The organism is Streptomyces hesseae (assembly GCF_031845785.1).
GTDB lineage: Bacteria > Actinomycetota > Actinomycetes > Streptomycetales > Streptomycetaceae > Streptomyces > Streptomyces hesseae.
This window is the reverse complement of record NZ_JAVRFI010000001.1, coordinates 340751-398421: the sequence shown is the minus strand read 5'-3', so window position 1 is coordinate 398421 and position 57671 is coordinate 340751. Positions and strand designations below refer to the sequence as shown.

The 57671-nt window shown below is 75.1% G+C and carries 4 protein-coding genes and 1 pseudogene (2 of these 5 running past the window's edge); all 5 read left to right on the top strand.

Going from position 1 to position 57671, the window contains the following annotated elements; translation table 11 throughout:
- Positions 1-12104, top strand: the 3' end of a protein-coding gene (locus RM609_RS01385) for a type I polyketide synthase (protein ID WP_311607169.1). 16363 nt of this gene lie to the left of the window's left edge; only the last 12104 of its 28467 coding nucleotides appear in the window; its start codon lies beyond the left edge, outside the window; it ends in the stop codon at positions 12102-12104.
- A gap of 11 nt (positions 12105-12115) precedes the next feature.
- Positions 12116-22615, top strand: a complete 10500-nt coding sequence (locus tag RM609_RS01380; RefSeq protein ID WP_311607168.1) for an SDR family NAD(P)-dependent oxidoreductase — start codon at positions 12116-12118, stop codon at positions 22613-22615.
- A gap of 35 nt (positions 22616-22650) precedes the next feature.
- Positions 22651-39501 carry a type I polyketide synthase gene (locus tag RM609_RS01375; RefSeq protein WP_311607167.1) on the top strand — a complete coding sequence of 5617 codons (16851 nt, stop codon included), beginning with the start codon at positions 22651-22653 and terminating at the stop codon, positions 39499-39501.
- 196 nt (positions 39502-39697) lie between these two features.
- Positions 39698-56170: a type I polyketide synthase gene (locus RM609_RS01370; protein WP_438828369.1), complete on the top strand. Its 16473-nt coding sequence runs from the start codon at positions 39698-39700 to the stop codon at positions 56168-56170.
- A gap of 102 nt (positions 56171-56272) precedes the next feature.
- Positions 56273-57671, top strand: a pseudogene (locus RM609_RS01365) (SDR family NAD(P)-dependent oxidoreductase); its annotated part runs 29918 nt beyond the window's last position; the annotation flags it as partial.

Below are 57671 nucleotides of genomic sequence, written 5' to 3'. Positions count from 1 at the left end.
GCCCCGACTACCTCGCCGGGCACTCCATCGGCGAACTCGCCGCCGCCCACGTCGCGGGCGTGCTCTCCCTGGAGGACGCCTGCACGCTCGTCGCGGCACGCGGCCGGCTGATGGCCGCCCTGCCCGAGGGCGGCGCGATGTGCTCCCTCCAGGCGACCGAGGAGGAGGTGCTGCCGCTGCTCGACGGGCAGGACGATCGCGTCTCCCTCGCCGCCGCCAACACCCCCGCCTCCGTCGTCGTCGCGGGCGACGAGGACGCGGTCCACGCGATCGAGGAGCACTTCGCGGGCCTCGGCCGCAGGACCAAGCGCCTGCGCGTCAGCCACGCCTTCCACTCGCCCCGCATGGACGCCATGCTGGACGAATTCACGCGCGTCGCGGCCGGACTCGACTTCCAGCCGCCCGCCATCCCCCTCGTCTCCACCGTCACCGGCGAACTCCTCACCGCCGACGAGGCCACCTCGCCCGCCTACTGGGCCGGACAGGTCCGCCGCACCGTCCGCTTCGCCGACGCCGTACGCCGCCTCGACGCCGCGGGAGTGACCGCCTACCTCGAACTCGGCCCCGACGGCATCCTCTCCGGCGCCGTCCGCGAGACCCTCGACGCCGCCACACCCGCCCTCGCCGTGCCCGCGCTGCGCCGCGACCACGCCGAGACCCACGCCCTGACCACGGCCCTCGCCCGGCTCCACGTCCACGGCGTACGCCCCGACTGGGCGGCCGTCCTCGACGCCCCCGCCCGGCGCGTCGACCTGCCCACCTACGCCTTCCAGCGGCAGCGCTACTGGCCCGACACCACCGCCCTGCCGGCCGCCCCCGCCCCGGCGGGCACGCCCGACGCGGTGGACGCCGAGTTCTGGTCGGCCGTCGAGCGCGCCGACCTGACGGCCCTGGGCTCCTCCCTGGAGCTCGACGACGCCACCCTCACCGCCGTCGTGCCCGCCCTGTCCACCTGGCGCCGCAAGCGCCGCGAGCACTCCACGGTCGACGGCTGGCGCTACCGCGTCACCTGGAAGCCCCTCACCAAGGCCCCCACGACACACCCGACGGGCACCTGGCTGCTGCTCACCCCCGGCGACACACCCGGGACCGACACGCCCGGCGCCGACCGGGCCTGGGCCGACGCGCTCGCCAACGGCCTCGGCGCCGAGACCGTACGCCTCGACGTCACCACCCCCGACCGCGCCGAGCTCACCGAACGCCTGCGTGAACTGACGGCCGAAGGCGCCGAGTTCACGGGCGTCCTGTCCCTGCTCGCCCTCGCCCCCGACGGACTCGCCGCGCTGCCGCTCACCGCGACGGCCGTCCAGGCACTCGGCGACGCCCGGATCGACGCCCCCCTGTGGTGCGCCACCCGCGCCGCCGTCGCCGTCGCCCGCACCGAACCCGCGGGCGACCCCGCGCAGGCCGCCCTCTGGGGCCTCGGCCGCATCGTCGCCCTCGAACACCCGGAGCGCTGGGGCGGCCTCGTCGACCTGCCCGAAACCCTCGACGAGCCCACGCTGCGCCGCCTGGCGGGCGCCCTCTCCGGCGCCGGGCACGAGGACCAGCTCGCCGTACGCCCCACCGCCACCTACGCCCGCCGCCTGGCACACCACCCCGTCGGCGACACCCCCGCCCCCCGCCCGTACACCCCCACCGGCACCGTCCTGGTCACCGGCGGCACCGGAGCGCTGGGCGGCCACGTCGCCCGCATGCTCGCCGAAGCGGGCGCGCCCCACCTGCTGCTCGTCAGCCGCCGGGGCGCCGACGCGCCCGGCGCCGAGGACCTGCGGGCCGAACTCACCGCCCTGGGCGCCGAGGTCACCCTCGCCGTCTGCGACACGGCCGACCGCGACGCGCTCGCCGCGCTGCTCGCGGACGTCCCGGCCGAGCACCCGCTCACGGCGGTGTTCCACACCGCCGGAGTGGTCGACGACGGCGTCGTCGACACGCTCACCCCCGAGAAGTTCACGGCCGTCCTGAACGCCAAGGCCACCGCCACGCTCCACCTCCACGAGCTCACCCGCGACCTGGACCTGGCCGCCTTCGTCCTGTTCTCCTCCACCGCCGGCACCCTCGGCGCGGCCGGACAGGGCAACTACGCCGCCGCCAACGCCTACCTCGACGCCTTCGCCGCCCTCCGCCGCGCCCAGGGCCTGCCCGCGACCTCCATCGCCTGGGGCCCCTGGGCCGGAGCCGGCATGGCCGGCGACGGAACACTCGTCGACGGCCGCGTCCGGCGCGGCGGCTTCACTCCCATGGCGCCCGCCTCCGCCCTCACCGCCCTCCGGCACGCCGTCGAACACGACGACACCGCCGTGACCGTCGCGGACATCGACTGGGACCGCTACACCACCGCGTTCCGCCACAGCGCCCTCATCGGTGACCTCCCCGAGCTCCGCGCCGCCACCGTCGTGACCGCCGCGCCCCAGGGCACAGCGCTCCTCGCGGGCGGCCCGGGCGAGGAGGACCTGCGGCAACGGCTCGCCGCACTCGCCGAGTCCGCGCGCCCCCGGTTCGTCCTGGACCTGCTGCGCGGCCACGTCGCCGCCGTCCTCGGCCACGCCGGAGCCGACAGCATCGCCGCCGACCAGGCCTTCGCCGACCTCGGCTTCGACTCCCTGACCATCGTCGAACTGCGCAACGCCCTGTCGGCCACCACCGGGCTGCGCCTGCCGGCCACCCTCGTCTACGACTACCCCACCCCGCAGGAACTGGCCGGCTTCCTGCTCACCGAGCTCCTCGGCACCCTGCCCGAGGGGTCCGCGGGCGGCGCGCTCCCGGCCACCCGGGCGGCCGTCGACGACGATCCCGTAGTCATCGTCGGCATGAACTGCCGCTTCCCCGGCGGGATCGCCTCCCCCGAGGACCTGTGGCGGCTCCTGTCCGACGGTTCGGACGCCATCTCCGGCTTCCCGGCCGACCGCGGCTGGGACCTGGAGCACCTGTCCCGGGGCGGCTCCGCCACCCTCGAAGGCGGCTTCCTCGACGGCGTCGGCCTCTTCGACGCCGCGTTCTTCGGCATCTCGCCCCGCGAGGCCCTGGCCATGGACCCGCAGCAGCGCCTGCTGCTGGAGACCACCTGGGAGGCCTTCGAACGGGCCGGCATCGACCCGACGTCCCTGCGCGGCAGCCAGACCGGCGTCTTCGTCGGCACCAACGGCCAGGACTACGTCAACGTGCTGCGCGCCGGCACCGCCGACGTCCGGGGCCACGTCGCCACCGGCAACACCGCCAGCGTCATGTCCGGCCGCCTCTCCTACGCCCTCGGCCTGGAGGGCCCGGCCGTCACCGTCGACACCGCCTGCTCCTCCTCGCTCGTCGCCCTCCACATGGCCGCGCGCTCGCTGCGGCAGGGGGAGAGCACGCTGGCGCTGGCCGGCGGCGTGTCCGTCATGTCCAGCCCGGACGCCTTCGCCGAGTTCACCGCACAGGGCGGACTCGCCCCAGACGGCCGCTGCAAGGCCTTCTCCGACGGGGCCGACGGCACCAGCTGGTCCGAGGGCGTGGGCGTCGTCGTCCTGGAGCGGCTCTCCGACGCCCGCCGCAACGGGCACGACGTCCTCGCGGTCGTCAGCGGCTCCGCCGTCAACCAGGACGGCGCCTCCAACGGCCTGACCGCCCCCAACGGCCGCGCCCAGCAGCGCGTCATCCGCCAGGCCCTCACCGACGGCGGCCTCGCCCCGGCCGACGTCGACGCCGTGGAGGCCCACGGCACCGGCACCACCCTCGGCGACCCCATCGAGGCGCACGCCCTCATCGCCGCCTACGGCCGCGACCGCGCCCCGGAGCGGCCGCTGCTGCTCGGCGCCGTCAAGTCCAACCTGGGCCACACCCAGGCGGCGGCCGGTGTCGCGGGCGTCATCAAGATGGTCCTCGCGATGCGCCACGGCGAACTGCCGCGCACGCTGCACGTCGGCACCCCGTCCTCGCACGTCGACTGGTCGGACGGGACCGTGTCGCTGGTGACCGAGCACCGGCCCTGGCCGGAGACCGGCCGGCCGCGCCGGGCGGGCGTCTCCGCCTTCGGCGTCAGCGGCACCAACGCGCACGTCATCGTCGAGCAGGCACCGGAGGCGACGGCCGCCGAGGAGCCGTCGGCGGAGCGGGCTCCCGGTCTCGTGCCGTGGGTGGTCTCGGCCCGGTCCGAGGCCGCGCTGGCCGCGCAGACCGAGCGGATCGCCGCCCTCGCCGGCACGGGCGGTGACGCGACGGACATCGGCTTCTCCCTGGCCACGGGCCGGGCGGTCTTCGCCCACCGCGCGGTGCTGCTCGCCGACGGCGAGAGCGCCCGGGAGGCCGCGCGCGGCGCCGCCGGGGACGTGATGGGCAAGCAGGCGTTCCTGTTCTCGGGCCAGGGCTCGCAGCGCGCGGGCATGGGCCGGGAGCTGTACGAGCGCTTCCCCGTCTTCGCCGAGGCGCTGGACGAGGTGGCGGCGTACTTCGACCGCGAGCTGGAACGGCCGCTGCGGGACGTCATGTTCGGCGATGACGCCGAGGCGCTGAATGGGACGGGCTTTACTCAGCCTGCGCTTTTCGCGCTCGAAGTGGCGTTGTTCAGGCTGGTGGAGTCGTGGGGAGTGCGTCCGGACTTCGTGGCCGGTCATTCGATCGGTGAGATCGCTGCCGCGCACGTTGCGGGTGTGTTCTCTCTTGAGGATGCGTGTGTCCTTGTGGCGGCGCGTGCGCGGTTGATGAGTGCGCTGCCTTCTGGTGGTGCGATGGTGGCTGTGCAGGCGTCCGAGGACGAGGTCGTGCCTCGTCTCACCGCTGATGTCTCGATCGCCGCTGTCAATGGCCCCGACGCCGTTGTCATCGCCGGTGAGGAGTCGGCGGTCCTGCGGATCGCCGAGGCTCTGGCCGCTGAGGGTCGTAAGACCCAGCGGCTGTCCGTGAGCCATGCGTTCCATTCGCCGCTGATGGACCCGATGCTGGAGGACTTCCGCCGGGTCGCGGCGGGCCTGTCGTACCGGGCGCCCAGCGTTCCCGTCGTGTCCAATGTGACCGGTGGGGTCGCGGCGGCGGAGCTGCTGTGCACCGCCGACTACTGGGTGCGGCACGTCCGGGAGACCGTCCGCTTCGCCGACGGCGTCCGTACGCTCGCCGCCGAAGGCACGACGGCGTTCCTGGAGCTCGGCCCCGACGGTGTGCTCACCGCCCTCGCCCAGCACAGCCTCGACGGCACCGGATCCGTGGTCGCCGCGTCCGCCCTCCGCAAGGACCGCCCCGAGGAGACCGCTCTCCTCACCGCCCTCGCCCGGCTGTACGTCGCCGGGGTCCCCGTGGACTGGGCGGCCTGGTTCGCGGGCACGGACGCCCGCCGGACGCCGCTGCCCACGTACGCCTTCCAGCGCCAGTGGTACTGGCCGGAGCGCGCCCCCGCCGGATTCGCCGAAGCGGGCGACCGGGACCCGGCGGACGCCGCCTTCTGGTCGGCCGTGGAGCGCGAGGACCTGTCGTCGCTGTCGGCCGAGCTGGAGCTGGACGACGCCGCGCTGTCGGCCCTCGTACCGGCCCTGTCGTCCTGGCGCCGCAAGCGCGCCGAGCGGTCGGCCGTCGACGGCCTGCGGTACCGCGTGACCTGGCGCCCGCTGACGGTCCCGGGCGTGAGCGCCCTGACCGGCACCTGGCTGGCGCTGGTTCCGACGGGCCACGCCGACGACCCGTACGTCTCCGCGCTGGTGGACGCGCTCGGCGAGAACGCCGTGCGCGTCGAGACCGGCACGGACGAGCACGCCGCGCTGACCGAGCGCCTCAGCGGGCTTGCCGCAGAAGGCGTCACCGGTGTCGTCTCCCTGCTCACGACGACCGCCCCCGACGAACTCCTGCGCGTCTTCGCGGACGCCAGGCTCGACGCCCCCCTGTGGTGCGTCACCCGGGGCGCCGTCGCCACCGGCCGCTCCGAGGCGGTCGCCGACGACGCCCGGGCGGCGGTGTGGGGGCTCGGCCGGGTCATGGGCCTGGAGCACCCCGAGCGCTGGGGCGGCCTCATCGACGTCGCCGACGTCCTCGACCGGCGCGGTGCGGAGCGCTTCCGCGCCGCCCTGTCGGGTGCGGACGGCGAGGACCAGCTGGCGCTGCGCTCCTCCGGCCTCCTCGGCCGGCGGCTCGTGCGCGTCGCGGCCCACACCGCCCCCGACGCGTGGCGGCCCTCGGGCACGGCGCTGGTCACCGGCGGCCCGGCCGGCTTCGGCGGCCACACCGCCCGTTGGCTCGCCGAGCGCGGGGCCCGGCACGTCCTGCTCGTCGGCGCCACGGCACCGGACGCCTCCGCCGTGGCGGCCCTGGAGGCCGAACTCACCGGACTGGGCGCCGGGCTGACGGTCACGACCGGCTCCCTCGCCGACGGCGAGACCCTGGCGTCGGCACTCGCCGCGGCCCCCGACGGCCAGCCGCTGACCGCCGTCGTCCACACGGGCCGGGACACCGGACCCGACCCGGACCCGGCCGCGTACCTCGCCGCGCTCCGCGCGGACGTCGCGGGCCTGGAGGCCGCCGTCGACGCGGCCGCCGGTGACGGCGCGGAAAGCGTGACGTTCGTCCTCTTCGCCTCCATCGCGGGCGTCTGGGGCGTCAGCGGCCAGGGTGCCGGTGCCGCCGCGAGCGCCTTCCTCGACACCGTGGCCCACCGCCGCCGGGCGAGTGGCCTGCACGGCCTGTCGGTGTCCTGGGGCGCCTGGGCCGACACCACACCGGACGGCCTGGCCGCCCACCTGCGCGCCAACGGCCTGCCCGCCATGGACCCGAACCGCGCGCTCGCCGCGCTCGCCCTGTCCATGGATGGCGAGGACGCCGCGGTGACGGTCGCCGACGTGGCCTGGGACCGGTTCGCACCGGCCTTCGGCCGCACCCGGCCCACCGCCCTCTTCACCGAACTGCCCGAGGCCCGCGAGACCCTGACGGACTCCGGGGACGCCGGCCGGGGCACGGCGGGCGCCGCGTCCGCCCTGCGCGCCGAACTGGCCGCCCTCGCCGAGGGCGACCGGGCCGAGGCGCTGCTCTCCCTGGTCCGCGCCGAGGTCGCCGCGGTGCTCGGCTTCGCCGACCCGGCGGACGTACCGTCCGCGCAGGCCTTCCGGGACCTGGGCTTCGACTCGCTGACCGCCGTCGACCTCCGTAACCAGCTCGCCACGGCCACCGGGCTCACCCTGCCCGCCACCCTGGTCTTCGACTACCCGACGGCCGACGCCCTCGCCACCCACCTGCTCGCCGAACTCCTCGGCGGGCACGACGAGGACGAGCGCCGCGCCGCCGTGCCGGCCGCGTCCGCGGACACCGACGACCCGATCGTGATCGTCGGCATGAGCTGCCGCTACCCGGGCGGCGTCCGCTCGCCCGAGGACCTGTGGGAGCTCGTCTCCGGGGAGGTGGACGCCATCGGCGGCTTCCCCGACGACCGCGGCTGGGACCTGGACCGCATGGTCCACGGCGACCGGGACGGCCGGGGCCGCAGCGTCACCCGCGAGGGCGGCTTCCTCTACGACGTCGCGGACTTCGACCCCGGCTTCTTCGGCATCTCGCCGCGCGAGGCCATGGTCATGGACCCGCAGCAGCGCATCGTGCTGGAGGCCGCCTGGGAGGCCCTGGAGCGCACCGGCATCGACCCGGCCGCGCTGCGCGGCGGCGACACCGGCGTCTTCATCGGCGGCGGCACCGGCGACTACCGCCCCGAGGCGGGCCAGCTCGGCCACGCACAGACCGCCCAGTCGGCGAGCCTGCTCTCCGGCCGGCTGTCCTACACCTTCGGCCTGGAGGGCCCGTCGGTCAGCGTCGACACGGCCTGCTCCTCGTCCCTGGTCGCGCTGCACCTGGCCGCCCAGTCGCTGCGCAACGGCGAGTGCCCGCTCGCCCTCGCGGGCGGTGTGACGGTCATGTCCACCCCGGTGAACTTCATCGAGTTCGGCGAGATGGGCGCCCTGTCCGGCGACGGCCGCTGCCGCGCCTTCGCGGCGTCCGCCGGCGGCACCGGCTGGTCCGAGGGCGTGGGCGTCCTCGTCCTGGAGCGGCTCTCCGACGCCCGCCGCAACGGCCACGAGGTACTGGCCGTCCTGCGCGGCTCCGCCATCAACCAGGACGGCGCCTCCAACGGCCTCACCGCCCCCAACGGGCCCTCCCAGCGCCGCGTCATCCGCCGCGCCCTGGCCAACGCCGGGCTGACGGCCGCCGACGTGGACGCGGTGGAGGCCCACGGCACGGGCACCACCCTCGGCGACCCCATCGAGGCGCAGGCGCTGCTCGCGACCTACGGTCAGGACCGGCCGGGGGACCAGCCGCTGCTGCTCGGCTCGGTGAAGTCCAACATCGGCCACACCCAGGCCGCCGCCGGTGTCGCGGGCGTCATCAAGATGGTCATGGCCATGCGCCACGGCGTCCTGCCCCGCACCCTGCACATCGACGAGCCGTCCACCCACGTGGACTGGACGGCCGGCGCGGTCGAGCTGCTCACCGAGCGCGCCGACTGGCCGGAGACGGGCCGCGTACGCCGGGCCGGTATCTCGGCCTTCGGCGCCAGCGGCACCAACTCGCACGTCATCATCGAACAGCCGGAGCCGGCCGCCGCGCCCGTCGTTGCCGCCGTGTCCGAGGACGGTCCGGGCCCGCTGCCCGTACCCGTCTCGGCCGCGGCCCCGGAGGCCCTCAAGGCCCAGGCCGCCCGCCTGGGCGCGTATCTGACGGCCCGCCCGGAGCTGACCGTCGCCGACCTGGCGCGGGCCCTGGCCACGACCCGGTCGTCCTTCGAGCACCGGGCCACGGTCCTGGCCGCGAGCCGCGACGAGCTGCTGGAGGGCCTGGCGGCCCTCGCCGACGGCCAGGCCGCCCCGCGCGTCGTCCAGGGCCGTACGGCGGGACGCGCCGGGAAGCTCGCGTTCCTCTTCTCCGGCCAGGGCTCGCAGCGCGCGGGCATGGGCCGCGAGCTGTACGGGCGGTTCCCCGTCTTCGCCGAGGCGCTGGACGCGGTGACCGCCCACTTCGACGGCGAACTGGACCGGCCGCTGCGCGACGTGATGTTCGACGGGGACGGCGAGGCGCTGAACGACACGGGCTTCACCCAGCCCGCGCTCTTCGCCCTCGAAGTGGCGCTGTTCCGGCTGGTGGAGTCCTGGGGCATCCGCCCCGACCTCGTCGCCGGTCACTCCATCGGCGAGATCGCGGCGGCGCACATCGCCGGCGTGTTCTCCCTGGAGGACGCCTGCGCCCTGGTCGCGGCCCGGGCCCGGCTGATGGCCGCCCTGCCCGCGGGCGGCGCCATGGTCGCCGTCCAGGCGACCGAGGACGAGGTGGCCGCGTACCTGACCGGGGTCGACGGAGTGTCCGTCGCCGCCGTCAACGGGCCGGAGGCGGTCGTCCTGTCGGGCGACGAGGCCGCCGTGCTCGCCGTCGCCGGGAAGTTCACCGCCGACGGCCGCAAGACTAGGCGTTTGCTGGTCAGCCATGCGTTTCACTCCCTGCACATGGACGCCGTACTCGAGGACTTCCGACGGGCCGCCCGCCGCGTGACGTACGCGGCGCCGGCGCTCCCGCTCGTGTCCTGCCTCACCGGCGACCTGGCGACCGGCGAAGAGCTGTGCTCGCCCGAGTACTGGGTGCGGCACGTCCGCGAGGCCGTACGGTTCGGCGACGGCGTCGCCGCCCTGACCGGGCGCGGCGTCACCCGCTTCCTGGAGATCGGCCCGGACGGTGTGCTCTGCGCCATGGCCCAGGACACCCTGGACGCCGCTTCGGCCAAGGCGCTGACCGTACCGGCGCTGCGCAAGGGCCGCGACGAGGAGACGTCCCTGCTCACCGCCCTGGCCCGGCTCCACGCCGACGGCACGGCCCCGCGCTGGACGTCCGTCCTCGGCGCGGGCGACCCGGCCCGGCGCGTGGACCTGCCCACCTACCCCTTCCAGCACCAGCGGTTCTGGCCCGACCACCGGCCCGCCGACGCCTCCGGCCCGACCGGCACGGCCCGGGGCGAGGACGAGGCGTTCTGGTCCGCCGTGCGCGGCGAGGACTTCGCCGCGCTGGAGTCGGAGCTGGACGTCGACGGCGACGCGCTCGCCAAGGTCCTGCCCGCGCTCGCCGACTGGCGGCGCCGCCGGGCCGAGCGGTCCACCGTGGACGGCTGGCGCCAGCGCGTCGTCTGGAAGCCCCTGACCACCGCCGCGCCTCCACGTCGTCCGGCCGGAACGTGGCTCGCCGTCGTTCCCGCCGGGCAGGCCGACGAGCCGTGGGCCGCCGGCGTCCTCGCCCGCCTCGGCGACGGGGCCGTACGCCTGGACGTCACCGGCACCGACCGGGACGACCTGGCCGCGCTGCTGAAGGAACAGGCCGCCACCGGGCGGGAGTTCACGGGAGTCCTCTCCCTGCTCGCCCTCGCCGCCTCAGGCGACACCGATGGTGTCCCCGAGGGCACCCTGCTCACCGCCGCCCTCGTCCAGGCCCTCGGCGACGCCGGGATCGACGCGCCCCTGTGGTGCGTCACCCGCGGCGCGGTCGCCGTCTCGCCCGCCGAGCCGGTACCGGGCCTCGCCCAGGCCGGCGTCTGGGGCCTGGGACGGGTCGCCGCACTGGAGCACCCGCGCCGCTGGGGCGGTCTGATCGACCTGCCGGAGACCCTCGACGAGCGGTCGGCTGACCGGTTCGCCGGACTCCTCGCCGACTCCGGCGGCGAGGACCAGCTCGCCGTCCGGCCCTCCACCGTCTTCGGCCGCCGGCTCGTGCCCGTACCGGCCGACGGGCCCGTACAGGAGTGGCAGCCCACCGGCACCGTCCTGATCACCGGCGGCACCGGCGCCCTCGGCGCCCACGTGGCACGCGGCCTCGCAGAGGCGGGCGCCGCCCACCTGCTGCTCGTCAGCCGCCGGGGCGCCGAGGCGCCCGGCGCCGAGGACCTGCGGGCCGAACTCACCGCCCTGGGCACCGAGGTCACCCTCGCCGCCTGCGACGTCGCCGACCGCGACGCGCTCACCGGCCTGCTGGCGAGCGTCCCGGACAGCGCCCCGCTGACCGGCGTCGTCCACGCGGCGGGCGTCCTCGACGACGGCGTCATCGACGGCCTGACCCCCGAGCGGTTCGCGGCCGTCCACCGCGCCAAGGCCGCCTCGGCACTGGCCCTCCACGACCTGACCCGGGACCTCGGCCTCACGGTGTTCGCCCTGTTCTCCTCGGCGTCCGCCACCGTCGGCAACCCCGGCCAGGCCAACTACGCCGCCGCCAACGCCCTCCTCGACGCCCTCGCCGAGCGGCGCCGCGCCGAGGGCCTGGCCGCCACCTCCATCTCCTGGGGCGCCTGGGCCGGCGGCGGCATGGCCGCCGACGCCCGCGCGGCCGCCGCCGCCCAGCGCACCGGCATCCGGCCGCTGGACCCGCGCCTCGCGGTCACCGCGCTGCGCCGGGCGGTCATGGAGAACGGGCCGACGGAGGTCGTCGCCGAGGTCGAACCCACCCGGTTCGTACGGGCCTTCACCGCCGTACGGCCCAGCCCCCTCCTCGCGGAGCTCGCCTCCGCCGACCCGGCCCCGGCCGGGACCGACGGGGACGCCACCGCACCGGGCGCCGACGGCGCCGCCCTGCGCGAGAAGCTCGCGGGCCAGAGCGCGGCACAGCGCACCGAGACCGTCCTGAACGTCGTACGGACCCGGGCCGCCGCCGTCCTCGGCCACACCGACGCCGACGCCGTCGGCGCCGACCGGGCCTTCCGGGACCTCGGCTTCGACTCGCTCGCCGCCGTCGAACTGCGCAACCAGCTCACGGCCGCGACCGGGCTGACCCTGGCCGCCACGCTCGTCTTCGACCACCCCACCCCCGTCGACCTGGCCGCCCACGTCCTGCGCGAGCTGCTGCCCGACGCCGGCCACGGCGACGGCACGGCGGACGGCGGGACCGACGACGGCCTCGACCAGGCCGGCATCCGGGCCCTGCTCGCCTCCGTCTCCGTGGCCCAGCTGCGCGAGATCGGCGTGCTGGAACCCCTGCTGAGGCTCGCCGCCACCACGGCCGCGGCCGAAGACGGCACCACCGGGGCGGCGGAACCGGACGGCTACGCGGAATCGATCGACGAAATGGACGTCGACGCCCTCGTCCGGGCGGCGCTGGACGGCACCACGGGCACCACTGGCTCCAACGACGACGAAGGCTGAGAGAGCGGAACATGACCACGCCCAGCGAAAAAGTAGTCGAAGCTCTCCGGGCCTCCCTCAAGGAGACCGAGCACCTGCGCCGGCAGAACCGCGCCCTGGTGGCCGCCACCACCGAGCCCGTCGCCATCGTCGCGATGAGCTGCCGCTACCCGGGCGGCGTGCGCTCCCCGGAGGACCTCTGGGACCTCGTCGCCGCCGGTGGGGACGCCATCTCCGGCTTCCCCACCGACCGGGGCTGGGACCTGGCGGCCCTGCGCGACGCCGGAGTCGACAAGCGCGGCAACAGCGTCAGCCAGGAAGGCGGCTTCCTCGACTGCGCGGCCGACTTCGACGCCGACTTCTTCGGCATCTCGCCGCGCGAGGCCGTCACCATGGACCCCCAGCAGCGCCTGCTGCTGGAGACGTCCTGGGAGGCGATCGAGCGCGCCGGCATCGACCCGGCCACCCTGCGCGGCAGCCGCACCGGCGTGTTCGTCGGCACCAACGGCCAGGACTACGCCTACCTCCTCGTACGGTCCCTCGCCGACGCCACCGGCGACATCGGCACCGGCATCGCCGCCAGCGCCACCTCCGGACGGCTCTCCTACACCCTCGGCCTCGAAGGACCGGCGGTCACCGTCGACACGGCCTGCTCCTCCTCCCTCGTGGCCCTCCACTCCGCCATCCACGCCCTCCGGGCCGGCGAGTGCTCGCTGGCCCTCGTCGGCGGCGTCAACGTCATGTCGTCACCGGGCTCCCTGATGGAGTTCAGCCGCCAGGGCGGCCTCGCCGGCGACGGCCGATGCAAGGCCTACGCGGACACCGCCGACGGCACCGGCTGGTCCGAGGGCGTCGGCATGCTCCTCGTCGAACGCCTCTCCGACGCCCGCCGCAACGGCCACCCGGTCCTGGCGGTCGTCCGGGGCTCGGCCGTCAACCAGGACGGCGCCTCCAACGGCTTCACCGCCCCCAGCGGCCCCGCCCAGCAGCGCGTCATCCGCCGAGCCCTCGCCAACGCGGGCCTGACGGCCGACGAGGTCGACGCCGTCGAGGGCCACGGCACGGGCACCCCCCTCGGCGACCCCATCGAGGCCCAGGCCCTCCTCGCCACCTACGGCCAGGGCCGGGACACCGAACGGCCGCTGCTCCTGGGCTCGGTGAAGTCCAACATCGGCCACGCGCAGGCGGCGGCGGGCGTCGCCGGAGTCATCAAGATGGTCATGGCCATGCGCCGGGGCGTGCTGCCACGCACCCTCCACGCGGAACGGCCCTCGACACACGTGGATTGGGCTGTGGGAGCGGTGGAACTCCTCAAGGACGCCAGGCCCTGGCCCGAGGTCGACAGGCCATGGCGCGCGGGCGTGTCCTCCTTCGGCATCAGCGGAACGAACGCGCACGTGATCCTGGAACAGGCCGCCGAGAAGGAGCCGGCCGGGGAGCCCGGCGGGGAACCGGTCGCGCCCTCGGTCCGGCCCGGTGTGGTGCCGTGGCCGGTCTCCGCCAAGTCCGAGGAGGCGCTGGCCGCCCAGCTGGAGCGGGCGACCGCCCTCGCGGGCACCGCCGAACCCGTGGACGTCGGCTACTCGCTGGCCACCGGCCGGTCGGCCTTCGACCACCGCGCGGTCCTCCTGGCCTGCCCGGACGGCTCGCTGTCCGAGGCCGCGCGCGGCCGCGCGGCCGCCGGCGGCCGCCCCCTGGCGGTGCTCTTCACGGGCCAGGGATCGCAACGGGTGGGCATGGGCCGCGAACTGTACGCCCGCTTCCCCGTCTTCGCCGAGGCCCTGGACGCGGTGGCGGCCCGCCTCGACGGCGAACTGGGGCGCCCGCTGCGGGAGGTCATGTTCGACGGCGACGCGGCCGTACTGGACGGCACCGGATTCGCCCAGCCGGCGCTCTTCGCACTCGAAGTGGCCCTCTACCGGCTGGTCGAGTCCTGGGGAGTACGCCCCGACTACGTCACGGGCCACTCGATCGGCGAGGTCGCGGCCGCCCACGTCGCGGGCGTGCTGTCCCTCGACGACGCGTGCGCGCTGGTGGCGGCCCGGGCCCGGCTGATGGCGGCCCTCCCCCCGGGCGGCGCGATGGTCGCCGTCCAGGCCTCCGAGGACGAGGTCGCGGCGCGCCTGGTCGACGGCGTGTCCATCGCGGCCGTCAACGGCCCGGACGCCGTCGTCATCGCGGGCGACGAGACGGCCGTCCCCCGCATCGCCGAGAAGTTCGCCGCCGAGGGCCGCAAGACCCAGCGGCTTTCCGTCAGCCACGCCTTCCACTCGCCGCTCATGGACCCCATGCTGGAGGACTTCCGGCAGGCCCTGGCCGGCCTGTCCTTCCAGGCGCCGCGTATCCCGGTCGTCTCGAACGTGACGGGCCGGATCGCGACGGCGGAACTGCTGTGCACGCCCGAGTACTGGGTCCGGCACGTCCGGGAGACCGTCCGCTTCGCCGACGGCGTCCGGGCGCTGGCTGCCGAAGGCGCCACCGCCTTCCTCGAACTCGGCCCCGACGGTGTGCTGACGGCCATGGCCCAGCACAGCCTCGACGACACCGGGAGCCCGGTCGCCCTCACCGCCCTGCGCCGGAACCGGGCCGAGGAGCGCTCCCTGCTCACCGCGCTCGCCCGGCTGCACGTGGCGGGCGTCGCGGTGGACTGGGCCGCGTGGTTCGACGGCACGGGCGCCGGCCGCGTGGACGTCCCCACGTACGCCTTCCGGCACCAGCGGTTCTGGCCCAAGCCCGCCGCCGTCGCCGGCGACGTGTCCGCCGCCGGCCTCACCCCCGCCGGCCACCCGCTGCTCGGCGCCGCCGTGTCCCTGGCCGGCCTCGACGGCGTGCTGTTCACCAGCAGGCTCTCCGCCCGCACCCACCCCTGGCTCGCCGACGGCACCAGGTTCCCTGCCGCCGCGTACGTGGAGCTCGCCATCCGCGCGGGCGACCAGGTCGGCTACGGCCGCGTCGACGAACTCACCCTAACCGCACCGCTCGCCCTGGACGACGAGCACGCCGTCCTCCTCCAGGTCTGGGTCGGCGCCCCCGACCCGGCGGGCGCCCGGAAGGTGTCCGTCTACTCCCAGCTCGCCGACGCCCCCGACCAGACCTGGACGGAGCACGCGCACGGCGTCCTGAGCCCCGGCGAGCGCGTCGCGGACTTCGGCACCGACGAGTGGCCGCCGCGCGACGCCACCGCCGTCGACGCCGATGCCGTGGCGGGGTTCCACGACAAGGCCGGACACGCCCCCGCCTTCCGGGCCGTCCGCGCGATCTGGACGCGGGACGCCGACACCTTCGTGGAAGCCGCCCTCCCCGCCGACGTCGCGGACGACGCCGGGGCGTTCGGACTCCACCCCGCGCTGCTGACCGCCGTCACCCAGGCCCTCGCGATCACGGCGCCGGACGGCAGCCGGGCCGACGAGCTCGTTCCGCTGATGTGGTCCGGGGTCTCCCTGCACGCCGGGGGAGCGTCGGCGGTACGGATACGCGTCACGCGGACCGCCGAGGACACCGCCTCCGTGGCCGTCGTCGACACCGAGGGCGCACCGGTCCTGTCGGCGAGCACGTTGGTGCTGCACGACCGGGCCGGGACCGTGGACCGCAGGAGCGGCGCTACGGACCACGGATCCCTGCTGCGGCTGGACTGGGTCCCGGCACCGGCACCCGAGGAGGGTGCCGAGGGCCGGGAGCTCACCCATGCGACGCTGGGCGCCGGGACGGTCACGGCCCTGGCCGACGTACCGGACGGCACGGACCTGGTGCTGGCCCGGCTGACGGCGGGCGACGGGACCGACGTCCCCGGCGCGGCGCACGAGCTGACGGCCCGGGCGCTCGGCCTGGTGGGGGAGTGGCTGGCGGAGGAGCGGTTCACCGCCGCACGGCTGGTGTTCGTGACGCGCGGCGCGACGGACGGCACCGATCTCGCCGCTGCCGCCGCCTGGGGCCTGGTGCGCTCGGCACAGACGGAACACCCCGACCGCTTCGCCCTGATCGACCTCGATGCCGGCACCGACCCTGCGTCCGTACTGCCCCAGCTACCGGGACTGATGGCGACCGGCGACGACCAGTTCGTGGTGCGCGACGGTGCGGTGAGCGTGGGCCGGCTGGCGCGGATCGCTGCGGAGGCTGACGCTCCGGCAGCGGTACGCGCCTGGGACACGGCGGGCACGGTGCTGATTTCCGGTGGCACAGGCGGACTGGGCGGCCTGCTGGCCCGTCATCTGGTGGCCGAGCACGGCGTGCGGCACCTGCTGCTGGTGAGCCGCCGTGGCCCGGAGGCCCCCGGGGCGCCCGAGCTGAGGGACGAACTGACCGCCCTGGGCGCCGGGGTGACCGTCGAGGCGTGCGACACGACGGACCGGGACGCCGTCGAGCGCCTGCTGGCCGGGATCCCGGCCGATCGTCCGCTGACCGCCGTGATCCACACGGCCGGCGTCCTCGACGACGGCGTGGTGACGTCCCTGACCCCGGACCGCCTGGCGGCCGTGATGCGCCCGAAGGCCGACGCCGCCTGGCACCTCCACGAGCTCACCAAGGACCTCGGCCTCGCCGCGTTCGTCCTCTTCTCGTCGGTCTCCGGCGTGATGGGCGGCGCCGGACAGGCCAACTACGCCGCCGGCAACGTCTTCCTGGACGCCCTCGCCCACCATCGCCGCCTTCTCGGCCTGCCCGCCCAGTCCCTCGCGTGGGGCGCGTGGGCGCAGGCGAGCGGCATGACGGGCACCCTGTCCGACGCCGACATGCAGCGCATCGCGGCGTCCGGAGTGCCCCCGCTCACGGCCGAACAGGGCCTGGCCCTGTTCGACGCCGCCGTCGGCCTCGACGAGCCGTACCTCGTCCCGATCGGCCCCGCCCGGCGCGGCGGACGCGCCCCGGGCGTCGTACCCCCGCTGCTGCGCGGCCTGATCCGTGGCGGCCGGCGAACGGCCGCCACGGCGGCGGGCGGCGCCGGTACGGCGGCCGCGCTCAGCCTCCGGCTCTCCGGGCTGGGGGAGCAGGACGCGCTCCGCTCGATGACCGACCTCGTACGGACCGAGGCGGCCGCCGTCCTCGGGCACGCCTCGGCGCGCCAGGTCGAGGCGGGCCGGGAGTTCCGCGAGCTCGGCTTCGACTCGCTGACGGCGGTGGAGCTCCGCAACCGGCTCACCACCGCCACCGGCCTGCGGCTCACCGCGACCCTGATCTTCGACTACCCCACCCCGGCCGCCCTCGCGAGCCACCTCATGGCCGAGTTGGCCGGCGAGGACACGGGGGACCCGGTTGTGACGGCCTCCGCCGTCTCCGACGACCCCATCGCCATCGTCGGCATGGCCTGCCGGATGCCCGGCGGCGTCCGGTCGCCGGAGGACCTGTGGCGGATGCTCGCCGAAGGCCGCGACGGCATCGCCGGCTTCCCCACCGACCGCGGCTGGGACCTCAAGGCGCTCTTCGGCACGGACCCGGAGAACCGGGGCGGCAGCGCAACCCGGCGCGGCGGATTCCTCCAGGACGTCGCCGACTTCGACGCGGGCTTCTTCGGTATCTCCCCGCGCGAGGCTTTGGCGATGGACCCGCAGCAGCGGCTGCTGCTGGAGACGTCCTGGGAGGCGTTCGAGCGGGCCGGGATCGACGCTACGGCCCTGCGCGGCAGCCGGACGGGCGTCTTCGTCGGCACCACGGGCCAGGACTACGCCACGCTCGTGATGAACTCCCGCGAGGACGTCGAGGGCCACGCCAGCACCGGCCTCGCCACCAGCGTCATCTCCGGCCGGATCTCCTACACCTTCGGGCTGGAGGGCCCGGCGGTGACGGTCGACACGGCGTGCTCGTCGTCGCTCGTCGCCCTCCACCTCGCCGCCCAGTCCCTCCGCAGCGGCGAGAGCTCGCTCGCCCTCGCCGGCGGTGTGACGGTCCTGTCGACGCCGATGACCTTCTCGGGCTTCAGCCGCCAGGGCGGCCTCGCGACGGACGGCTACTGCAAGGCGTTCGCGGACGCCGCCGACGGTACTGGCTGGTCCGAGGGCGCGGGCGTGCTGGTGCTGGAGCGGCTGTCGGACGCGAAGCGTCTCGGCCACCGGGTACTGGCCGTGGTGCGGGGTTCGGCGGTGAACCAGGACGGCGCTTCCAACGGTCTGACGGCGCCGAACGGCCCGTCGCAGCAGCGGGTCATCCGCCAGGCACTGGCGAGCGCGGGTCTGAAGGCCGCCGATGTGGACGCGGTGGAGGCGCACGGTACGGGTACGACGCTGGGCGACCCGATCGAGGCGCAGGCGTTGCTGGCGACGTACGGTCGTGAGCGGGACGCGGACCGGCCGCTGTGGCTGGGTTCGGTGAAGTCCAACATCGGTCACACGCAGGCCGCGGCCGGTGTCGCCGGGATCATCAAGATGGTCATGGCGATGCGGCACGGTGTTCTGCCGAAGAGCCTGCACATCGACGAGCCGTCGTCGCATGTGGACTGGTCGGCTGGTGCGGTGGAGCTGCTGTCGGAGGAGCGGGCGTGGCCGGAGGTGGGGCGTCCGTGGCGTGCGGGTGTGTCGTCGTTCGGTCTCAGCGGCACGAATGCGCACATCATCGTGGAGCAGGCTCCTGAGTCCGTTGCCGAGCGCGGTGCTTCGTCTGGTGGGCTGGTGCCGTGGGTGGTGTCGGCCAAGTCGGAGGAGGCGCTGGCGGAGCAGGTGGAGCGGCTGACGTCTTCGGCAGATGGCGATGCCGCTGATGTGGGCTTCTCGCTGGCGACGGGGCGGTCGGTCCTTGACCACCGTGCGGTCCTGCTGGCAGGGGACGAGGTGGCTCGTGGGGTCGCTGTGGACCGGTCCCTGGCGTTCCTGTTCTCGGGTCAGGGGTCGCAGCGGCTGGGGATGGGGCGGGAGTTGTACGCCCGGTTCCCGGTGTTCGCGGGGGTGTTGGACGAGGTGGTGGCTCGTTTCGACGGGTTGCGTGAGGTGTTGTTCGGCGATGACGCGGAGGCGCTGAACGGGACGGGTTTCACTCAGCCGGCGCTTTTCGCGCTCGAAGTGGCGTTGTTCAGGTTGGTGGAGTCGTGGGGAGTGCGTCCGGACTTCGTCGCTGGTCATTCGATCGGTGAGATCGCTGCCGCGCACGTTGCGGGTGTGTTCTCTCTTGAGGATGCGTGTGTCCTCGTTGCGGCGCGTGCTCGCCTGATGAACGCGTTGCCTTCTGGTGGTGCGATGGTGGCTGTGCAGGCGTCGGAGGACGAGGTTGTGCCTCGTCTCACCGCTGATGTCTCGATCGCCGCTGTCAATGGCCCCGACGCCGTTGTCATCGCCGGTGAGGAGTCGGCGGTCCTGCGGATCGCCGAGGCTCTGGCCGCTGAGGGTCGTAAGACCCAGCGGCTGTCCGTGAGCCACGCCTTCCACTCGCCGCTGATGGACCCGATGCTGGAGGACTTCCGCCGGGCCATCGAGGGGCTGTCGTTCCAGGCCCCCACCATTCCCCTGATCTCGAACGTGACGGGTGAGCTCGCCTCGGCCGAACTCGTCGCCACCCCCGAGTACTGGGTCCGCCACGTCCGTGAGGCCGTCCGTTTCGCCGACGGCGTCCGGGCGTTGAGCGAGGCAGGTGCCACCGCCTTCCTTGAGCTCGGCCCGGACGGTGTCCTCACCGCCCTCGCCCAGCACACCCTCGACGCCGATCGGGACCTGCTTGCCCTCCCGGCCCTCCGCAAGGGCCGCCCGGAAGAGACCGCCCTGCTCACCGCCCTCGCCCAGCTCCACGTCTCCGGTGTCGACGTCGCGTGGGGCGAGTTGTTCGCGGGCACCGGCGCCCGGCGGGTCGACCTGCCCACGTACGCCTTCCAGCACGAGCGCTTCTGGCCCCGCCCCGCCGCCCTCACCGGTGATGTCTCGTCCGTCGGCCTGGTGCCCGCGCGGCATCCGCTCCTGGGCGCCGCCGTGCCGCTGGCCGACTCCGACGGGGTGCTGTTCACGAGCCGGCTCTCCCCGGAGACCACCGACTTCCCCGTATCGGCCTTCCTGGAGCTGGCCGTTCGCGTCGGCGACGAAGTGGACTGCGACCGCGTCACCTCTCTGACCGTCCACACGCCCCTGGCCCTCACCGGCGGATCTCCTCTCGCCCTCCAGGTGTGGGCGGGCGCGGCGGACGCGACAGGAGCCCGCGCCCTGCGCGTCTACTCCCGGCCCGGTGACGCCCTCGACGAGCCGTGGACCGAGCACGCCTCCGGCGTCCTCGAGTCCGGCGAGCAGGTCGTGCCCTTCGACGCCTCCACCTGGCCGCCCACCGACGCCGTCGCCGTCGCCGCCGAAACGGGCGACGAATCCACCACCCTCTGGACCCGGGGCGACGAGGTCTACGTCGAGACGAAGCTGACCGGCGAGGCCGCGTCCGACGCCCCTTACTACGGTATGCACCCCACCCTGCTGGAGACCCTCGCTCAGGCAGCGGAATTCGCAGGCCTGGACGGCGAGGAGGAGCTGTCCCCGCTGTCATGGTCGGGGGTCTCGCTGCACGCGGGCGGCGCCTCGACCGTACGGGCCCGCCTCACGCGGACCGCCGGGGACTCGGTGTCGGTCGCGGCGGTGGACGCCACCGGCGCTCCCGTGCTGTCGGTGGAGACCCTGACCCTCCACCCCCGGCCGCTCGCCGACGCCCCCACCGGGGCCGGCGCGGAACAGGGCACCCTGCTGCGCCTGGAGTGGATCCCGGCGCCCATCCCGGCCGGGGCCACCGCCACCGCCCAGACGTCCCGGTCCGTGACGCTCGGCAGCGACGGGATCGCGTCCCTGGCCGACGTACCGGCCGGCACCGATCTCGTCGTGGTGCCCGTCGCCGCCACCGGGGGCGAGGACGTACCCGCCGCCGCGCACCGGCTGACCGCCCATGCCCTCCAGCTCGTTCAGGACTGGCTCGCCGACAACCGGCACGCCGCTTCCCGCCTTCTCTTCGTCACCCGGGACGCCGTCTCCGCCGACGCGGCGGATGCCGTTCGCGACCCGGCGGCCGCCGCGGTGTGGGGCCTGGTGCGCTCGGCGCAGTCGGAGCACCCCGGACGGTTCGTCCTCCTCGATCTCGACGGAGCCGTCGACGGAGCCGCCGACGCCGACCTGTCCTCGCCGCTATCGGTCCTGCCGGGTCTGCTGGCGGGCGGCGACGCGCAGTTCGTCGTACGCGACGGTGCGGTGCGCGTGGGACGGCTGGCCCGCGTCGCTCCGGCGGAGCCGGACGCTCCGGCAGCGGTATCCAGCTGGAATCCGGCCGGTACGGTGCTGATCACCGGTGGCACAGGTGGCCTGGCCGGCGTACTGGCCCGGCACCTGGTGGCCGAGCGCGGCGTGCGACACCTGCTGCTCGCGAGCCGCCGTGGCCCGGAGGCGCCGGGGGCGGCGGAGTTGGTCGGCGAACTGGCCGCCCTGGGCGCCGAGACGACGGTCGTCGCCTGCGACACGGCGGACCGCGCCGAGGTGGAGGGCCTGCTGGCCGGTGTCCCGGCCGGTCGTCCGCTGACCGCCGTGATCCACACGGCCGGTGTCCTCGACGACGGTGTGATCACCTCCCTCACCCCCGACCGGCTCTCGGCCGTCCTGCGGCCGAAGGCCGACGCGGCCTGGCACCTCCACGAGCTCACCAAGGGCCTCGACCTCGCCGCCTTCGTCCTCTACTCCTCCATCTCCGGTGTGATGGGCAGCGCCGGACAGGCCAACTACGCCGCCGGCAACGTCTTCCTGGACGCCCTCGCCCACCACCGCCGCCTTCTCGGCCTGCCCGCCCAGTCCCTGGCGTGGGGGGCATGGGCGCAGGGGAGCGGTATGACGGGCGCGTTGTCGCAGGCCGACATGCAGCGGATCGCGGCCTCCGGGGTGCCGCCGCTGACGGTCGCGCAGGGCCTGGCGCTGTTCGACGCGGCCGTCGGGCTCGACGAGGCGTACGTCGTCCCGATCGGCCCGGCCTCCGGGGCCCGGCGTGCCCAGGGCGAGGTGCCGCCGCTGCTGCGCGGCCTGGTGAAGGGCGGCCGGCGGGCGGCCGCGGCCGCCGGGGACAGTGCCGCGACGGCCGCCGGGCTCGCGCGACAGTTGAGGGAAATACGGGAAGAAGAGCGCGTACGTTTCGCCGTGGAGCTCGTCAGGGCCGAGGCGGCGCGAGTGCTCGGGCACGCCTCGCCCGAGGCGATCGGGGCGAAGAAGGGGTTCCAGGACCTCGGCTTCGACTCCCTGACCGCCGTCGAGCTCCGCAACCGGCTGACGGCCACGACCGGCCTGAGGCTGCCCGCCACCCTGACCTTCGACTACCCCACCCCCGTCTCCCTGGCCGAACACCTCGTCTCGCAGCTCGTGGGCGAGGACGGCCCCGACACCTCCTCCTCCCTCCTCGCGGAGCTCGACCGCCTCGACTCCGCCCTCGCTTCCACGGAACCCGACGCGCTCACCAGGGCGGCCGTCTCCAACCGGCTGCTGACGATGCTGGAGAAGTGGCGGGGGAGCGAGGCCGAGACCGCCGGCGCCGAGGTGGCCGAGCGGATCGGCTCCGCCAGTGAGGACGAGATCTTCGACTTCATCGACAACGAGCTCGGCCGTCTGGGCGATCGCTGATCCGGCCTCATTCTTCACACGGAAGGTTCCACGCAATGTCGAACGACAGCAAGCTCGTTGACTACCTCAAGTGGGTCACGGCAGATCTGCACCAGACCCGCCAACGGCTGCTGGAAGTCGAGGCCGGAAAGCAGGAGCCCATCGCCATCGTGGGCATGTCCTGCCGGCTGCCGGGCGGGGTGCGGTCGCCGGAGGACCTGTGGCGGATGCTGCACGAGGGACGTGACGGCATCACTGCGTTCCCGACCGACCGTGGCTGGAACCTCGACGCCCTGACGGGCGACGGCGGTGATGGCGGTGGCGCCAGTGCCACCGTCGAGGGCGGCTTCGTCGACGCGGCCGGCTTCGACGCCGACTTCTTCGGCATATCGCCGCGCGAGGCCGTGACGATGGACCCGCAGCAGCGGCTGCTGCTGGAGAGCTCCTGGGAGGCGCTCGAGCGCGCGGGCATCGCCCCGGCCTCCCTCCAGGGCAGCAAGACGGGCGTCTTCGTCGGCACCAACGGTGTGGACTACGCGGGCGTCGTGATGAACTCGCAGGAGGACGTGGAGGGCCACGGCGGCACCAGCCTCGCCGGCAGCGTCCTCTCCGGACGCGTCTCGTACACCTTCGGGCTGGAGGGCCCGGCGGTGACGGTCGACACGGCGTGCTCGTCGTCGCTCGTCGCCCTCCACCTCGCCTCCCACGCGCTGCGCAACGAAGAGTGCTCGCTGGCGCTCGCCGGCGGTGTGACGGTCCTGTCGACGCCGATGGGCTTCTCGGGCTTCAGCCGCCAGGGCGGTCTGGCGGCGGACGGCCGCTGCAAGGCGTTCGCGGACTCCGCCGACGGCACTGGCTGGTCGGAGGGCGTCGGCGTGCTCGTCCTGGAGCGCCTGTCGGACGCCAAGCGCAACGGGCACCGGATCCTGGGCGTGATACGCGGTTCCGCGGTGAACCAGGACGGCGCGTCGAGCGGCCTGACGGCGCCGAACGGCCCGTCGCAGCAGCGCGTCATCCGCCAGGCGCTGGCCAGCGCGGGCCTGTCGATGGCCGACGTGGACGCGGTCGAGGCGCACGGTACGGGTACGACGCTGGGTGACCCGATCGAGGCGCAGGCGTTGCTGGCGACGTACGGTCGTGAGCGGGATGCGGACCGGCCGCTGTGGCTGGGTTCGGTGAAGTCCAACATCGGCCATACGCAGGCCGCGGCCGGTGTTGCCGGAATCATCAAGATGGTCATGTCGATGCGGCACGGCGTCCTGCCGAAGACGCTGCACGTCGACCAGCCCTCCACTCACGTCGACTGGTCGGCGGGCGCGGTGGAGCTGCTGACGGAGGAGCGGGCGTGGCCGGAGGTGGACCGGCCGTGGCGCGCGGGTGTGTCGTCGTTCGGTATCAGCGGCACGAACGCGCACGTCATCGTCGAGCAGGCCCCGGCGGACGAGCCCGCCGAAGAGCCGGCTTCGGCCCCGGCGGCGCCGTCGCCGACCGTGGTGCCCTGGCCGGTGTCCGGCAAGACCGAGGCCGCCCTGGCGGCGCAACTGGAGCGGATCACGGCCCTGGTGGGCACGGGCTCGCCGGCGGACATCGGCCACTCGCTGGCCACCGGCCGTTCCCACCTCACCCACCGCGCCGTGCTGCTGGCCGGCGGCGACGAGGCGCATGAGGTCGCGCGCGGCGTCACCGGGGACGTCGAGGGCAAGCCGGCGTTCTTGTTCTCGGGTCAGGGGTCGCAGCGGCTGGGGATGGGGCGGGAGTTGTACGCCCGGTTCCCGGTGTTCGCGGGAGCTCTGGACGAGGTGACGGCTCGTTTCGACGGGTTGCGGGACGTCATGTTCGGCGATGACGCCGAGGCGCTGAACGGGACGGGTTTCACTCAGCCTGCGCTTTTCGCGCTCGAAGTGGCGTTGTTCAGGCTGGTGGAGTCGTGGGGAGTGCGTCCGGACTTCGTCGCCGGTCATTCGATCGGTGAGATCGCTGCCGCGCACATCGCCGGTGTCTTCTCTCTTGAGGACGCGTGTTCCCTCGTCGCGGCCCGGGCCAGGCTGATGAACGCGCTGCCTTCCGGCGGCGCGATGGTCGCCGTGCAGGCGTCCGAGGACGAGGTCGCGGGTCGACTGGTCGAGGGCGTGTCCATCGCCGCCGTCAACGGTCCGACGGCTGTCGTCATCGCCGGTGACGAGGCCGCTGCCCTGGCCATTGCGGCAGGTTTTGCTGCTGAGGGTCGTAAGACCCAGCGGCTGTCCGTGAGCCACGCCTTCCACTCGCCGCTGATGGACCCGATGCTGGAGGACTTCCGCCGGGCCATCCAGGGGCTGTCCTTCCAGGCACCTACCATTCCCCTCATCTCCAACGTGACGGGTGAGCTCGCTTCGGCCGAGCTCGTCGCCACCCCCGACTACTGGGTCCGCCACGTCCGGGAGGCCGTGCGTTTCGCCGACGGTGTCCGTGCGTTGAGCGAGGCAGGTGCTACGGCCTTCTTCGAGCTCGGCCCGGACGGTGTGCTCACTGCCCTCGCCCAGCACACCCTCGACGCCGACCAGGATCTGGTCTCCGTCCCGGCTCTCCGCAAGGGCCGCCCGGAAGAGACCGCCCTGCTCACCGCCCTCGCCCAGCTCCACGTCTCCGGTGTCGAGGTCGACTGGGCGGCCTGGTTCGCCGGTACGTCCGCCCGCCACGTCGACCTGCCCACGTACGCCTTCCAGCACGAGCGCTTCTGGCCCCGCCCCGCCGCCCTCACCGGCGACGTCACCGGTGCCGGGCTGATGCCCGCCGGGCACCCCCTCCTCGGTGCCACGCTCGCCCTCGCGGACTCCGAGGAGGTGCTGTTCACCGGCAAGCTGTCGCTGCGCACCCACCCGTGGCTGGCCGATCATGTCCTGGGCGACTCCGTGCTGTTCCCCGGCACCGGGTTCCTGGAGCTGGCCCTGCGTGCCGGGGACCAGGTCGGTTGCGACCGGGTGGAGGAGTTCGCGCTCCTCGCCCCGCTGGTGCTGCCCGAGGAGGGCGCGGTCCTGATCCAGGTGCTGGTCGGCGCGCCCGACGAGTCGGGCGCCCGTGCCCTGACCGTCCACTCCCGTCCGGACGACGCCCCCGGCCGGCCGTGGACCGAGCACGCCACCGGCACGCTGACGACGGGCGAGCGTGTCGCCGCCTTCGACGCGACGGTCTGGCCGCCGCAGAACGCGGTGGTCGTCGACCTCGAGGAGTTCTACGGGCGGACCGAGTACGGGCCCGTCTTCCAGGGGCTGCGGTCGGTGTGGCTGCGCGAGGGCGAGGTGTTCGTCGAGGCCGCGTTGCCCGCCGACGCCGCCGGGGACGCCGGTGCCTTCGGCCTTCACCCGGCCCTGCTGGACGCGGTGCTGCACGCCCACGGCTTCGCCGGTGTGGGTGACGAGCACCACCTGCTGATGCCCTTCGGCTGGAGCGGTGTGTCGCTGCACGCCGGCGGGGCGTCCGTGGTGCGGGCCCGGCTGGCGCGGGCCGGCGACGAGTCGGTGTCCATCGCGGTCGTCGACGTCGAGGGCGCCCCGGTGCTGTCGGTGGAGACCCTCGCCTTCCGCGCCCGGTCCGCCGTCGTGTCCCCTGCCGCCGCCGCTCGTAGCGCCGAGCACGACGCGCTCCTGTCGCTCGACTGGATCCCCGCCCCGGACGTGGCCGCGGTCGCGGCGGTCAAGGCCGTGTCGCTGGGCACCGACGGGCCGGGCCTCGGCGCGACCGTCGCCGGCCTGGCCGACCTCGACGGCGACGAGGACCTGGTCCTCGTCCACGTCTCCGGTACCTCCGACGGCGCCGCCACGCCCGGCGACGTTCCCGCCGTCGCCCACGAGCTGACGACCCGTGTCCTCCACCTGCTCCACGACTGGCTCACCCAGCGCCACTCCGAACGCTCCCGTCTCGTCTTCGTCACCCGTAACGCCGTGTCGGCCGACGACGGCGAGGCCGTGGCGGACATCGCCGCGAGTGCCGTATGGGGCCTGGTGCGCTCGGCGCAGTCGGAGCACCCCGGGCGGCTCGTCCTCCTCGACCTCGACGAGGCCGCCGACCTCGCCCCGCTGCTGCCCGTCCTGCCGGCTCTGCTCGCCACGGACGACGCCCAGTTCGTCGTACGCGACGGCCTCGTCCGCGTGGGCCGGCTCGACCACCTGAGCGCGGCCGCCGGTCTGCTGCCGCCCGCCGGGGTGCCGTGGCGGCTGGACACGGCCGCCAAGGGCAGCCTGGACGGGCTGGTGCTCGCTCCGTGCCCCGAGACGCTGGCGCCCCTCGCGCCCGGACAGGTCCGGGTCGGGGTCGAGGCCGCCGGTGTGAACTTCCGTGACGTGCTGAACGCCCTGGGCATGTACCCGGGTGAGGCAGGGCTGCTGGGCGCCGAGGCCGCCGGTGTCGTCGTCGAGACCGGGCCCGAGGTCACCGGTGTGCGGGTGGGCGACCGGGTCATGGGCATGGTGCCCGGTGGCTTCGGCACCATGGCCGTCGTCGACGAGCGGTTCCTGGCGCGGGTGCCGGAGCAGTGGACGGCGGAGGAGGCGGCGTCGGTGCCGCTGGTGTTCCTCACCGCCCTCTACGCGCTGAAGGACCTGGCCGGGATGCGGGCCGGGCAGTCGATCCTGGTCCACGCGGGCGCCGGCGGCGTCGGCATGGCCGCGATCCAGCTGGCCCGGCACCTGGGCGTCGAGGTGTTCGCCACCGCCGGCGAGGCCAAGTGGGACACCCTTCGTGAACTGGGCGTCCCCGACGACCACATCGCCTCCTCCCGGACCACCGATTTCGAGCAGCGGTTCCTCGCGACCACGGGCGGACGCGGCGTCGACGTCGTCCTCAACGCCCTGGCCGGCGAGTTCGTGGACGCCTCCCTCCGCCTCGTGGCCCCCGGGGGCCACTTCCTGGAGATGGGCAAGACCGACGTCCGTGACCCCCGGTCCGTGACCGGGATCGACGGCGCCGAGGTGCGGTACCGGGCCTTCGACCTCGTCGAGGCCGGGCCGGACCGGATCCAGGGGATGCTGTCCGAGCTGCTCGGGCTGTTCGCCGAGGACGCGCTGCGGCCGCTGCCCGTTGCCACCTGGGACGTCCGCCGGGCGCGCGAGGCCTTCCGCCACATGAGCCAGGCCCGCCACATCGGCAAGATCGTCCTCACCATGCCCCGCGCCTGGGACCCCGAGGGCACCGTCCTCATCACTGGCGGCACCGGCGGCCTCGGCGGCGTGCTGGCCCGCCATCTCGTCGCCGAACGCGGCGTCAAGCACCTGCTGCTCGTCAGCCGCAGCGGCCCGGAGGCCACGGGCGTGGCGGAGCTCCGCGAGGAGCTGACCGCCGCGGGCGCCGAGGTCGCCGTCGCCGCCTGCGACGTGGCCGACCGCGACGCGCTCGCCGCCGTGCTGGCCGGGATCCCGGCCGCCCACCCGCTGACAGCGGTGATCCACACGGCGGGCATCCTCGACGACGGCGTCGTCGCCTGGCTGACCCCGGAGCGGCTCTCCTCCGTCATGTCCCCGAAGGTGGACGCGGCCTGGCACCTCCACGACCTCACCAAGGACCTCGACCTCGCCGCCTTCGTCCTCTTCTCGTCGATCGCCGGAGTCACCGGCGCCGCCGGACAGGGCAACTACGCCGCCGGCAACGTCTTCCTCGACACGCTGGCCCGGCACCGTACGGCCCTGGGCCTCGCCGCCCAGTCCCTGTCGTGGGGCGCCTGGACGCAGTCGACCGGTATGACGGGCACGCTGTCCGAGGCCGACATGAAGCGCATCGCCTCGTCCGGGGTGCCGCCGCTGACCGTCGAGCAGGGCCTGGCGTTCTTCGACGCCGCCGGGATCTGCGACGCCGCCCACCTCGTCGCCATCGGCGCCGTCTCCGGCCCCGTCCGGGTGGCCGGACCGGTCCCGCCCGTTCTGCGCGGCCTGGTGAAGACGACCCGGCGCGCCGCCGCGACCACCGCCGCCGGCGCGGGCACGGCCGCCGTGCTCACCCGCCGGCTGGGGGAGCTGCGCGAGGACGAGCGCCTCCGCTTCGTCGTGGACCTCGTACGGGCCGAGGCGGCCGCCGTTCTGGGCCACGCCTCCGCCAAGGCCGTCGGCGACCGGCGTGAATTCCACGACCTGGGCTTCGACTCGCTGACTGCCGTCGAGCTCCGCAACCGGCTCAGCACCGCCACCGGCCTGCGGCTCTCCGCGACCCTGGTCTTCGACTACCCCACGCCCACCGCGCTCGGCGAACACCTGCTGGCCCTGCTGCTGGACGAGCACGACAACGCCGACACGCCCGCGCACACCGGCGCCGCGGCCGTCGACGTCGCCGACGACCCGATCGTCATCGTCGGCATGGCGTGCCGGCTGCCGGGCGGCGTGAACTCGCCGGAGGACCTGTGGCGGCTCGTCGCCCAGGGCGGCGAGGGCATCTCCGACTTCCCCACCGACCGCGACTGGGACCTCGACACCCTGCTGGGCGGCGACGACCGGGACGGCGGCCGGGGCCGCAGTGCCACCTCGCGGGGCGGCTTCCTCCACGGCATCGCCGACTTCGACGCCGACTTCTTCGGGATCTCCCCGCGCGAGGCCCTCGCCATGGACCCGCAGCAGCGGCTCCTCCTCCAGACCTCGTGGGAGGCGTTCGAGCGGGCCGGGATCGCACCCGAGAGCCTGCGCGGCAGCCGCACCGGCGTCTTCGTCGGCACCGGCGGCCAGGACTACACGATGCTGGTGATGAACTCCGACGACGACGTCGAGGGCCACACCAGCACCGGCCTCGCCGCGAGCGTCGTCTCCGGACGCGTCTCGTACACCTTCGGCCTGGAGGGCCCGGCCGTCACCCTCGACACCGCGTGCTCGTCCTCCCTGGTGGCCCTGCACTGGGCCGCGCAGGCCCTGCGCTCGGGCGAGTGCTCGCTGGCGCTGGCCGGCGGTGTCACCATCATGTCCACCTCCGTCGGCTTCCCGGGCTTCACCCGCCAGGGCGGGCTCGCCGCGGACGGCCGCTGCAAGGCCTTCTCCGACACGGCCGACGGCACGGGCTGGTCGGAGGGCGTCGGCATGCTCGTCGTGGAGCGGCTCTCCGACGCCCGCCGCAACGGCCACGAGGTACTGGCCGTCCTGCGCGGCTCGGCCATCAACCAGGACGGCGCCTCCAACGGCCTCACCGCCCCCAACGGGCCCTCCCAGCAGCGCGTCATCCGCCAGGCCCTCGCGAGCGCCGGACTGTCGACGGCCGACGTCGACGCCGTGGAGGCGCACGGCACGGGCACGACGCTGGGCGACCCGATCGAGGCCCAGGCCGTGCTGGCCACCTACGGCCAGGGCCGTGCGGAGGGACAGCCGCTGCTGCTGGGCTCGATCAAGTCCAACATCGGCCACACCCAGTCGGCCGCCGGTGTCGCGGGCGTCATCAAGATGGTCATGGCGATGCGCCACGGGACCCTCCCGAAGTCCCTGCACATCGACGCGCCGTCCTCGCACGTCGACTGGACGGCCGGTGACGTGCGGCTGCTCACGGAGGAGCAGGCCTGGCCCGAGACGGGCCGGCCCCGCCGGGCGGCCGTGTCGGCGTTCGGCATCAGCGGCACCAACGCGCACACGATCCTGGAGCAGGCCCCGGCACCCGAGCCGAAGGACGGGGCGGAAGAGCGGGACGGCCGGTCCGACGCCATGACGGCCGTCGCGTGGCCCGTCTCGGCCAAGTCGGCCGACGCGCTGGACGCCCAGCTGGAGCGGCTGCGCTCCTGGGTGGCCGAGCGGCCGGAACTGACGCCCGCCGAGGTCGGTTTCTCGCTGGCGGCCGGCCGGTCGGCCTTCGACCACCGCGCGGTGCTGCTGACGGACGCCGACGGCCGGACGGCCGAGGCGGCACGCGGTAGCGCCGCCTCGGCCGGGTCGCTGGCCGTGGTGTTCTCGGGCCAGGGCTCGCAGCGGGTCGGGATGGGCCGGGAGCTGTACGCCCGGTTCCCGGTCTTCGCGGAAGCGCTGGACGCGGTGACGGCGCTGCTGGACGCGGAGCTGGAGCGTCCGCGTCCGCTGCGCGAGGTGATGTTCGAGGGCGACGCGGCCCTGCTGGACGGGACCGGCTTCGCACAGCCCGCGCTCTTCGCACTCGAAGTGGCGCTGTTCAGGCTGGTCGAGTCGTGGGGAGTACGTCCGGACCTCGTCGCCGGTCACTCCGTCGGCGAGATCACGGCGGCGCATGTCGCGGGTGTGTTCTCGCTGGAGGACGCCTGCAAGCTCGTCGCGGCCCGCGCCCGGCTGATGGGCGAACTGCCCGCCGGCGGTGCGATGGTCGCCGTCCAGGCGTCCGAGGACGAGGTCGAGGTCCTGCTGACCGCCGGCGTGTCGATCGCCGCTGTCAACGGCCCCGACGCCGTTGTCATCGCGGGTGAGGAGTCGGCTGTTCTGCGGATCGCGGAGGGTCTGGCCGCCGAGGGCCGCAAGACCCAGCGGCTGTCGGTGAGCCATGCGTTCCACTCGCCGCTGATGGACCCGATGCTGGAGGACTTCCACCAGGTCGTCGAGGACCTGACGTTCGGCGAACCCCGCATCCCCCTGATCTCCAACGTCACGGGTGCCGTGGCCGCGCCGGGCCTGCCGCGCTCGGCGGACTACTGGGTGAGCCACGTCCGCGAGACCGTCCGCTTCGCCGACGGCGTACGGGCGCTGGCGGCCGAAGGCGCCACCGCCTTCCTGGAGCTGGGCCCGGACGGTGTCCTCACCGCCCTCGCCCGGCACAGCCTCGACGGGACCGGGGCCGTCGTCTCCGTACCCGCCCTGCGCAAGGGCCGCCCCGAGGAGACCACGCTCGTCACCGCGGTCGCCGAGCTGTACGCGGCGGGCGTCGACGTCGACTGGGCCGCGCTGTTCGACGGCACGGGCACCCGGCGGGTCGAGCTGCCCACGTACGCCTTCCAGGGCCGGCGCTTCTGGCCCCGGCCCGCGGCGGCCGGCCCGGTGGACTCCGCCGGCGACCCGGTCGACCAGCGGTTCTGGGCCGTCGTCGAGGGCGAGGACCTCGACGTCGACGGCCTCGCCGCCGACCTCGACGTGAGCGCCGAGGCCCTCGGCGCCGTCCTGCCCGCCCTGTCCACCTGGCGCCGCCACCGGCGCGGCCAGGCCATGCTGGACGCCATACGCTTCCGCGAGGCGTGGAAGCCGCTGTCCGGTGGTACGCCCGGCCGCCGCCCGGCGGGCACCTGGCTCGTCGTCGCCCCGGCCCCCACCGCCCTCGCCCCCGCCGACGAGGCGTGGGCCACGGCCGTGACCGAGGCCGTCGGGGCCGACACGATCCGCCTCGACATCGACCTCGCCCCCGGGGCCACCGCCCCGGACCGGGAGGCCCTGGCGGAGCGGCTGCGTGAACTGGCCGACGCCGGCACGCCCTTCGCGGGCGTGATCTCCCTGCTCGCGCCCTTCATGGACGGCGCGGTCGCCTCGACCGCCGTCCTCCTCCAGGCCCTGCGCGACGCGGGTGTCACGGCCCCGCTGTGGTGCGTGACGCGCGGCGCGGTCTCCATCGGCCGCTCGGACCGGCTCACCGCCCCCGAACAGGCGGGCGTCTGGGGCCTGGGCCGGGTGGCGGCCCTGGAGTACCCGGCGGAGTGGGGCGGCCTCGTCGACCTCCCCGAGGACCTCGACGACCGGACCGCCCACCGCCTCGCGGGCGTCCTGACCGGCTCCGACGGCGAGGACCAGATCGCCGTGCGCTCCTCCGCCGTGTACGGCCGCCGGCTGGCGCAGACCCCCGCGGGCGCGCCGGACGACGGCTGGGAGCCCAAGGGCACCGTACTGATCACCGGCGGTACGGGCGGCCGCGGCGGACGGATCGCCCGCTGGCTGGCCGAGGCGGGCGCGCACCACCTCGTGCTCGTCGGCCGCCGGGGCGAGGAGGCGCCCGGCGCCGCCGGACTCGCGGCGGAACTGCGCGAGCTGGGTGCGAAGGTCACCGTCGCCGCCTGCGACGCGGCCGACCGCGACGCGCTCGCGGGCGTGCTCGCCGCCGTCCCCGAGGACGCGCCGCTGACCGCCGTGGTGCACGCGGCCGGCGTCGTCGACGACGGCGTACTGGCCGACCTCACCCCCGAACGGTTCGCCGCCGTCCACCGCGCGAAGGTCGCCGCCGCCCTCCACCTGGACGAGCTGACGCGCGACCACGACCTCGCGGCCTTCGTGCTGTTCTCGTCCGTCGCGGGCACCGTCGGCAGCGCGGGCCGCGCCACCCTCGCCGCGGCCAACGCGGTCCTCGACGCCCTGGCCGCCCGGCGCCGCGCCGAGGGCTTCACCGCGACCTCCCTGGCCTGGGGCGCCTGGATCGGTGACGAACCGTCGGGCGACGGACAGCCGATCGGGAACCCCCAGCAGCCGTACCCCGCCGTCCACCCGGACCTGGCGATCGCCGCCGTACGGCAGGCCGTCACCCGGCCCGAGCCCGGCCTCGTCCTCCTCGACCTTCAGCAGCCGCGCGTCCTCGACACCCTCCTCGGCGTCCGGGACAGCGCCCTGTTCAAGGACCTGCCGGGCATCCGCACCACCCGTACGGAGACCACCGCTTCCCGTGAGGAGAGCGACTCGGCCGGCTCCGCCCTGCGGCAGCGGCTGCGGCGACTGCCCGCGCCCGAGCGGCTCGAACCGCTCGTTGCCATGGTCCGGACGCACGTGGCGGCCGTTCTCGGCCACGCCGACGCGGCGGCCGTCGAATCCGACCGGAAGTTCCGCGACCTCGGCTTCGACTCGCTGACCGCGATCGAACTGCCCAACCGGATCAACCTGGCCACCGGCCTCCACCTCTCGGCCACCACAGTCTTCGACTACCCCACGTCCACGGCGCTCGCCGAGCACCTTCTCGCCCAGCTGTCCGACGGAACCGGGGCAGAGGACGAGCTGGGCACCGCCGACGGCGGCGGCCTGCCGGAGGCGTTCTCGCTCGCCGATGACCCGATCGCGATCGTCGGCATGGCCTGCCGTCTGCCCGGCGGGGTGACCTCGCCGGAAGACCTGTGGCGACTGGTCTCCGAAGGACGCGACGGCATCAGCCCCTTCCCCGCCGACCGCGGCTGGGACCTGGAAACCCTGCGCACCGGCGGCCCCGGCGGCCGGGGCCGCAGTGCCACGCTGGAAGGCGGCTTCCTCGACGGGGTCGCCGGCTTCGACGCCGGATTCTTCGGCATCTCGCCGCGCGAGGCCCTGGCCATGGACCCGCAGCAGCGGCTCCTGCTGGAGACCTCCTGGGAGGCCTTCGAACGCGCCGGGATCGCCCCCGAGAGCCTCCACGGCAGCCGGACCGGCGTCTACGTCGGCACCAACGGCCTGGACTACGCCCAGCTGGTGCTGAACTCCCGCGAGGACGTCGCCGGCCACACCGGCACCGGCCTCGCCAGCAGCGTGATCTCCGGCCGGATCTCCTACACCTTCGGCCTGGAGGGCCCCGCCGCCACGCTCGACACCGCGTGCTCGTCCTCCCTGGTGGCCCTCCACTGGGCCGCGCAGGCCCTGCGCGACGGCGAGTGCTCGCTGGCCCTGGCCGGCGGCGTCACCGTGATGACGACCCCGGCGAGCTTCGCCGGCTTCACCGTCCAGGGCGGCCTGGCCCCCGACGGCCGCTGCAAGGCCTACTCGGACGCCGCCGACGGCACCGCCTGGTCCGAGGGCGTCGGCATGCTCGTCCTGGAGCGCCTCTCCGACGCGCGCCGCAACGGTCACACGGTGCTGGCGGTCGTCCGGGGCTCCGCCGTCAACCAGGACGGCGCCTCCAACGGCATCACCGCCCCCAACGGCCCCTCCCAGCAACGCGTCATCCGCCAGGCCCTGGCCGCCGCGGGCCTCAACGCCGCGGACGTCGACGCCGTCGAGGGCCACGGCACGGGCACCCCGCTCGGCGACCCCATCGAGGCCCAGGCCCTCCTCGCCACCTACGGCCAGGAGCGCCCGGCCGACCGGCCGCTGCTGCTCGGCTCGCTCAAGTCCAACATCGGCCACGCGCAGGCCGCGGCCGGCGTCGCCGGCGTCATCAAGACCGTGCTGGCACTGCGCCACGGCGTCCTGCCGAAGACGCTCCACCTCGACGAGCCGTCCTCCCACGTGGACTGGTCGGCGGGTGCGGTGGAACTGCTGACGGAGGCGCGGGCCTGGCCGGAGGTCAGCCGTCCGTGGCGTGCGGGTGTGTCGTCGTTCGGCATCAGCGGCACCAACGCGCATGTGATCGTGGAGCAGGCTCCTGAGGTTGGTGTTGATGCTGGTGCTTCGTCTGATGGGCTGGTGCCGTGGGTGGTGTCGGCCAAGTCGGAGGGAGCGCTGGCGGAGCAGGTGGAGCGCCTGACGTCCTCGGCGGATGGCGATGCGGTTGACGTCGGATTCTCGCTGGCGGCGGGGCGGTCGGTCTTCGACCACCGCGCGGTGCTGCTGGCAGGGGACGAGGTGGCTCGCGGGGTCGCCGTGGACCGGTCGCTCGCGGTGCTCTTCTCGGGCCAGGGCTCGCAGCGCGCGGGCATGGGCCGGGAGCTGTACGAGCGCTTCCCCGCCTTCGCGGAGGCCTTCGACGCGGCGGCGGCACTGCTGGACGCGGAGCTGGAGCGTCCGCTGCGGGACGTCATGTTCGGCGAGGATGCCGAGGCGCTGAATGGGACGGGCTTTACTCAGCCGGCGCTTTTCGCGCTCGAAGTGGCGTTGTTCAGGCTGGTGGAGTCGTGGGGAGTGCGTCCGGACTTCCTCGCCGGTCACTCCATCGGTGAGATCGCCGCCGCGCACGTTGCGGGTGTGTTCTCTCTTGAGGACGCGTGTGTCCTCGTTGCGGCGCGTGCTCGCCTGATGAACGCGCTGCCTTCCGGTGGTGCGATGGTGGCTGTGCAGGCGTCGGAGGACGAGGTCGTGCCTCGTCTCACCGCTGATGTCTCGATCGCCGCTGTCAATGGCCCCGATGCCGTTGTCATCGCGGGTGAGGAGTCGGCTGTTCTGCGGATCGCGGAGGGTCTGGCCGCTGAGGGTCGTAAGACCCAGCGGCTGTCCGTCAGCCATGCGTTCCACTCGCCGCTGATGGATCCGATGCTGGAGGACTTCCGCCGGGCCATCGAGGGGCTTTCCTTCCAGGCCCCCACCATTCCCCTGATCTCGAACGTGACGGGCGAGCTCGCCTCGGCCGAGCTCGTCGCCACCCCCGAGTACTGGGTCCGCCACGTCCGCGAGGCCGTCCGTTTCGCCGACGGTGTCCGTGCGTTGAGCGAGGCGGGCGCTACCGCCTTCTTCGAGCTCGGCCCGGACGGTGTCCTCACCGCCCTCGCCCAGCACACCCTCGACCCCGACCGGGATCTGATTTCCCTCCCGGCCCTGCGCAAGGACCGCCCCGAGGAGACCGCTCTCCTCACCGCCCTCGCCCAGCTGTACGTCTCCGGTGTCGAGGTCGACTGGGCGGCCTGGTTCGCCGGTACGTCCGCCCGGCGCGTCGACCTGCCCACGTACGCCTTCCAGCACGAGCGCTTCTGGCCCCGCCCCGCCGCCCTCAGCGGTGATGTGACGTCGGCGGGTCTGGTGCCCGCGGACCACCCCCTCCTCGGTGCCGCGGTGTCGCTCGCGGAGGCCGGCGGGGTGCTGTTCACCAGCCGGCTCTCGCTGCTGGTGCACGGCTGGCTCACCGACAACACGGTGGGCGAGGCGGTCGTCATGCCCACCGCCGGGTTCGTGGAGATCGCGGTGCGCGCGGGCGACCAGGTCGGCTGCGACCGGGTCGAGACTCTGACCGTGACGAAGCCGCTCGCGCTCACCGGCGCCTCCGCGCTCGCCCTCCAGGTGTGGATCGGCGCGCCGGACGAGGCGGGGGCCCGCCCGATCCGGGTCCACTCCCGGCCCGAGGACGCCCTCGACCAGCCGTGGACCGAGCACGCCACCGGCCTCCTCGCCTCCGGCGAGCGGGTCGCGGACCTGGACGTCTCCACCTGGCCGCCCACCGGCGCCACGGCCGTCGACCTGGACGGCTTCTACGACGCCACGCACTACGGCCCGGCCTTCCAGGGCCTGCGGGCGGTCTGGGTCCGCGGCGACGAGGCGTTCGTCGAGGCCGGGCTGCCCGGGGACGCCGCCGACGACGCCCGGTACTTCGGGCTCCACCCGGCGCTGCTCGACGCGGTCATCCACGCCGCCGGGTTCGCGGGCGGCGCGGACGAGGACGTGATCCCGCAGGCCGCCGAGTGGAGCGGGGTCTCCCTGCACGCCGCCGGCGCCTCCGTGCTGCGCGCCCGGATCGCCCGTACCGGCGAGGACACCGTGTCCCTCGCGGCGGTCGACGCCGATGGCGCGCCCGTTCTCTCGGCGGAATCCCTGACGCTGAGTGCTCCTTCGGCGGAGATCACCGCTGCCCGAGGACGCGATCCGCTGTTCCGCGTGGACTGGATCCCGGCGCCCGAGGTACGCGCCGACCGGAGCGTACGGTCGGTGACGCTCGGCACCGGCGCCGACGGGACCGTGTCCCTGGCGGGCGTCGAGGGCGACGAGGACCTGGTCCTCGTCCACCTCACCGGAAACCTCTCCGGCACCGCCGACGACGGCGACGTCCCCGCCGCCGTGCACGCCCTGACCGGCCGTGTCCTCCAGCTCCTCCAGCAGTGGCTGGCCGACGACCGGTACGCCGCCTCCCGGCTCGTCTTCGTCACCCGTGGCGCCGTGGCCGCCGGGGCGGGCGACGCCGTCGCGGATCTGGCCGCCGGTACGGTCTGGGGCCTGGTGCGCTCGGCGCACGCGGAACACCCCGACCGGTTCGTACTGGTGGACCTCGACGCCGACGCCGACCTGTCCTCGCTGCTCCCGGTCCTGCCGGGCCTGCTGGCCAGCGGCGACGCCCAGTTCGTCGTACGTGGCGGGGAGGCGCGGGTGGGCCGGCTGGCCCAGCTGCCCGCCACCGCGGACCCGGCCCGGCCTACCGGCGAGTCGCCCTGGCCCGTCGACGGGACCGTGCTCATCACCGGTGGTACGGGCGCCCTGGGCGGGCATCTCGCCCGGCGGCTCGCCGCCTCCGGCGTACGGCACCTGCTGCTGACCAGCCGGCGCGGCCCCGCCGCGCCCGGCGCCGCCGAACTGGCCGAGGAGCTGCGGGCGCTGGGCGCGGAGCCCACCGTCGCCGCCTGTGACACGGCGGACCGCGACGCGACCCGCGAGCTGATCGGATCGATCCCCGCCGCCCATCCGCTGACCGCCGTGATCCACACGGCCGGTGTCCTCGACGACGGTGTGATCACCTCCCTGACCCCGGACCGGCTCTCGGGCGTCCTGCGCCCGAAGGTCGACGCCGCGTGGAACCTCCACGAGGTCACCCGGGAGCTGGGCGCCGACCTGGCCGCCTTCATCACCTTCTCGTCCGTCGCGGGCACCATGGGCAGCCCCGGCCAGGGCAACTACGCCGCCGCCAACGTCTTCCTGGACCTCCTCGCCCGGCGCCGCCGGGACCAGGGTCTCGCCGGGATGTCGCTGGCGTGGGGACCGTGGGCCCAGGACGCCGGTATGACCAGCAAGCTCAGCGAGGCCGACGTCCAGCGGATGCAGAGCGGCGGCATGCCGCCCCTGACGGTCGAACAGGGCCTCCACCTGTTCTTCTCCTCCCTCGGCTCCGACGAGTCGCTGGTGGTGCCGCTGGGTCTGGCCGCCGGGACCATGCGGCCCGTGGGCGACGTGCCGCCGCTCTTCCGCGGCCTGGTCAAGGGCGGCCGGCGCGCCGCCGCGACCGCCGCGGGCGGCTCCGGCACCCCCGCCTCGTTCACCCGGCGACTGCTGGAGATGCCGGAGGCCGACCGCGTACGGCACGTCGTCGACGTCGTCCGCACCGAGGCGGCGGCCGTCCTCGGCCACGCCTCCGTCGAGGAGATCGGCGAGCGGCGCGACTTCTACGAGCTGGGCTTCGACTCCCTGACCTCGGTGGAGCTCCGCAACCGGCTCGCGGCCGCCACCGGACTGCGGCTGCCCGCGACCCTCGTCTTCGACAGCAAGACCCCCGCCGACCTGGCGGCCTGGCTGCGCAGCGAGCTCGCCTCGCAGCCCGGCCCGGACGGCACCACGGAGGGGGAGGGGCTGCGGATCCCGTCCGGCGAGCCGGAGATCGACTCGCTGGAGCGGCTGTTCCTCGACGCGATGACCAACGGCAAGATGCCGGAGGCGCAGAAGATGCTCGCGACCGTCGCGGCGCTGCGCCCGACGTTCGAGGCGACGGCCGAGCTGGAGGACCTGCCGCTGCCGGCGACCCTCGCCGAGGGCCCGGACGGGCCGAAGCTGATCTGTGTGAGCGCGCCCACCGCCAACGGCGGCGTCCACCAGTACGCCCGGCTCGCCGCGCACTTCCGGGGCCGGCGGGACGTGTCGGCGCTGCCGCTGATCGGCTTCGCCACCGGTGAGCGGCTGCCCGCGACGCCCGAGAGCGCCACGCGGGTGATCGCGGAGAGCGCGCTGCGCGCCAGCGACGGCGCTCCGTTCGTCCTGGTCGGCCACTCCTCCGGAGGCTCGTTCGCCTACGCGGCCGCCGGGCTGCTGGAGAGCACCTGGGGCATCCGGCCGGAGGCCGTGGTCCTGCTGGACACCCTCAGCATCCAGCACAACAGCGACGAGGGAGTCGACTACGCGGGCATGATGCGGCTCAACTTCGCGGGCCGCGACGCCTCCCCGGTGCGGATGACGAACTCCCGGCTCTCGGCGATGGGCCGCTGGATGGTCCTGCTGAACCGGCTGGAGGTGCAGCCGACCACCGCGCCCGTCCTGATGATCCAGTGCGACCGGCAGCTGCTGGGCACGGAGTCGGAGGCGCTCGGCACCGGCGGGGAGGCCGGCGGACAGCAGGAGCCGCTGATCCCGTCGGCGCACGTCCGCATGGTCGACGCCGACCACCTGTCCATGGTCCGTGAGGACTCCGCCACCACGGCCGCGATCATGGAGGACTGGCTGGGGACGATCACCGGCGCCTGACGCACGACCACGGCGGGCGGCCTCCGGGCCGCCCGCCGTGGCGCGTCCCCCAACGCCTCTCACACCCCCTCGCGCCCTCATCTAGGGAAACCCGCAGTCGACCTCGATCAGGATGGCCTTGAAACGGGTCAGACGTGAGTGTCGGCAGTCGGCAGTCCGCTCCCGAAGACCGGCAGATCAGCGAGGGGTTGACATCCTGATGTCGAATGAGGGCAAGCTCCGCGAGTACCTCAAGCGTGCCATCGCCGACCTTCACGAGACCCGCGAGGAGCTCGGCGAGACCCGGCGGCGGCAGCGCGAACCCATCGCGATCGTCGCCATGGGCTGCCGCTACCCCGGTGGCGTCCGCACGCCAGAGGAGCTGTGGGAGCTGGTCGAGGGCGGCGTCGACGCCGTCACCGCCTTCCCCGCCAACCGCGGCTGGGACCTCGACGGCCTCTACGACCCCGACCCCGCCCACCAGGGCACCAGCTACGCCCGCGAAGGCGGCTTCCTCCACGACGCGGGCGAGTTCGACCCCTCCTTCTTCGGCATCTCGCCCCGCGAGGCGACGGCCATGGACCCGCAGCAGCGGCTCCTGCTGGAGACCGCGTGGGAGGTCGTCGAACGCGCCGGCATCGACCCGGCGTCCCTGGCCGGCACCCGCACCGGCGTCTTCGTCGGCACCGGCCCCGGCGGCTACGACCCGGGCACGGTCTCCCTCGGCCCGGTCCGGCACCGGGACGAGGTCGGCGGCCATCTGCTGACCGGCAACGCCATCAGCGTCGCCTCCGGCCGCATCTCCTATGTCCTCGGCCTCGAAGGCCCCGCCCTCACCGTCGACACCGCCTGCTCCTCCTCCCTGGTCGCCCTCCACCTCGCGGTGCACTCGCTGCGCCAGGGCGAGTGCACGATGGCCCTCGTGGGCGGCGCCACCGTGATGTCCACGCCGCAGATGTTCGTCGAGTTCTCCCGGCAGCGCGGGCTCGCCCCCGACGGCCGGTGCAAGCCCTTCTCCGCCGAAGCCGACGGCACCGGCTGGAGCGAGGGCGTCGGCCTGCTGCTCGTGGAGCGGCTGTCGGACGCGCGGCGCAACGGCCACCCCGTGCTGGCCGTCATCCGCGGCAGCGCCGTCAACCAGGACGGTGCGTCCAACGGCCTGACCGCCCCCAACGGGCCCTCCCAGCAGCGCGTCATCCGCCAGGCCCTCGCCAACGCCGAACTCACCGCCCCCGAGATCGACGCCGTCGAGGCCCATGGCACGGGCACCACCCTGGGCGACCCCATCGAGGCCCACGCCCTGCTCGCCACCTACGGCCAGCAGCGCCCCGCCGACCGGCCCGTCCTCCTCGGCTCGCTCAAGTCCAACATCGGGCACACACAGGCCGCCGCCGGTGTCGCGGGCGTGATGAAGATGGTCCTGGCCATGCGCCACGGCCTCCTCCCGCGGACCCTCCACCTCGACGAGCCCACCCCGCACGTCGACTGGACGTCCGGCCACGCCCGGCTGCTGACCGGCCAGGAGACCTGGCCGGAGACCGGCCGGCCGCGCCGGGCCGCCGTCTCGTCGTTCGGCGTCAGCGGCACCAACGCCCACGTCATCATCGAACAGGCCCCGGCGCCGGAAGCGGCCGAAGCCGACGACGACGCCACCCCCGCCGAACCCGCCGTACGGCCCGCCGCGCTGCCCTGGGCCCTGTCCGCCCGCTCCGCAGAGGCCCTGCGGGCCCAGGCCGTCCGCCTCGCCCGGCACCTGCGCGCCCACCCCGGGCTCGACCCCGCCGACGTGGCCCACTCCCTCGCGACCGGCCGGCCCCTGATGGAGCACCGGGCGTTCGTCGTGGCCGACGGCCGCGAGGAGGCACTCGCCGGGCTCGACGCCCTCGCCGAGGGCCGGACCGCGAACGGCCTCGTCACCGGCACCGCCGCCAAGACCCCCACGGCGTTCCTCTTCGCCGGGCAGGGCTCGCAGCGCGTCGGCATGGGCCGTGAACTCCACCGAACCCACCCGGTGTTCGCCGAGGCCTTCGACGCCGTGTGCGCCGAACTCGACCCGCTGCTTGACCGCCCGCTGCGCGAGATCGTCTTCGCCGGTGAGGGAACGCCCGAGGCCGCGCTGCTGGACCGGACCGGCTGGACCCAGACGGCCCTGTTCGCCGTCGAGGTCGCCCTCCACCGGCTCGTCGAATCCTGGGGCGTGACCCCGCAGTTCGTCGGCGGCCACTCCATCGGCGAGCTGTCCGCCGCCCACGTGGCGGGCGTCCTCTCCCTCGCCGACGCCGCCCGGCTCGTGGCCGCCCGCGCCGGCCTGATGGAGGCGCTGCCCGAGGGCGGGGCGATGGCGGCCGTCGAGGCCGGCGAGGAAGAGATCCGCGCCTCGCTCACCGGCCTCGACGACCGGGTCTCCATAGCCGCCGTCAACGGGCCGCGCTCCGTCGTCGTCTCCGGCGACGAGGAGACCGTCACCCGCGTCGCCGCCCACTGGGAGGCCGAGGGCCGCCGCACCAAGCGGCTGCGGGTCAGCCACGCCTTCCACTCGCCGCGCATGGACGCCATGCTGGACGACTTCCGGCGCGTCGCCGAGAGCCTCACCTTCCACGCCCCGCGTATCCCCGTCGTCTCCACCGTCACCGGCGTGCTCGCCGGCGCGGACGAGCTGACCTCCCCCGAGTACTGGGTGCGCCAGGTCCGCGCGACCGTCCGCTTCGCCGACGCCGTACGCGCCCTGGAGGACGCGGGCGTGACGGCCTTCGTCGAGATCGGCCCGGGCGGGGTGCTCACCCCCCTGGTCGAGGGCTGCCTCACCGCCGACGGCACGGCCGTGGCCGTGCCCCTGCTGCGCGGCGACCGCCCCGAGACCCGCGCCCTCGCCGAGGGCCTCGCGGCGGCCTCGGCGCGCGGCGTCCGCGTGGACTGGGCCGCCTCCTTCGCCGGCGTCGGCGCCACCCGCGTCGAACTGCCCACCTACGCCTTCCAGCGGCAGTGGTACTGGCTGAACACCTCCGACGCCCCCGGCGGGACCGACACGGCGCCCGCCCCGGCCGACGCCGTCGACGCCGACTTCTGGGCGGCGGTCGAACGCGAGGACACCCGTACCCTCTCCGACGTCCTCGCCCTCGACGCCGACGAGGCCGCCACCACCCTCGGCGGCATCCTGCCCGCCCTCGCCACCTGGCGCCGCCGCCGCACCACCCGCGCCACCGTCGACGGCTGGAGCTACCGCACCACCTGGACCCAGGTCACCACCGGCACCGACCGCACACCCGCCGGCCGCTGGCTCCTCGCCGTACCCGGTACCACCGGCGAGGACACGGCTGACTGGACCGACGCGCTCACCGGCCCGGGCGGCCTGCGCGCCGACAAGCTGACCCTGACCGGCGACGAGACCGCCGACCGGGACGCGCTCGCCGCCGCCCTGGCCGAAGGGCCCGTGGCCGGCGTGCTGTCCCTGCTCGCCCTCGACGAGCGCTCCCACCCGCAGCACCCGTCCGTACCGCTCGCCCTCACCACGACCACCGCGCTCCTCAGCGCCCTGGAGGCCGCCGACGCCGCCGCGCCGCTGTGGTGCGTCACCAGGGGCGCCGTGGCCGCCGACGCCACCGAGGCGCCGACGAGCCTTGCCCAGGCACAGCTGTGGGGGCTCGGCCGCGTGGCCGCCCTCGAACACCCCGGCGCCTGGGGTGGACTGATCGACCTCCCGCAGGACGCCGACGCGCGGGCCGTCTCCGCGCTCCTCGGCGTGCTCGCCGACGGCCGCGAGGACCAGGTCGCCATCCGCCCCGCCGGAACCCTCGCCCGCCGCCTGGAGCGCGTCCCGGCCGGCGCCGACGACACGGACGCCGCCTGGCCCGTCCACGGCACGGTCCTGATCACCGGCGGCACGGGCGCGCTGGGCGCCCGGGTCGCCCGTACCCTCGCCGGGGCCGGGGCCGAGCACCTGCTGCTCACCGGCCGGCGCGGCGCGGACGCCCCCGGCGCCCGCGAACTGGCCGCCGAACTCACCGCCCGGGGCACCCGCGTCACCCTCGCCGCCTGCGACGCCGCCGACCGCGACGCGCTCGCGGCCCTCCTCGCGGACATCCCCGACGACACCCCCCTCACGGGCGTCGTCCACGCCGCCGGCGTCCTGGACGACGGTGTCCTCGCCACCCTCACCCCCGAGCGCTTCGCGACCGTCCTGCGCCCCAAGGCCGAAGCCGCCTGCCACCTCCACGACCTGACCCAGGGCCAGGACCTGGGGATGTTCGTACTGTTCTCCTCGATCACCGGCGTCATCGGCAACGCCGGCCAGGCCAACTACGCCGCCGCCAACGCGTTCCTCGACGCCCTCGCCGAACAGCGCCGCCACCAGGGCCTGGCCGCCACCTCCGTGGCCTGGGGCCCCTGGGCGGGCGACGGCATGGCCACCGACGACGCCCTCGCCGGACGCATGAGCCGCGACGGACTGCGGCCCATGGCCCCCGCCCCGGCCCTCGCCGCCCTGCGCCGGGCCGTCGCCCGGGGCGCGGCCCACACCACCGTCGCCGACATCGACTGGGCCCCCTACGCCACCACCCTCACCGCCACCCGCCCCTGCCCCCTGATCGACGGCGTGCCCGAGGCCCGCCGGGCCGGCGAGGCCGGCCGCGCCCCGGGCGCGGCGTCCGGCGGGTCGCCGCTGCGCGACCGCCTCGCGGGCCGCCCGGCCGCCGAACAGGAGCGCGTGCTCGTCGACGTGGTCCGCGAGGAGATCGCCAAGGTCCTCGGCCACGCGTCCCCCGACGGCATTGACGCGGGGCGGGCCTTCCGCGACCTGGGCTTCGACTCCCTGACGGCCGTCGAGCTGCGCAACCGGCTCTCCGCCGCGACGGGGGTGCGGCTGCCCGCCACCCTGCTCTTCGACCACCCCACGGCCGCCGCCGTGGCCGCGCTCCTGCGCACCGAGGTGCTGGGCGCGACGGACTCCTCCCTCGAACAGACCGCCGTGGCCGCCGCCCCGGACGAGCCCGTGGCGATCGTCGGCATGGCCTGCCGCTTCCCCGGCGGCGCCAACTCCCCGGAGGACTTCTGGCGGCTCCTCGCCGAGGGCGCCGACGGCATCACCCCCTTCCCCGAGGACCGCGGCTGGGACACCGAGGGCCTCCACCACCCCGACCCCGACCACCAGGGCACCAGCTACGTCCGCGAGGGCGGATTCCTGACGGACGCGGCCGGCTTCGACGCCGGGTTCTTCGGGATCTCGCCGCGCGAGGCGCTGGCCATGGACCCGCAGCAGCGGCTCCTGCTGGAGACCACCTGGGAGGTCCTCGAACGGGCCGGGATCGACCCGGACTCCCTGCGCGGCAGCCGCACCGGCGTGTTCGCCGGCACCAACTCGAACGACTACCAGACCATCCTCGACGGCACCCGCGACGAGGTCGCCGGCCACCTGCTGACCGGCAACGCCATGAGCGTCGTCTCCGGCCGCGTCGCCTACACCTTCGGCTTCGAGGGCCCGGCCGTCACCGTCGACACGGCCTGCTCGTCGTCGCTGGTCGCCCTGCACATGGCCGCGCAGTCCCTGCGCCAGGGCGAGTGCACGCTCGCGGTCGCGGGCGGTGTGACGGTCATGTCCACCCCGTACTCCTTCGTGGAGTTCTCCCGGCAGCGCGGGCTCGCCGCCGACGGCCGGTGCAAGCCCTTCGCGGCCGCCGCCGACGGCACGGGCTGGAGCGAGGGCGTCGGCCTGCTGCTGGTGGAGCGGCTGTCGGACGCGCGGCGCAACGGCCACCCGGTGCTGGCGGTCGTACGCGGCAGCGCGGTCAACCAGGACGGCGCGTCGAACGGTCTGAGTGCCCCGAACGGTCCGTCGCAGCAGCGCGTCATCCGTCAGGCGCTGGCCAACGCGGGCCTGAAGCCCGGCGATGTGGACGCGGTGGAGGCGCACGGTACGGGTACGACGCTGGGTGACCCGATCGAGGCGCAGGCGTTGCTGGCGACCTACGGTCAGGACCGTGCGGAGGACCGGCCGCTGTGGCTGGGTTCGGTGAAGTCGAACATCGGTCACACGCAGGCCGCCGCCGGTGTCGCCGGAATCATGAAGATGGTCCTGGCCATGCGCCATGGCGTCCTGCCGAAGAGCCTCCACATCGACGAGCCCACCCCGCACGTCGAGTGGACCGACGGCGCCGTCGCCCTCCTCGCCGAACCCATCGAGTGGACCGGCGGCGACCGGCCGCGCCGGGCCGGTGTGTCCTCCTTCGGTATCAGCGGCACCAACGCCCACATCATCCTCGAACAGGCCCCCGCCGACGAGCCCGTGACCGAGGTCCCCACCGCCACCGCGCCCTGGCTGCTCTCCGCCAGGACCGGCGACGCCCTCCGCGACCAGGCCCGCGTACTGGCCGAGTACGTCCGTGCCGCCGAGGCGCCCGACGCCGCCGGCATCGCGCACGCGCTGGCGACCGGCCGCGCCGCCCTGGAGCACCGGGCCGCCGTCGTCACCGGCGGCGCCGACACCGGCGAACTCCTCGCCGCGCTCGACGCGTTGGCCGCCGGGCTGCCCTCGCCGCACGTCCTCGACGGCACCGCCGAGGGCGACCGGGGACCGGTGTTCGTCTTCCCCGGCCAGGGCTCCCAGTGGGCCGGCATGGCCCTCGAACTCCTCGACACCTCCCCGGCCTTCGCCGAACGCCTCGCCGAATGCGGCGCCGCACTGTCCCAGTACGTCGACTGGTCGCTGCCGGACGTCCTGCGCGGCGCCCCCGACGCGCCCTCCCTCGACCGCGTGGACGTCGTCCAGCCCGCGCTGTTCGCCGTGATGGTGTCGCTGGCCGCGCTGTGGCGCGCGCACGGCGTCGAGCCCGCCGCCGTCCTCGGCCACTCGCAGGGCGAGATCGCCGCCGCCTGCGTGGCCGGCGCCCTCACCCTGGACGACGCGGCCCGCGTCGTCGCCCTGCGCAGCCAGGCCATCGCCCGCGCCCTGTCCGGCGACGGCGGAATGGTGTCCGTCGCCCAGCCCGCCGACGCCGTGCGGACGCGCATCCGCGCCTGGGGCGAGCGGGTGTCCGTCGCCGCCGTCAACGGCCCGGCCTCCGTGGTCGTCTCCGGCGCCCCCGACGCCCTCGACGAACTCCTCGCCGACTGCGAACGCGACGGTGTCCGCGCCCGGCGCGTCCCCGTCGACTACGCCTCCCACTCCGCCCAGGTCGAGCGGATCCACGACGAACTGCTGACCCTCCTGGCCCCCGTCGCGCCGCGCCCCGCCGAAATCCCCTTCTACTCGACGGTGACCGGCGCGCCCGTCGACACCACCACGCTCGACGCCGCCTACTGGTACCGCAACCTGCGGCAGACCGTGGAGTTCGAGGCGGCCACGCGGGCGCTGCTGAACGCCGGGCACAAGTCCTTCATCGAGGTCAGCCCCCACCCGGTGGTCATCGCCGGAGTGCAGGAGACCGCCGCCGACACCGGTGTGACGGCCGCCGCGACGGGCACCCTGCGCCGCGAGGACGGCGGGCCCGCCCGCTTCCGGGCCGCGCTCGCCGACGCCTGGACGCACGGCGTCCCCGTGGACCGGTCCACGCTGTTCACCGGCGCGGGCGCCGCGCGCGCCGAGCTGCCCACGTACGCGTTCCAGCGGCAGCGGTACTGGCCGCGCGTCGTCGAGGGCGCGGGCAACGTCGCCTCCGCAGGGCTGGAGTCGCCCGAGCACCCGATGCTCGGCGCATCCGTGGAACTCGCGGGCGGCGACGGGCTGATGGTCACCGCGCGCTGGTCCGCGCGCACCCACCCCTGGCTCGCCGACCACGCCGTGTCGGGCACCGTCGTCGTACCCGGCGCCGCCCTCGTCGAGGCCGTGATCCGCGCCGGTGACGAGCTCGGCTGCGGCCACGTCGACGAACTGACCCTCCACGCCCCCGTCGTCCTGCCCGAGCGCGGCGAGGTCCGGGTGCAGATCGCCATCGGCGCCCCCGAGGAGTCCGGGCACCGGCCCGTGACCCTCCACGCCCGCACCCTCGACCCCGGCGCCGACACCGCCGAGGGCACCTGGACCGAACACGCCACCGGCACCCTCGCCCCCGCCGCCCCGGCGACGCCGCAGGAGCTCACCGCCTGGCCGCCGCAGGGCGCCGAGGCGCTCGCGGTGGACGGCTTCTACGCCACGCTCGCCGAGCAGGGCTATGGCTACGGGCCCGTCTTCCAGGGCGTACGGGCCGCCTGGCGGCACGGCACGGACGTGTACGCCGAGGTGGAGCTGCCCGAACGCGCCCGCACCGACGCGGCCCGCTTCGGCCTCCACCCCGCCCTGCTGGACGCCGCCCTCCACCCGGCCGGACTCGGCCCGCTCACCCCTGAGGACGGCCGCCCCGGCATGCCGTTCTCCTGGTCCGGCGTCACCCTCCACGCCACCGGCGCCACCCTGCTGCGCGTACGGATCGCGCCCGCCGGACCGGACGCCGTCACCGTGACCATGGCCGACGGCACCGGCCGCCCGGTCGCCACCGTCGAGCGGCTGACCGTACGCCCCGTACCGGCCGCGCTCCTCGACCCGGCCGCCCACGCCGCCCGCGAGGCGCTGTTCCACGTCGAGTGGACGCCGCCGGCCGGCTCGCGGACCCCCCAGGACGGGACGGCCACGTGGGCCCTGATCGGGCCCGATCCGGACGGCACCGCCGCCACCGCCCTCGCCGGCGCCGGAGTGTCCGTGACCCCGGCAGCGGACCTGGCGGCCCTGGCCGGGGCCGGCCTGCCCGTACCCGACGTGATCGCGGCCCTCGTCACCGGCCGTCCCGGCGATGAGCCGGACGCCGCGCTCGAACGCGCCCTGGCGCTCGTCCAGACGTGGCTCGCCGACGAACGGTTCACCGGCACCCGCCTCGTCGTCGTCACCCGGAACGCCGTCGCCACCCACACCGGCGAGGACGTCCGGGACCTGCCGGCCGCCGCCGTACGCGGCCTGCTGCGCTCGGCGCAGTCGGAGCACCCCGGCCGGATCGTCCTCGCCGACGTCGACGCCCACGCCGGCTCCTGGCTGCCGCTGCCCGCCCTCGTGACCGCCGACGAACCCCAGCTGGCGCTCCGCCAGGGCACCGCGTACGCGCCCCGCCTCGTACGCACCCACACCCACGCGCCCCTGACCGCCCCCGACGGCGAGGGCCCGTGGCGGCTGGACATCCCGGAGAAGGGCACCGTCGACAACCTCGCGCTGACGCCCTGCCCGGATGCCGCCCGACCCCTGGAGCCCGGCCAGGTCCGCATCGCCGTCCGCGCCGCCGGCCTGAACTTCCGCGACGTCCTCAACTCCCTCGGCATGTACCCCGGCGGCGCCGAGTACCTCGGCTCCGAGGCCGCCGGCGTCGTCGTCGAGACCGGACCCGGCGTCGACGGGGTCGCCGTCGGCGACCACGTGATGGGCATGGTGCCCGGCGGCTTCGGCCCGCTGGCCGTGGCCGACCACCGCGTCCTCGCGCCCGTACCGCGCGGCATGTCCTTCGAGCAGGCCGCCGCCGTCCCCGTGGTGTTCCTCACCGCCTACTACGCCCTGCGCGACCTCGCCGGCCTCACCGCCGGGGAGACCGTCCTCATCCACGCCGCCGCCGGCGGCGTCGGCATGGCCGCCGCCCAACTGGCCCGCCACTGGGGCGCCGACATCCTCGGCACCGCCAGCACGTACAAGCAGGAGCTGCTGCGCGCCGAGGGCTGGCCCGCCGACAAGCTGGCCTCCTCCCGCACCCTCGACTTCGAGGACCACTTCCGCGGGACCACCGGCGGCCGGGGCGTGGACGTCGTCCTCAACTCCCTCGCCGGGGACTTCGTCGACGCCTCGCTGCGCCTGCTGCCCCCCGGCGGCCGGCTGATCGAGATGGGCAAGACCGACATCCGCGAGGCCGACGACGTCGCCCGGGAGCACGAGGGCGTCGCCTACCGGGCGTTCGACCTGATCGAGGCCGGGCCCGAGCGCATCCACGAGATGCTCGCCGAGCTCGTCGCCCTGTTCGAGGACGGGACGCTGCGGCCGCTGCCCGTCACCACCTGGGACGTCCAGCACGCCCGCGAGGCCTTCCGCTTCGTGTCCGAGGCCCGCCACGTCGGCAAGGTCGTCCTCACCGTGCCCCGCCCCTGGGACCCCGACGGCACCGTGCTGATCACCGGCGGCACCGGCGAGCTCGGCGGCCTGCTGGCCCGCCACCTCGTCACCCACCACGGCACCCGGCACCTGCTCCTCACCAGCCGGCGCGGTATGACCGCCCCCGGCGCCCCCGAACTCCACGACGAACTGACCGCCCTGGGCGCCCACGTCACCGTCGCCGCCTGCGACACCGCCGACCGCGACGCGCTCACGGCGCTGCTGGCCGGTATCCCCGCCGAGCACCCGCTGACCGCCGTCGTACACGCCGCCGGTGTTCTCGACGACGGCGTGATCACCTCCCTGACCCCCGAGCGGCTCACCGGCGTCCTGCGGGCCAAGGCCGACGCCGCCCGCCACCTCCACGAGCTCACCGCACCCCACGACCCCGCCGGGTTCGTGCTGTTCTCCTCGGCCGCCGGCGTCTTCGGCTCCGCCGGCCAGGGCAACTACGCCGCCGCCAACGCCTACCTCGACGCCCTCGCCCAGCACCGCCGCGTCCAGGGCCGGCCCGCCACCTCCCTCGCCTGGGGACTGTGGGCACAGGCCAGCGAGATGACCGCCCACCTCGACGACGGCGACCGCGCGCGGGCCCGCCAGTCCGGCGCGCTCACCCTCTCCACGACCGACGGCCTCGCCCTCTTCGACGCCGCCCTCGCCGCCCGCAGGCCCCTGCTCGTCCCCGTCCGCCTGGACGGCGCCGTCCTGCGCACCCGCCGCCCGGCCGAACTCCCCGCCCTGCTGCGCGGCCTCTACCGGGGCAGCACCGCACGGCGCGCCGCCGGCGCCGAACGCCCCGCCTCGGGCACCGACGCGCTCCGGCAGCGGCTCGCGGGCCTGCCCGCCACCGACCGCCGCGCCCACCTGCTGGAGCTGGTCAGCGGCTGCGTCGCGGCCGTCCTGGGCCACACGGACACGAGCCTCGTCCACGCCGAACGGGCCTTCCGCGACCTGGGCTTCAACTCGCTCACCTCCGTCGAGCTCCGCAACCGGCTCGGCACCGCCACCGGCCTGCGCCTGCCGGCCACCCTCGCCTTCGACTACCCGGCCCCCGTGGCCCTCGCCGCCTACCTCGACGGCGAGCTTTCCGACGGCCTCTCCGACAGCTCCGCCGACGCCGACACCACTGTCGCGTCCGCCGCCGACGAGCCGATCGCCGTCGTGGGCATGGCCTGCCGGCTGCCCGGCGGCGTCCGCTCGCCCCAGGACCTGTGGGAGCTGCTGGCCTCCGGCACCGACGCCATCGCCGGCTTCCCCGAGGACCGCGGCTGGGACCCCGACACGGTCTACGCCTCCGTGCCCGACGGAACCGGCTCCTCCCGCACCCGTGAGGGCGGCTTCCTCTACGACGCCGCCGAGTTCGACGCGGGATTCTTCGGCATCTCGCCGCGCGAGGCCCTGGCCATGGACCCGCAGCAGCGGCTGCTGCTGGAGACCGCGTGGGAGACCTTCGAACGCGCGGGCATCGACCCCAGGTCCGTACGCGGCAGCCGCACCGGCGTCTTCGCCGGACTGTCCTCCAGCGACTACGTCGCCCGCGTCCCCGAGATCCCCGAGGAACTCGCCGGGTACGTGAACAACGGCAACGCCATGAGCGTCGTCTCCGGCCGCGTCGCCTACGCCCTGGGCCTGGAGGGCCCGGCGGTGACCGTCGACACGGCCTGCTCGTCGTCGCTGGTCGCCCTGCACATGGCCGCGCAGTCCCTGCGGCAGGGCGAGTGCACGCTCGCCCTCGCCGGCGGTGTGACCGTCATGTCCTCGCCGCGCCTGTTCACCGACTTCGCCCGCCAGCGCGGCCTCGCCGGCGACGGCCGCTGCAAGCCCTTCGCCGCGAGCGCCGACGGCACCGGATTCGCCGAGGGCGTCGGCCTGCTGCTCGTGGAGCGGCTGTCGGACGCGCGGCGCAACGGTCACCCGGTGCTGGCGGTCGTACGGGGCTCGGCGGTCAATCAGGACGGTGCCTCGAACGGTCTGAGCGCGCCGAACGGTCCGTCGCAGCAGCGGGTGATCCGCCAGGCCCTCGCCAACGCGGGTCTGAAGTCCGCCGACGTCGACGCGGTGGAGGCGCACGGTACGGGCACCACGCTGGGTGACCCGATCGAGGCGCAGGCGCTGCTGGCCACGTATGGCCAGGACCGGCCGGAGAACCGGCCGCTGTGGCTGGGCTCGGTGAAGTCCAACATCGGTCACGCGCAGGCGGCGGCCGGTGTCGCGGGCGTCATGAAGATGGTCCTCGCGATCCGCAACGCCACCCTGCCCCAGAGCCTCCACATCGACGAGCCCTCCCCGCACGTCGACTGGAGCGCGGGCGCGGTGAGCCTGCTGGACCGGGCCGTCGAATGGCCCGAGAACGACCGCCCCCGCCGGGCCGGCGTGTCCTCCTTCGGCATCAGTGGCACCAACGTCCACGTCATCCTCGAACAGGCCCCCGCCGACGCGGAAGCACCGGCGGAGAGCACGCCGGAGACCCCCGCCGACACGGTGCCCTGGCTGCTGTCGGCCCGTAGCGAGCGCGGACTGCGCGGCCAGGCCCGCGCCCTGCTCACCCACCTGGAGCGGCACCCCGACGCGGCCGCGCTCGACCTCGCGTACTCCCTCGCCACCCGGCGCTCCACCCTCGAACACCGGGCCGTGGTCGTCGGCGCCGGCCGCGAGCGGCTCACCGAGCGGCTGCGCGCCCTCGCCGAGGGCGAGCCCGCCACCGGCACCGTCCACGGCGGCTTCACCGGCTCCCGCGAGCGCAAGGCCGTCTTCGTCTTCCCCGGCCAGGGCTCCCAGTGGGCCGGCATGGGCACCGAACTGCTCGCCGCCTCCACCGCCTTCGCGGACCGCATCGCCGCGTGCGAGCGCGCCCTCGCCCCGTACGTCGACTGGTCCCTGACCGAGGTCCTGCGCGGCGACGCGGACGCGCCGGGGCTCGACCGCGTGGACGTGGCCCAGCCCGCGCTGTGGGCGGTCATGGTCTCCCTCGCGGAGATGTGGCGCGCCCACGGCGTCCGCCCCGCCGCCGTCCTGGGCCACTCCCAGGGCGAGATCGCCGCGGCCTGCGTCGCCGGGGCGCTGTCCCTGGAGGACGGGGCCAAGGTCGTCGCCCTGCGCAGCCAGGCCATCGCCGTGGACCTCTCCGGCCACGGCGGCATGGTCTCCGTGACCACCTCGCACGCCGATATCACCGACCGCCTCGCGCGCTGGGGCGACAAGCTGTCCGTCGCCGCCGTCAACGGCCCCTCCACCGTCGTCGTCTCCGGCGATGACACGGCCCTCGACGAACTCCTCGCCGAATGCGCGGCCGACGGCGTCCGCGCCAAGCGGATCCCCGTCGACTACGCCTCCCACTCCGCCCAGGTCGAACGGATCCACGACACCCTCCTGGCCGACCTCGACGGCCTCGCGCCCGTCCCCGGCGACGTGCCGTTCTTCTCGACCGTCACCGGCGACTGGCTCGGCGACGACGAGCCCCTGGACGCCGCCTACTGGTACCGGAACCTGCGCCGCACCGTACGGCTGGAGGACGCGCTGCGGGCGCTCCTCGCCCAGGGCCACGACGTGTTCGTCGAGTGCAGCCCGCACCCCGTCCTGACCGTGGGCATCGAGGACACCGTCGCCGACGCCGAGGCCGACGCCGTCTCCATCGGCTCGCTGCGCCGCGACGACGGCGGGGCCGAGCGCATGCTGACCTCCCTGGCCGAGGCGCACGTCCACGGCGTGCCCGTCGACTGGACCGGTGCCGTCGCGGGCGGCCGCCCCGCCGAACTGCCCACGTACGCCTTCCAGCGCGAGCGCTTCTGGCTGGAGTCGTCCGGTTCCGCCGACCCGGCGGGCCTGGGCACGGCCGTGGCCCTCGCCGACGCCGGCGCCGTCCTCACCGGCACCGTCGGCCTCGCCACCCACCCCTGGCTGGCCGGTCACACGGTCCACGGCTCCGCCGTCGTCCCCGGCACGCTCCTGCTCGAATGGGCCGTGCGCGCGGGCGACGAGGCGGGCTGCGCGACGGTCCACGAGCTCACCGAACACCTGCCGGTCGCCCTGCCGGAGCGGGGAGCCGTCGACGTCCAGGTGGCCGTCGGCACGGCCGACGGTGACGGGCCGCGCCCGGTCACCGTGCACACGCGCCCGGCCGGTACGGATACGCCGTGGACGCGGAACGCCACCGGCACCCTGACCGCCGGACCGGCCGCCCCCGCCGCCCCGATGCCCGTCACCTGGCCGCCCACAGGCGCGCGCCCGGTCGAGCCGGACGCCCTCCTCGACACGCTCGCCGCCCACGGGCACGACCACGGGCCGGCGTTCCGCACGGTCCGCGCGCTGTGGCAGGGCGACGGGGAGCTGTACGCCGAGGTCGCCCTGGCCGACGAGGACCGGGCGGGCGCCTCCGGCTTCCGCCTCCACCCGGCCCTGCTCCAGGCGCTCCTCACCCTGCGCGACCCCGACGGCACGCCCGCGCTCCCGACGGCCTGGCGGGACGCCACGGTCCTCGCCACCGGCGCCGACCGCCTCCGGGTACGGCTCGCCCCGGCGGGCGACGACACCGTCTCGCTGACCGCGTGGGACACCACGGGCACGCCCGTCGCCGTCGTCGACGCCGTGACGACGCGGGAGCTCACCGCCGACCGGCTCACCACCGTCGGTGGCGCGCGGCACGAGGCGCTCCACCGGGTGAGCTGGACCCCACTCGCCCCGGAAGGCCCGTCGGAGGCCGCGGACTTCGCCGTCCTCGGCGACGCGGCCCCGCTGACCGGGGTGCCCGTCCGCGCGTACACCGACCTCACCGCCCTCGGCACGGCCCTCGACGCGGGGGAGCGGGCTCCCCGCACCGTGCTGCTGCGGCTCGCCACCGGGGGCTCCGGGGGCGTGCCCGAGGCCGCCCACCGGGTGGTCCGGGACGGCCTCGCCCTCGTCCAGGCATGGCTCGGCGACGAGCGGTTCGCCGGCTCCCGGCTCGTCCTCGTCACCGAAGGCGCCGTCGCCACCGGGCCCGACGACACGGTGCCCGCCCCGGCCGGGGCCGCCCTGTGGGGCCTGGTCCGCTCCGCGCAGACCGAGCACCCCGGGCGCTTCGTCCTCGCCGACCTCGACGGCGACGACCGCTCCACCGCCGCCCTGGCCCCGGCCCTCGCCGCGGCCGAAGCGGCGGGGGAGACCCAGCTGGCCGTCCGCGCCGGCACGGCGACCGTCCCGCGCCTGGTCCGCACGGACCCGGCCGACCTCGCGGACGCCCCCGTCTGGGAGTGGAACCCCACCGGCGAGGGCACCGTGCTGATCACCGGTGGCACGGGAACGCTCGGCGGCCATGTCGCCCGGCATCTCGCCGCCCACCACGGCGTCCGCCACCTGCTCCTCACCGGCCGCCGGGGCCCCGACGCCCCGGGCTCCCGGGAACTGTGCGAGGAACTGGCCGCCCTGGGCGCGGAGGCCACCGTCGTCGCCTGCGACGCCGCCGACCGCACCGATCTCGCCCGCGTGCTCGCCGGGATCCCGGCCGCGCACCCGCTGACCGCCGTCGTCCACGCCGCGGGCGTCCTCGACGACGGACTGCTGGAGAACCTGACCGCCGATCAGGCCGAGCGCGTGCTGCGGCCCAAGGCCGACGCCGCGTGGCACCTCCACGAGCTCACCCGCGAGGCCGGGCTCTCCGCCTTCGTCCTCTTCTCCTCCTTCGCCGGCGTCGCCGGCGGTATGGCCCAGGCCAACTACGCCGCCGCCAACGCCTTCCTCGACGCCCTCGCCCACCACCGCCGCGCCCAGGACCTGCCCGCCGTGTCCCTCGCGTGGGGATACTGGGAAGAATCGAGTGGAATGACGTCCACTCTGGATGACGTGGACCTCGACCGCTTCACCCGCTCCGGCATGCTGCCGATGCCGACCGGCCAGGGACTGGCCCTGCTCGACGCCTCCTCCGGCGTCGACAGCGCCCTCCTCGTGCCCGTCCGGCTCGACCCGCGCGCCCTGGCCGCCTCCGCCCCCGCCGGCGTCCCCCCGCTGCTGCGCACCCTCGTCCGTACGCCCGTACGGCGCGCCGCGACCGGCGGCGGGGACGGCGTCCGCGAGGAGGGGATCGCCGAGCGGCTGGCCGGGCTCAGCGCGCCGAAGCAGGAAGCACTGCTGCTGCGGCTCGTCGCCGGGCACGTCGCCACCGTCCTCGGCCATGGCTCGGCCGAGGCCGTCGACGCCGAACGCGGCTTCCTCGACCTGGGGATGACCTCGCTCACCGCCGTCGAACTGCGCAACCGGCTCAACGCCGAGACCGGGCTGCGGCTGCCCACCACGGCGATCTTCGACCACCCGACGCCGCTCGGCCTCGTCCGCCACCTCCGCGAACGGCTCGACCTCGCCACCGGAGCCGACGACGCCGGGGAGACCACGCCCGTCTTCGCGGAACTCGGCCTCCTGGAAGCCGCCGTGGCCGTGGGCGAGCTGGACGGCGAGGCCCGCACCCGGCTGCTCCAGCGCCTCAAGTCACTCCAGTGGAAGCTCGACGCCGCCGACGACGGCACGACGGCCGAGGACGCCACGGCCGACGATTCCGCCGCCTCCGACCTCGAAGCCGCCGAGACCGACGACGAGATGTTCGACCTCATCGACAAAGAACTCGGCCTCGCCTGACAAGCCCAGTCAGTCGAAAAACAGCATTTTCCGGACTGGGAGGAAGCAAGCACCATGACCAGCAGCACCGAAGACAAGCTCCGGGACTATCTCAAGCGCGTCACCGCGGACCTGCGGCGAGCGAAGCAGCGGCTGGAGACCGTCGAGGCCAAGGACAGCGAGCCCATCGCCGTCGTCGGCATGGCCTGCCGCTTCCCCGGCGGCGTGACCTCCCCCGAGGACCTGTGGCGGCTCGTCGACGGCGGTGTCGACGCGGTCGGCGACATCCCCACCGACCGCGGCTGGGACTTCGACGCCCTCTACGACCCCGAGCCCGGCAAGCCGGGGAAGAGCTATGTGCGCCAGGGCGGCTTCCTCACCGGGGCGGCCGACTTCGACGCGGAGCTCTTCGGTATCGCCCCCCGCGAGGCGCTGGCCATGGACCCGCAGCAGCGGCTGCTGCTCGAATCGGCCTGGGAGGCCGTCGAACGCGCCCGCATCAACCCCGCCTCCCTGCGCGGCAGCGACACCGGCGTCTTCGTCGGCGGCGCCGACACCAACTACGGCTCGCTCGCCTCCCGCACCGACGAGACCGAGGGCCACCTCCTCACCGGCGGCGCCACCAGCGTCCTGTCCGGCCGCATCGCCTACACCCTCGGCCTCGAAGGCCCGGCCGTCACCGTGGACACGGCCTGCTCCTCCTCCCTCGTCGCCCTCCACCTCGCCGTCCGCGCCCTGCGCTCCGGCGAGTGCTCCCTCGCCTTCGCGGGCGGCGTCGCCGTGATGCCCACCACCAGCCTCTTCACCGAGTTCTCCCGCCAGCGCGGACTCGCCGCCGACGGCCGCTGCAAGCCCTTCGCCGAGGCCGCCGACGGCACCGGCTGGGCCGAGGGCGTCGGCGTCCTCCTCGTCGAACGCCTCTCCGACGCCCGCCGCAACGGCCACCGCGTCCTCGCCGTCGTCCGCGGCACCGCCGTCAACCAGGACGGCGCAAGCAGCCGCCTCACCGCCCCCAACGGCCCCTCCCAGCAGCGCGTCATCCGCGCCGCCCTCGCCAACGCCCAGCTCACCCCCGACCAGGTCGACGCCGTCGAGGCCCACGGCACCGGTACGACCCTGGGCGACCCGATCGAGGCCCAGGCACTGCTCGCCACCTACGGCCAGGACCGGCCCGCCGGGCAGCCGCTGCGCCTCGGCGGCATCAAGTCCAACATCGGCCACGCCCAGGCGGCGGCCGGCGTCGCCGGCGTCATCAAGATGGTCATGGCCATGCGGCAGGGCGTCCTGCCGCCCACCCTCCACGTCGACGAGCCCACCTCCCACGTGGACTGGTCGGCGGGCGCCGTCGAACTGCTCACCGAGCGCCTCGACTGGCCCGCCACCGGCCGCCCGCGCCGCGCCGCCGTCTCCGCTTTCGGCATCAGCGGCACCAACGCCCACGTGATCCTGGAGCAGGCCGAGGCGGAGCCCGCCGCCGAGGAGCGGGAAGGCGCCGTGACCCCGGGCGTGGTGCCCTGGGTGC

Coding starts and splice junctions, on each gene's coding strand:
- RM609_RS01380 (WP_311607168.1), top strand. CDS start 12,116: ATGACCACGCCCAGCGAAAAAGTAGTCGAAGCTCTCCGGGCCTCCCTC.
- RM609_RS01375 (WP_311607167.1), top strand. CDS start 22,651: ATGTCGAACGACAGCAAGCTCGTTGACTACCTCAAGTGGGTCACGGCA.